Source organism: Nonomuraea sp. NPDC049637, assembly GCF_040675235.1.
In the GTDB taxonomy this organism is placed as follows: domain Bacteria; phylum Actinomycetota; class Actinomycetes; order Streptosporangiales; family Streptosporangiaceae; genus Nonomuraea.
In genome coordinates, this window is record NZ_JBFAOM010000040.1 from 1 (window position 1) to 57,671 (window position 57,671).

Genomic DNA, 57,671 nt, shown 5'->3' on the forward strand with positions numbered 1-57,671 from the left:
GGGCGTACATAAAGCATAAATCAGATTGACAATAAGGAGGTGACCGGTAGCTACTTGCGGCTTGTCAGCGGCGGTCGCCTGGGGTCTGTTGCGCCTGGACATGCAACGAGCCCTTCGATCCGCGTCCCCGCTGGTCAAGGGCTCATTGGGTGCGCTCGGACCTGGCGCCCCCGGCACGATTCGAGCCTGCGGCACCCGCTTCAGGCGGTGTTTTATGAGGCCTTGAGCCACTGGTCGATCGCGGCGATGGCGAGTGTGGCTTCGAAGTGGACGGCGAGCTTGTCGTGGCGGGTGGCCATGCCGCGGTTCTGCTTGAGCTGGTTGATGTCGCATTCCACCGCGTGACACCAGCGGTGAAGGCCAGGGTCGAAGGCCGGCGGCCGGCCGCCCCGGATCCTGCCCAGCACAGCGACGAACTGCGAGCTGTCTCCCCGATGGCAGGCCGTCACCAGCAGAGCCAAGGGCTTACGGCCCCTGCTCACAGACCAGATGCGTCTTGTTGGTCAGCCCGCCTCGCGGGCGGCCCAGCGCGCGATCGTCCGGTTCGCTCCCCGCCCCGCCGGGCGGTCCCTCTTTGCGGATGGCCGTCCCGGCGCGTCCCCACGGCGTGCTGCTGGGCACGGCCGATCGCGGGCCACGGCGCACCCGTCCGCACCCTCCACCGGATGGCGCCGACCAACTGGCGTCTGCTCCATTTCGGCGGACGACCACGTCCCGGAGCGGGGGGTGACACCGCGGCTCAGTGGATGGCAGTGAGGTCGACGACCACGAATTTGTCGCCGCGGGCGAAGAGAGCGATATTGCTACCGGCTCGGGCGCGGTAGCGGGTTCGGGGGTCAATGCCTCGGATTTCGGCGGACGCACCTGTCTGCACGTCATGCACCAGCGCGCGATCCGGTAGTTGGGCGGACAGGAATCTGTCCAGCTGGAGAGGCTGCGGAGCGACTCCCGTCACATCCATCTCGTACCGTGCTCGCCCGTCCCGGCCCTGCACCTGCGCCACCATGGATCGGTCGGGGTGCGTGACACAGAGCGTGATCCCGCACGCCACAGGGCTGCCCGACTGCAAGGCGGTCTGGGCGCGCTTCTCGCCGGTCTCGACGTTCATGACGGACTGGAAGGGGGCTTCGTTGCCGCCGACCGTTCCGGGTGATCCGACCCAGGGCCAGCTCAGGATGTGCTGTCCCTGCGTGCCTTCTACGCGCTGCGGTTGCCCGCCGTTGATGTCGACGGTGAAGACGCCTTCGTTGCCGGCCGACCAGGCAAGACGATCGGGGGTGATGGCGATACCGGTGACGAACCCGGCGGATGAGGCGGGCGGCAGGGGAGCAGAGGCGACGAGCTGCGGTCTGCCGCCGGTCGTCGGGACGGTCCAGATGTCGGCGGTTCGCTTGTCGTCCGTGCCGCGCGCGGTCCACCAGGCGACCCGGCCCTGGCCTGTGGTGAAGCCGTCAGGGAAGAGGATGGTGTCGGCAGGGAGGCTGATGTCGGCGAGCTTGGTCACCTCGCCGTTGTTCACGTCGTAGGTGTAGAGGCCGTTCGCCTTCTCGAAGCTGGCTTCGGCGGTCAGGAGCACCTTGGTGGTGTCCACCATCAGGCGCGGTCGGACCTGCCTGCCGTCGGGTAATTTGGCCGGCACTTCGTGCACTGCTGCGGGCCACAGCTTCTCGATGGGTTCAGGCGCCGAGGCACGCGCCGAGCTGACGGAAGCGGTTCCGCTGCCGGAAGACGAGGTTTCCGGCTTGGACAAAACGTTCGTGGTGACTGTGACGATTGCCGCGACGGCGACTCCGCTCGCGATTGCTGCGCTGAGCGCGACGCGGCGGGAACGCTTGGAACGACGGCTGGGCTGAACCTGTGCGTAGTCCGGTGTATCGGCCATTTTGCGTCCTTGAGGAGGAGCGGCTGGGTTACGAGGGTCGGCACAGAGGGGATCTCTGCATGATGATTCGTACAAGAATGCACGACCACTGGCGCGGAGGAGAGGTCGCCTGCTTCTTCCGGGGTCAAATACCGGTCGAGACCCAGCTGCTGCAGTTGAGCACTCTGATGGTGCCATTGGACAGCTTGTCGCGGTTGCACGCCTGAATTCTCTCGACGCTGGAGCTGCTCCAGTAGATGTCTTCCGAGCCGGCGCCGCTGACATTGTCGTGATAGTCGACGTAGGTGCCGTAATCTTGGCGCATGCGGACACCCTGGCCGTCTGCCCTGTCATCGTAGATGGAGATGTACCAGCCGGGGGAGCTTGAGTAGGGATAGGTGTCCCAGAAATACCCGGCGCCGGTGCTGGTGGTGGTCCATGCGTACGCGAGAACCTGGGCGGACGCCGGGGCTGAGAATGGCAGGACGATGAGACTGCTCGCGAGGATGGGAGCTAACCAGTGGCGCCTTCTCATTGCGATCCTTTCGCTGATCAGGAACGTGTCTGTGCGATGCCGGATATTCTTGACCTGCGAGAGCGCGCGGCAATAGCCAGTCGATGACTGGAAGTGCGCTGTCGTATTTGATGGCGGCCCGCGCTGGGGGACGCTACCAGCGCTTCCTATATTTTCGCTATTGAACTGAGTGGCGTGACGCGAATACGCAACGTCGCGACTGTACTCGTGGATCTTTCCCGTAGCGCGCGAGCCGGCCGATGAATTCTTGTACGTATCGCCGTGTGCGAGCCGACCTCAGGTCGGCCACAGTCGGCACGATCTCGCGCGCCACGGCGAGCCCATGGTCGAGGTCGCCGTCGGCCGCGTGGCTCGTCGCCAGGATGGTGCGCACGAAGAAAGGCTGCGGACGTAGAGGCTCTTGAACAGCTCCGCGCTCTCCAGCACCCGGTCGCGGGCTCGATGGTGCTGGCTCACTGATCAGGCAATCGGGCTCCCACGGATTTGCTCCCACGAACCGATGACCCAAGGTCCCAACTCAACAACTACCCGCACTGCCTGTGGCCGGGGCGGTGCCTCATCAGCGTCGCTCGGAAACAGTATCGATCGCGCCCTGAGCTCTCGGTTCGCCACATCCGGGGATCGGTAGTCTCATGAGTGCCTCACCCCGGTCCTTCGACGCCTCAGCCGTCGCCCGTTGGAGGGCGTCGCGATGACTGGACAGGCGACGCTGCCGCACGCGGTTGTCGCCATGGAAGCCGGCCATCGCGCAGAGGCGGCGCCGATCCTGCAGGTCGAATGGCGGCAGTGCCTGCACCGCCCCTACCCCCGGCTGAGCGGCCAGCGCCCGCAACCCCGCGGTCACGGCGTTGACGCAGACGGGATCCGCGGCCGCCAGGGTGGGCGACCGGAACGTCACGACGTACTGCCCCTCGCCCCACGACGGGAACCCGCACGTCATCGCCTCGGCCGCCCGCGCCGACGGGGACGGGCGGCATCCTGGCGAAATGGCCAGGCCGTCCCGTCGAGATCATCAAACCGGCAGCGGAGCGGCGTCGGCTGCCCCGCGATCAGTGACAGGTAATCAAAAGAGCGCACGGGCGTTCAGGGGATGGGGTGCGCGGCATTGAGCAGGCGATGCAGGCGCAGGGTGTCCGGGGCCAGGGCGGTGACCAGAATGGCGGGTCCGGCCAGCGGCGTCAGCACGGCTTGGCCGGCTTCGGCGTTGTCGCTGATCAGCCGAGCGTCAGGTGATTGCCGGTCCAGAGCCGGGTCCACGATGAGGATCTGGCCGATGGCGCGGTGGCCGGCGGCGATGGCTGGGCCGTCCCAGGCGGGCGCACCCGGGCCGTACGTCGTGTGCTGGTCCAGCAGGGGGCGCCCGTCGCGGTGGACGGTGAGGCGGGTGGCCAGCCGGCCCGGAGACTCGCCGGCGCGGCCGAGGACGATCTGTTCGCGCAGCACGAGCCGGGCGGTCGGTGCGAGGTCGATGGTGCAGCTCTGGCGCAGGTTGCTGCGGGCGGCGGAGATGAGCGGCTGGGGCAGCCAGTGCAGGCCGGCGTCGTCGGCGACGGTCAGGTGGACGTCGTAGGTGGCGTGGCTGGTGGTGGGACCGCGCAGGGCGATGGTGGCGGCGGCGGTGGTGAGGTGCAGGTGAGCGCCGCGTTCGACGGTGGCCTCGATGCGCAGCCGGTCGCCCCCGAGCGGGGCGCTCATGGCGCCGACGATGCACACTCGTGCCTGGTCGCCGTGCGGGCGGGCGCGGCGTAGGTCGAAGGGGCCGTCGCCGGTGAGTGTGGGCAGGGCCGTGGCGTCGCCGGCACGGATGGCACGGATACGGGCGGTGGCGTGCACACCGGGCGCGTGGCGGGTCAGGCGGAGCTGGGCGGGTTCGGGTGGGGACGGGGCAGGGATCACTGGCGGCCTGCGGTCCAGTCGGCGAGCCGGCCAGTGATCCACTCGGCGACGGGAGTGATGCCGCCTGCGCTCTTGACCGTGGTCAGGACGGTGGGCAGGTCGCCGCGCTGGGCCTTGGCGTCCCGGGCCATGGCCTCCAGGTCCACGCCGACGTGGGGGGCGAGGTCGGTCTTGTTGATGAGGAGCAGGTCGGAGGTGGTGATTCCGGGGCCGCCCTTGCGGGGGATGTCGTCGCCGCCTGCGACGTCGATGACGAAGATCTGGGCGTCGACGAGGCCCTTGGAGAAGGTGGCGGTGAGGTTGTCGCCACCTGATTCGACCAGGATCAGGTCGAGGGCGCCGAGGTGGCCCTCCAGGTCCTCGACGGCTTCGAGGTTGGCGGAGATGTCGTCGCGGATGGCGGTGTGAGGGCAGGCGCCCGTCTCGACGGCCGCGATGCGGCCGGCGGGCAGGACGGCTTCGCGCAGCAGGAACTCGGCGTCCTCACGGGTGTAGATGTCGTTGGTGACGACGGCGATGGACAGCTGTTCACGCAGCGCGCGGCACAGGGCGGCGACGGTGGCGGTCTTGCCGGAGCCGACCGGCCCGCCCAGGCCGATACGGAGGGCGCGACGGCCGCCGCCGGGACGCTCGGTGGAGGAGCCGCCGGAGCCGTGCGGGAAGGCATCGTCGTGGTGCAGGTGCAAGGTTGCTCCCGAAAGAAGTTGAGGAAGTGGTCAGGAGGCGAACAGACGGGCCGGGCGGCCGGCGTGCCGTTCGGCGATGATGTCGAGCAGCGGCGCGGAGGCGGCCGGCAGCGCGGCAGGGCCGTCAGTGTGGACGCGCTGCGCGGCCTCCGCTGCGGCGCCCGCGACATGGTCGATGTCGGCGCCCAGGCGGGCCAGGACCGCTGTGGCGTCGAAGGGGTCCAGCCGGAGCAGGCGGACGGTCGCGGTGGCCGGCCCGCTGACGCTCTCGTACGCGGCCACGTAGGCGGCGTCCAGCGGGGTCAGTCCGGCGCAGCGGGCGGCCAGGCCGAGCACGACGGGCTGGTGGGCACCGCGCGGCCGGGCCGCGGCCAGGGCGTCGAGCTCGGCATGGGGCCAGGCGGTCCGTACGGCCCGCAGCAGTTGCCGGCCGAGGCGGCGCGAGGTGCGCCGGAGGGTGGGGGCGGCGGTGCGGGCGTCGGCCGCCTCCTCCAGCAGGAGCGGGTCGTAACCGGTGGCGGCAGCGGCGGCCAGCCCGGCCGCGACCAGACCGCTGGTGTGCAGCCGGCCGCGGCAGAACTCCTCCAGGCTCGCCACGTCCCGCACGCCTCCGGCCTTGACGGCCTCCTCGGCCCCGCCGGAATGGGCATGCCCGCCGGCGGGGAATCGGCCGTCGGCCAGGATCAGCAGGGCGGCACGGTTCATGGAACGTGGCTCACCTTCCGCTCGAACGGTTCACGGTGGTCAGAACAGGAAGTAGCGCTGTGCCATGGGCAGTGTGTCGGCGAACTGCTGTCCGTCGACCACCTCGTCGTCGATCTCGGCCGTGACGTCCTTGGCCGTCGCGCCGCCGATCACCACCTCGAAGGTGTCGGGGTCGATCTCGATGTCGGGGCAGGCGTTGTTCTCCCGCATGTCGGCCTTGAACACCTTGCGGGTGTCACGGATGGCCCTGAACGGCTTGCGCGCATTGACCCTGCCGGCCAGTCCGGACCGGATGGCGTGGTCGGTGACGAAGTTGACCGCGTTGGCGGCCGGCGCCCGGCCCGTCGCGCCCCACATGGGCCGGGGCAGGATCGGCTGCGGGGTGGTGATGGAGGCGTTGGCGTCGCCCACTTGGGCGTAGGCGATCTGGCCGCCCTTGATGACCCGGTGTGGCTTGACGCCGAAGAACTTCGGCTCCCACAACACCAGGTCGGCCAGCTTGCCCACCTCGACCGAGCCGACCTCGTGATCGATGCCGTGCGCTATGGCCGGGTTGATGGTGTATTTGGCGACGTAGCGGCGGGCGCGGTGGTTGTCGGCGTCACCGTCGCCCTCCAGCGGGCCGCGTCGGCCCTTCATGACGTGCGCGGTCTGCCACGTCCGGATGATCATCTCGCCGATGCGGCCCATGGCCTGGGCGTCGGACGACATGATCGAGATGGCGCCGAGGTCGTGCAGGATGTCCTCGGCGGCCATCGTGGACGGCCGGATCCGCGATTCGGCGAAGGCCAGGTCCTCCGGCACCAGCGGATTGAGGTGATGGCAGACCATCACCATGTCGATGTGCTCCTTGACCGTGTTGACGGTGAAGGGCCGGGTGGGGTTGGTGGAGGCAGGCAGCACGTTGGGCAGGCCGGCCATGGTGATCATGTCGGGGGCATGGCCACCGCCGGCGCCCTCGACGTGGAAGATGTGGATCGGATGGTCGCCGATGGCCTCGATGGTGTCGGCGACGGCGCCGGCCTCGTTCAGCGAGTCGGCGTGCAGTGCCAGCTGGACGCCGGTGGCCCGGCACACCTCCAGGCAATGGCGCAGCACGGCAGGGGTGGCCCCCCAGTCCTCATGGATCTTGAACCCGAGCACGCCCGCCTCCACCTGGTTGTACAGGGATTCGGTGGACATGGTGCTGCCCTTGCCGAGCAGCCCGATATTGACCGGAAAGGCGTCTAGAGCCTCGAACAGCCGGGCGACGTGCCAGGCGCCGGGCGTGACGGTGGTGGCGGTGCTGCCCTCGGCGGGACCGGTGCCGCCGCCGATGAGCGTCGTGACGCCGGCGGCGAGCGCCTCGTGCACCTGCTCGGGACAGATGAAGTGCACGTGCGTGTCGATGCCGCCGGCAGTGAGGATCTTGCCGTTGCCGGAGATGATCTCGGTCTCGGCGCCGATCAGGAAGTCGGTCGCGAGGGGGTGCCTGTCGTGCAGGCGGCCCATGGTCTCGTCGTTGTACGCCTTGCCGAGCGCGACGATCCGGCCGTCGCGGATGCCCACGTCCGCCTTGACGACGCCCCAATGGTCGAGGATCACCACGCCGGTGATGACCGTGTCAGGTGGCTGCGGGGCGCCGAACCTCGTGCTGTCGCGTGGCGCACAGGACTGGCCCATCGATTCGCGGATCACCTTGCCGCCGCCGAAGATGACCTCGTTGCCGCTGCGCCCAGGGCCGCCGGCCCAGTCTTCGGTGATCTCGATCCGCAGGTTGGTGTCGGCCAGTCTGATGCGGTCGCCGAGCGTCGGGCCGTACCGGTCGGCGTACTGGACGCGGGTCAGCGGCTGGTCGACGGGCAGGATCTCCGGCCCTTGCGCGCAGGAGGTCGGCGACGATGTCTCTGCCACGGGCTTGACTTGAGCGTCCGCCGCCTGCTCAGCCGATGCTTCCGTCAGGGGGTCATCCATCGAGCTCTCCCCCGATCCGGCCGCGCAGGCCGGCGACGATGCGCTTGCCTTCGATGGGCACGAGCGCCACCGTCCGGGTGCATTGCGGCTCGAAGCGGATGGAACTGCCGGCAGGGATGTGCAGGCGCTTGCCGTAGGCGGCGGCGCGGTCGAAGTCGAGGCGGGGATTGGCCTCGTAGAAATGGTAATGAGAGCCCACCTGGATGGGACGGTCATCGGTGTTGGTGACCGTCACCATGCTGACCTCTCGGCCCTCGTTGAAGGGCACCTGGCCTGCGTCCTCGGGGTGATCGACCTTGCCTGGATGGACCAGCGTCGCCGCTGCGAGCTCCGGCTCGGTGGCCTGTCCCGCCTCGGGATCCGCTCCTGCGGCGGACTTCGGTTGAGCCTGCGGTTCTGCGAAGGGGTGGCGAATGGTGACCAGCTTGGTGCCGTCGGGGAAAGTGGCCTCGATCTGAAGGTCGGAGATCATCTCCGGGACGCCTTCCATGACGTCGTCCCTGGACAGGATCTTGGCTTCCGCTGACATGAGTTCGTGGACCGACTTGCCGTCCCGGGCTGCCTCCAGCACGTACGACGAGATCAGCGCGACCGCCTCCGGATAGTTGAGCAGGACCCCCCGCTCCTTGCGCTTGCGGGCCACGTCCGCGGCTACGTGGATCAAGAGACGTTCCTGTTCGTGCGGAGTCAGATGCATCCAACCACCTCGCCTTCGCTCTGCCCCGGAGGTGTCGTCCCTCAGGGGGGGCTTGGCAACGGCGCCGAACCTCCGGCGATCGCGCCGCCGGCGGCTGGTCACCCAGCAGGTGCTCACCGTTGCCGATGATTGCCCACACCAGGGCATCACGGGACTCTGATGCTCACCATTCCGTTGCATACTGAGAGTAACTATTCAGAGACGTTACGCAATATGGCTTCGCAGTGAATCCTGGGTCACTCCCGGCACATGAATCCCCTTACCATCACTGTCGCGCTGGAGAGCATCTGAATTGATCTACGTGCACGGTTGAATGGTTGCCGTGATGCGACGCGGCGAGTTGACCGACAGGTCGTGGCGCGGATCGAGCCGTTCCTGCCGGTGACCGGTGGGCGGGGACGCCCTTGGCGTGGTCATCGGCAGGTGATCGACGGGTTACGGACCGGGGCTCCGTGGCGGGACGTCCCTGAGCGGTACGGGCCCGGCAGACCTGTTACGAGCGGTTCACCCGCTGGCAGCAGGACGGTATGTGGCCGCGGCTGCTGGAGGAGACGCAGGTCAAGGACGACTCCCTCGGCCACGTCGAGTTCACCGTCAGCATCGACTCCACCATCGCCCGCGCCCACCAGCACGCCGCCGGCACCCGTAGAAAGGCATGACGGCGAGACGATCGACACCAGGCAATCCCCAATCCGGCAGGCGCTCGGACGGTCCCGCGGCGGCCTGACCACCAAGCTGCACCTACTCGTCAAGGCCCGTGGCCTGCCACTGGTCTTCCACCTGACCGGCGGCAATGTCGTCGACCGCACCGCCTTCCCCGACGTCATGGCCAGGCTTCGCATCCGCCGCTCCCGCGCAGGCCGCCCCCATACCCGCCCCGACATCCTGATCGGCGACAAGGGCTACTCCAGCCGCGCAATTCGCCTCGGCATGCGCCGGCGCGGCATCAAGACGGTCATTCCAGAGCGGCGTGACCAGATCGCCAACCGCAAGCGCAAGGGCAGCCGTGGAGCCCGCCCGCACGCCTTCGACGAGCTCGCCTACAAGCACCGCAATCTGGTCGAACACTGCATCGGCAAGCTCAGGCAATGGCGCGCCATCGCCACCCGCTTCGACAAGCCGGCCAGCAGCTACCTGGCTGGCGTCACCATCTCCTCGCTCATGCTCTGGCTCCGGCAAGCCGAATTGTCAGACACCCTCCAGTGCGGTAAGCGCACAGCTTCACCGGTTCAGTCGGTACCTGCTTCAGGACTTCGTTCGACAGTGAGCTCGCCCAGCGGGGGTAGCGGGCGACGCGGCTCCCGGTCTCCGACGTCGCCGCCGGGCAATTCCCTGCACTCGATCACCAGCGAGCCCTGACGGCGCATGCGAGAGCCGGGAGCAGGGTGCTGACCCGTGACGACCCAGACTCCTGGCCAGGTCAGCGCCCCGACCGGCGGACCGTCTGGATCGGAGGCGGCGATGACCAAGCCCGCCTGCCATGCGACCGCCCGTGCGTCTGCCACAAGCAGCCCGACCACGTCGGGAACCGTCACCTCATCCGCGCTGCTAGGACCTATCCACGCCATGTCACGCCTCCGGGATCGAGTATCTCGCCCGATCCCCGGCAGTACGACGCCTCGCCCGCTTCCTTCCTCGCGGGATCGGACTCCCGCGTGTTGCCTTTTATGTCGATCCTTTGCATGGCATGCCGACACCCTTCGGAGGCGAGACGATCACGCTGCTTCTTGGGAGGCGTTGGAAAGGATCAGCCGCAAACGATCGGCGACGGCCGTACGGCGCCGGACACATCAAGAAGCCCTTGACTAGGTTTGCTGCTGGTCAAGGGTATTTCCTGCTGACAGAGCCTGGCGTCCCCGGCAGGATTCGAACCTGCGGCACCCACCTTAGGAGGACTCCAGCAACTACGGGTTGGGTTTGTCTATGGATGTGGTGATATGTGGGTGCTGCTCGACACGTATTGAGCTCTTCGGCGTGGGCCTCCTGCGGCTTGCCGCACGACAGGTGTTCGAGATGGTCAGGGCTATATGTGTAGCTGGCAGACTGTAAGACGCTCCCGCTCTCCAGATGCGGGTCTTCTTGAGGGTGCGTATCCCCTGGCGCGCCACTGCTTCTCCAATTCATGGAAGGCTCCACGCTGTCTCGTTGGCGCTCAGATCGGTGAGCAGGATCGGCATGAGCGTCTCCTCGTGGATGGCGAGGTTTTGTCGGCGCATGGCTTCCGTGAGGTTCGGTTCCCATGGGGTCGGGACTGGAGTGCCAGTGAGGGTAAGAACCGAGTCCGGTGGCAGGGTCGCTACGGCCGCCAGGTAGTCACCGATTCGCATACGCCACGGCTCCGCGCCGACCGCGAACAGGCGTGTCGCGATTGCCACTCCCGGCCAGTCGAAATCGCCGTGATAAAGAACCCGGGCGCCGTCATCCACAAGCCGCCGCAAGGTCTGCCATCCCGCAAGGGACGGGTTGCCTGCGAGGCACAGCATGGGGACGGACACTCCCGCTCTCGCCGCCGCTTGCAGGACTTGCGGATTCTCGCAGGCGAACACCTGAGTTCCGGGTGTGGCCAGTCGTACGCCGGTCGCCGCTCCGCGCAGCTCGTGCAGAGTCAGGTGCGTCATCAGACCCATGTCGGTACGGGCGCGCATCATTTCCGGCCAAGGGCCGGGCCCGGGCGGACTGAGGTTGAGGACGAGGGCAGTTCCGGACACCAGATCCGGGGTCATTCCTAACCGGGTCCACAGGTTACGTCGCTCCTCGGCTGTCTCGGGTGTGGCGATGCCGAACGCCGCCGCGGCCGCACGGAGCAGAAGCGAAGCGGTGAGTTTGCCGTCGTCCAGGCCGTGCGCGTCACCAAGACACCGCCCGGCCAGTTCAGCGAGTTCCCAGCCAGCGTGGGGAACGACGGTGGCTTCGAAGGCGCCGGCCGCCGCGCATTCCCGAAGTACGGCCGCGAACTGAGGAACTACCGTGGTAGCGGCATCGACGCCGGCTCTGGTCAACAGTCCCGAGCGACGTACACCCTCGACGAAGACCGGGGTCCAGTTCGTGCCAGCAAGATCGGCCGCCGCGAGGGCCGCATCGAGTTGTTGCCAGATGCCGGCCCACGAGGCGCGGGTCTTCTCCCGGACTGCTGCGCGATCGACGAGTTCGCCGCCTGTGAGTTGCTCCACGACCGTGACCAGGCCAGCCGCTGCAGCCGATTTCCGCAGTGCCTGGTCGAGCGTGGTGAGGGAGACGCGTGCCCGGCCCGCGGTGACCGGCTTGCCGAGCAGGCCCGCGAGCTTGCCGGCGCCATCCTCGTCCAGCGTCACGGTGACCGTCCCGGTGACGGCCAGCCTGCCCCTTTCCAGCTTTGTACGTGCGGCCGCCCACAGGGGAGTCAAGCAGGGATCGGCGAGGTAGCGGCGAGTGCGCTCAGGAAGTGGGTGTGGGGTGGACGGGCTCATCGGGCCGCTCGCAGGTGCCGGTTGCGACCGTCCCAATGGATGTGGGTGGTGACCGCGGCCGTGCCTTCCCCGCGCCTGATCTCGTAGCAATCCAACGCTGGCACCTGGGCGAAGAAGCCCCAGAGAGCATGTCCTGTCATGACGAAGTCCAGGTCGAGCCGGACGAGCAGCCCCAGCAATTCGCCGATCGTGGGATCGTCGACCTTGGCGAAGGCGTCGTCGAGCAGGATGAGGCGCAGCGCCCTCGCCGTGTCCGGCAGACCGGACAGGTAAGCGTCGGCGGCAGCGAACAGCGTCACATACGACACGAAGCGCGTCTCTCCTTGGCTCAGCTTGGCCCGCCGGCTGATCTTCCGCTCGCGCCCTGGCTCGGGCCCGGTGATGATGACTTCCACCTCGTGCCACGCTCGGTAGTCCAGTGCGGACCTCAAATGCGTCGCGTACCCAGCAGTGGGGTCCGTCGCGAACTCCTCGTTGACCCGCGCGTTGAGCAGGTCGGTCAGCTCTCTGGTCTGCTCGGGGGAACGGACGTCGTCCGCGGTGGACACGAGCGTGCGGATCCTCGCGACGGCGGGTCCGACGTGGTCGGCGAGGTTCCAGCGCAGCCGCACCCCGATCCCGTGACTGGTGCTGATGCCGCTCAGGCTCGTGTTCATCGCCTTGATCAAGGCCCCGGCCTGCAAGAGCCGTTGCCGGAGCTCTTCGGCGACGCCCCCGAGAACGAACTCGGTGAAGACCCGCCTCTCGCGCTCGCTCAGCGCGTGGCGTCCCTCTTCGCACTGACGGCCCAGCTCGGCGGCCGCCTCCGGCAGCGAGCGCTGACCGGTGCCGTCGACGATCGCGATCAGCCGGACACCGCCGTCCACGGTCGGAATCACGTCGAAGCCTCCGGAGAGCTCACGCTCCACGGTTTGCTGCGCCCGGATCAGCGCGTTCTCGTCGACGGCCGCGCCGCGTCGGTCGAGTGCCGCCAGCAGACCTTGCAGGGCGGTCCTGACAGTGGCGGGGTCGGCGTCGGCCTGGGGCACCTGCGGTCCTGGCTGTCCGATCGCCGCTGCCGCCACGCCGGGCAGAGCCAGCCGGTGCGCGAGCCGGTCCACCGCGTCAGTGAGCGACCGTCGTTCGCGGGCGGCACGGTCACGTGCCGTACGCGCCTCGGCCTCGGCCGTGCCCTTCTCCTCCGCCAGCTTGGCGATGCGGCGACGAAGATCGGTCAACTGCCCACTGCACGCTTCGAGTGAGGACTCGGCGGCTTTCAGCTCCGCACGCACCCTGTCGGCCGCCGCCCCGACATTGGCCTTCAACGCGGCCAGTTCAGAGGCCTCCCCGTGCCAGGTGGCCCACTGCCGCTCGGCCGCGGCCTCGGCGTCGTGCCGTTGTTCGCACGCCGCATGAGCCTCCGCCACGGCTTTGTTGTGGAGGTCCACACGGTGTCGTAGCTCAGCGATGAACTGGCGTGTGCTCTCACATCGCCGTCCGGCCTTTCGAAGCCGGTCGCGTACGGTATCGAGTTCGTCGACGGTGGTGGGCAGGCCGAAGGCCGCGCACGCCTCACGGTGGGCAGTGAGCGCTGCCGTCCATTCGCGGCGCAGCTCGACGGCCTCTCCTCGGGCCTTGCGGAACTCTGCTTCGGCCTTCTCCACCCGCTTGACCGCGCCCGTCAGCACGACACGTGCAGTCTGCACCGGCTGGCTGCGCGGGGCTGACCGGACGTGCGTGTCAAGCGTTCGGCGCTCGTCGAGCAGAGCCTGCCGCCGGGCGGCACGAGTCGTGGCCGCCTCAGCCAGAACGGCGAGCGCCGCGTCGATCTCGGCGAGCCGCGCCGCTCGGGCGGCGGCTCGGGCGGCGGCACCGATGTGCCGAGCCGCCGTCGTGCGGTGATGGCCGGTCAACGGGCCATTTCCCCAGGCACCGTCGTGGTTCACCCAGGTTGGATGGCTCTGATCGCCCCACGAGATCCGCGCGAGCACATCCCGGACCACCTCCGCCGGCAGAGGCGAGCCGGCTTCGACGACGATTGCCTCGTTCAGCGAGTGTGCGGCCACCGGACCGATGGGGTGCACCAGCAGGTGGCCGTCCGGCGCGACGAGGCCGCCGGTCGCGTCGATCGTCGCGGTCAACAGGCCCGAGGCCAGCAGGGCTCCCTCCAAGCCGGCGCGTTGCCGCTCGTCGAGATCGGGGCGGAAGTCAATGACCCGCCACAAGGGCACCTCGTCGCCGGACGCGGGGCGCGTCCAGTGCCCCCGCGGGGGATCGGGATCGTGCGCGGCGAGAAGCTCATCCTGCTCCGTCGCCAGATGTCCGCGCTGTTCATCGTCCGACTCCTGTTGGCTCGTCAGGTCGGCGAGGGTGAGGGCCAGCCGGTCACGCACCTTTGTGGCGGCTTGCGAGGCGACATGGTCGAGCTCGGGGAGCAGCCCGGCGATGTCGTCGCCTGCCAGCGCGCCGGCGTCGTCGAGCACCGGCCCCAGGGCGGTGGAGCGCCAGTCGACCTCCCCCAGCAACCTCTGCGTCGTCTCGTGGGCGATCCAGGCCGACCAGTCGTGGGCCAGGACGAGGGCAGCCTCGTCAAGAGCCTTCTCTTCCTCCTCGGCCTCCCGTGTCGCATCCGCCAGCCGTTGCTCCTCCCGCGATGCTCGTTTGTCGGCTGCCTCCACCTCGCGCGCCTGCCGGTCGAGCCGAAGCGCCTGGTCGCGGCGGGTGATCGCGTGCACATCGCGCTGCTTCGCGGCGTGCTCGGCGCGGACCACCCGGTCGATCGCATCAGACAGGTCCGGGGGCATCACGTCGAGGCGGGCCGGCGCCGGGCGGATGAGCGGTTCGGGCTCGGCGTGCAACGACCGCCGGACCACCTCCGCGCCGCCCACATCACCGTCCTCACGTACGCAGCCGACCTGCGGCAGGGTCGCATGCACGCCAGCCTGTGCCAGCAGGTCATGAGCCTCCGTCACGGCGGAGGTAACCTCCCGGATGGTGTCCGTCACCTCTTCGGCGCGCTCGTCGGCTGCACGCACTCTGCCGGTTTCGCCGTCCCTGGCGGCGTTCGCCGTGTCAAGTGCGGAGAGCGCCGCATTCTCCAGGGCGCGGACCGTGACCTCGCGGTCGTGCAACTCTCGCACGGCGCTGTATGCCTTGGAGCCGCGAATGCCGTCAACCGACCTGCGCAGCTCCTGTTCGCTGATCGCCAGTTCCGCCACCTGGGCGTCGGTCCTGGCGTGCTCGTCGGCCAGCCGCAGGTGCCTCTCGCCCAGCTCACCGGCCTCTCGTATGGTGTCTTCAGCTGTGACGGCGGCGACTCGGGCGGCCTCGGCCGTCTCGGCCAGCACGCCCACGGCGTAGCGCCTGTAGGTGCCGAGGAATCCGGAGACCACCTTGTGCGCCGTCTCCAGCCGCTGTTGCGCGGTGCGTGTCTCCAACAGGCCATCGAGCTGCTCGCCTGCCTGTGAGAGGGAGGCTTCGCTCGGTGGCGGCAGTGCGTCGGAGAGGATCTGCGGGAGCCTGCCCTCCTCGATCCTGTTGCCGACGTCGGGGGACCTGAGCGTGCGCAGCAGTTGGAGGAGGCCGGCGAACCGTTCCTTGCCCGAGTCGCCCGTCAGTCCGAAGACCGCAGCGCGTACGCGTTCACGGTGGGTTTCGGGTGAGTCGGTGATGCGGTCCGAACCGATCACTTCGGCCAGCCCTTCGCGTGACAAGGGTGTTCGATCCTCCCCGAGCAGGACGAGGTCCTGGCCTACACGCTGTGGAGTGGTGAAGTACCAAGCCTTCGCCTCGCCAGTGGATTTGGCGAAACGCACCATCGCGCCCAGGGTCAGGAACTTGGGCCGGACGGCGTTGTCCGGGCTTTTCACGCCGTCCCCGTGCTGGATGAGCTCCAGCCAGAGGTAGCCCAGCCTGTTTGGCTGCTCTTCACCTCCGGCTCGCATGAGGTCTTCCAGACGGACCCGGCCCGACCCTGTTGCGTCCATTTTGCGGCGGTCGGCGTCGAGGAGAAAGGGCAGCAGCATTTCCAGCGCCCGGGACTTCCCCGAGCCGTTGGTGCCGCGCAGCACCAACCGTCCGCCGGAGAAGACGAACTCGGCGTCGTAGTAGTACCAGACGTTGACCATGCCCGCGCGGTGCAGTCGCCACCGGAGCGGATGGTGTTGGGGCGTTTGCGCTACGGCGGTGAGCCCTTCCTGAGCACTGGATGGCAGGGTCATGTGGGTTCTCCGCCTTCATCGGTGCCGTCCGTGAACAAGGGGGTCTGGAACTGCTGGGCGTCGTCGTCGAGCCGCCGATTGGCGCGGGTGGCCGGGGGCGCGAGGCGGACCGCCGGCCGGTAGCGGGCGGCGGCGGGATGCACCACCAGGCCCTCTCCCGTGACCGTGCAGAGGCCTACGGCTTTCAGCAGGTCGGCCGCCTCGTCCCGGAGCTGGAGCGGATGGTCGAGGACGTCCGTTCGCCAGACGCCGGCGTGGACTTGCGCGAGCTTGGCGAGCTCGTCGTCCACGACGTGCCAGGGAGCGAGCACGCCAGGCAGGGTCCGGCCGTCGAGCGTCACCTCTGTGCCGGGGCTCGGTTGCAGGGCCTCGATCAGGGCGTCGATGAGGAGCAGCGCGGCTTGGCGTACGGTACCGGTGCCGGGAAAGACGACATCGGTGAGCTGCGCGTCGTCGTCGTAGGCGAGCGCTCCCTCCGCGCGTACTTCGAGGGTCAGGCCGAAGCTCTCATCGAGGACACGGGTGAGCTCGGTGCGCTCCCGGCGCAGCACGTCGCGCTCGGCGTCGCTGAGGTCGCCGCGATGTACCAGGGGGTTTTCCACGAGTTTGCGGCGCAGCGTGCGGCGCGGTTGTTCGGGCTCGTCCGGATCCGCTACCCACAGCAAATCGGGGCGGTCCAGCGGATGCAGGGGGCGGAAGACAAGATGGGGCAGCAGCCCGCGGGTGACGGTCAGCAGTGCCTCCTCGCGACGTTCACCCCATGCCGTCACAGTTCCGTCCGTCTCGGTCAGGACGCCCCAGGCCAGCAGGAGATCGATGGCGGCGACGAGGTCGCGCCGTTCGGCGAGCGTGTCGTCGATCGTGATTCTCGCGGTGGCCGCGTCCGCCCGGATCTGTTCGACGAGCCGTGACAGCAGAACCTGCTCACCCACATCGCGCGCCAGAAGCCCGGCGCAGACCAGCGCCAGATAGGTGTAGGTACGCGGTGTGAACTCGCTGCCGGAAGAGCGGCGAGCGGGACGGACCGGGGCCTGCGCCGGCAGAGGAGCCTTGATTAGCCGGGCGAAACCGGACTCGACGACCAGCGCGTAGCCGAGCAACCGCCCGAAGGCCGGCTTGAGCGCGGAGGCGTGCCTGCGCACGAGCGCGAACTCCTCAGCATGGCGGTACGCGGTGAGCACCGGGTTGGCGAGGAGCGCGCGGGCGGCCATGCGGCGTTCGTCGGCGTCGTGAGCTGCGGTGGTCATCCGTCGGTTCCTGTCTGCGTGACGTCGGCGGGGTCACCGGATCTGGAAAGAGGCAGGATGCTCAGCGCCAGGTTGTGAACGGTGAGCCGGCCGTCGTCGGAATGGACCCTGGTCTCGGCTCCCGGTAGCGGCGTGGCGACCAGCATCAGGCCCAGGTCGGTGTCCCGGGAGGCGACCGGCGTGGTCAGCTCCTGCGCCAGAGCGAGCAGGACTGAGAGCCGTTCCAGCAGCAGATCGCGGGCCGCGCGGGAGATGACGGCGTCGCTGAGATCGCCCACGGCGAGCAACTCGGCCGCCGCTCCAGCCTTACGCTCGGCCTCCTCACGCGCTTCGGTCAGCAGCCGCTCCCGGTCGAGCCCCGGATCCGGAACGCGTGCCGTACGACCCCGCGCGGCCCTGTCCCCACGCATGCGCAGCGAGATCGGAACCTCCACCGGATCGGCCTCCCACCACGAGGTGCCGGGCGTGGCCCGTGCTCCGGTCTCGTCGGGTCCCATCAGAAGGTGCCGTGAGGGGTAGGCGCCGAGTGCGGCTGCGAAAATGAGATGCGCCTCCTCGGTGTCGGCCTCGGCGAACCACGCCGCGAGCCGGAGGAAGTCGGCGCGGCGGGACACTCCGGTGCCCGAGGCGGCAAGCATTCGCTTGGCGTTCGCCAACAGCTGGCCGAGCGCCTGCTCGGCCGCCGCACGTAGCTGAGCGGGGCCTGATCGCCCGTCTCCGCCGCCGTACCACATGACCAGCTCGTTCCATTCAGCCGCCGTTCGCCCCGGCGACCGCTCCGCGAGGCTGCCGTCAGGGCCGGTGAGTCGGGGGAGGGTGGCGAGCGCCATGAGCAACCGATCGAGGTCGGCGACGACCTTCTCCAGCCGGACGGCTGCCGCGGGCGCGTGCCGGGCGACGTCGGCCGAGATGAGGTCGACGTATTCGAGGAGAAGGGTTTTGAACGCTGCGTACTCGGTGCCCGCCAGGTCATATCGGGACAGGACCTGGTGCAGGTAGGCGTAGAAATCTCGCACGCTCTCCGTGAACAGTCTCTGGTTGTTGAAGACAGTGGTCACGTCGGTGGCCAACGCCTCTGCGTCCGGGTGCCGGTCCCGGGAGAGCCGCAGCAGGATGCGGTCGAGGATTTCGACGGTACCGCCGAGCAGTTCCCGGGCCACTTCCCTCGCGCCGTCAGTGGCGGACAGCACGTCTTCGATCTGGCGGTGCACACGACCGCCGAGTTTCGATACCTGATAGCGAGAACGGGAGCGCAGCCATTCGGCGACCGTCGCCACGCGGGCGTCGCGGGTGGACGGAACCAGGTTTCCCCAATGCTTCAGCTGACGGCAGCGCGCCTCTACGTCGTCCACCGAGAGCGCGATTCCGGCTTCCGCCAGAAGCATGGCTGCTTCCGCTGCCGACAGGTCCGTTAGGAGGGTGTCGGTGAAGAGCCGCATCAGTGCGATGTACTCGTGGGCGTGCTTGTCAGCGGTGGCGTAGCTGTACAGCTCTAGCCGCGCCTGCGCATCGGACGGGGAGTCGACTGCCTCATCCTGTTCCATGCTTCGTCCGCCTAGGTTCTTGACGGTTGGCCACCGACTCAGAGCCGTTGGCCGAGGAAAAAGTACTTCCACTTCAAGGTAAACGTGGCCACTGACCGTTTCCGGTCAACGTCTCGAATCGAAAATCCATTCGAATCCCGGTCGGGATGATATGTGAGGAAAGGTGAGGAGGGTGTCGAGCGAGCGCCAGTCCGCTGAAGTCGGGTAAAAAATGATATGGCGGTACTCGCATGTTACGTTTCTGCTACCATCGCATGGGTCACGGATTAAAGGGCTCGGCGTTGGTCGATGTTCGCTGGTGTGACAGATCTGGGAATCATCCGGTGCCGTTGGTTGAGGCCCTATTTCTCGGTCGTTGCGCTTCGATGCGTTCGGCATGACCCCGAGCATGCGACACAAGCACTGCTTGATGTGCTCAAGAGATCGCTAGCTGATCAGGCGGAAAGCGCAACCGCTGTACTGGCTGATGGTATTGAGAAATCGGCTGGTGTGGCTGGGCTGCTCGTCAACGGGTTTATCTATCGCAGGGAGTCCAGTCCTTCGTGGGCCACCACTGCGGCTCCATCACTAGTGGACTTGGAGCACGGGCTGGTCCTGACCTTGAGATATAAAGATCTCTTGGTGGTCCATTGTGACGACACGCAGAAGCGGTACATCAGGCGCTGGCTTCGAAAGAATGGTGCGTCACCTTTCAATATCGTCGCGTCTGAAGTGCTACAACGCGCCTTCTGCGAAGGGGAGACGCGTGCTCTGTGGTTGCGCGGCACACATGCCCGCCGCACCACCCGACCGGACGCCAAGGCGCTCAATGGTCAACGCCTGCAGGATGCGCTGAGTCCTTTGGAGGACAGCTCGTTCGTATACTCCTCGGCCCGTACGGCTCCTTCGTGGGGAGCACCCGGCGGTCCGCGAACGGGAAATATCGGAGTCACGCCGAAGGACGGGCTTATCTGGTCCAGGGCCTCCCGCGACTTCGAGGACTTCATCGCTATGGCGGGGGACGTACTACGGCGACTGGATGAGGTCTCGAGGGCGAGCGCGACCGAGCGAGCCCCCTTCCCGATACTGGCTACGGAGGTACATAGTCTTTCTGGTGTCCGGGGCGCCTATGACCTCTCCACCATCACGCCAGGCGAGCTTGTTGAGGGGCAGCGTGATGAGGTAACGGTCGAAGCGGCGGCACTCCTGGAAAGAGCAACATTTCAAGTCCATGGCCGACCGGATTCGGCTGGCTTCTTCATGGACGTCGGCCTCGACGGCGTGTTGTGCGGAAGTATACAAGCTGCAGTAGGCCAAGCTAGGAATGGAGGCGTTTCAATAAAATTCGGCTTCGACCCATCGCGAACCCCGACCAGTCTGCCTGAGACGCGTCGCATTCTTGACGCCTTGCACGATTCGCAAGGACTGATACGGATCTACTTCGATTCTGGCCACGTCATCGATGGCCATGGTGTGTATAGGCGTGAGACGCGAAATGCGCCTTTTCGTGGGTGGCAATTCGATGACTTCACCGGCTACGACATCACGCGGGAGAAGCCGGCGACCTCGCCCGTTCGTATCCATGCCTTGACCGGTGAGCCGGGTGACGATTCGCTGTTCGGCTGGGTCGCTCGACAATATTCATCCGGATGGCTCACCTGCGACGACGGGCCGGGTGAAATCGCAGACTTTGTGCACGTCGATGAAGACGGGACTCTCAGTCTCATCCACGTGAAATCCGCCAAAAGCACTGCCAAGAGACGAGAGATAGCGGTCGCAGCCTACGAAGTCGTCGCGGGTCAGGCGGCGAAGAACCTCGCCTACCTAGACGGAGATCGGCTTCTTCGTCGACTTGAATCACCCCCCATCGAGAAACCTGCTACGTGGGAGTACGGCACACGTGTCGCCGACCGCCGCGAGATGCTTATAGCGCTCGCCAGCAGACATCAGCGTGATCGATACCGCGTCGTCATCGTGCAACCGCACGTCACCCGGACAGCCATCCAGAAGCAGAGCCATCGGCTGGCGCTCCTCGAAACCTTGCTCAACACAATTGGAGGAGGAATCACAGCACTGGGTGCAGAATTCACCGTCACGGTGAGTGACGAATAGCGTATCGGGCCTCATTAGTAAGCCCTTTTCGTGCGTACGTGCTCATGCGGCCGTGGTCCTGCTAATCGGACAGACCCGCGCTCTGTCTGGCGTCCGGCTGCGGAAGGCAGTGGTCACACGGTCCGCACGATGCCGGTCGCTGTCTTCCCCGTGTGCCGGGTGTCGGGCCGGCGCACTTCGTGCGTTTGATGAGGGCGGTGGTCAAACTGAGACGCCTCCTTGACTCGCCGCAGTGTCAAGGTCGAGCTGGATGTAGGGCTATGTAGCCGGTGCCCGACGCGTATTGACCCTTCGGTATGGGCGCCCTGTAACTCGCCGCACGATGAGTTTTCAGGCTGGTCCAGGGCCATGTACGCAGAGGATGGTCCGCAAAGTGTTCCCCACTCTCCAGATGCGGGTGCTCACCCTCGAAACGCTCCATCATACAGGTTTACGGCAGAGTCGATGGGCTTGCCTTTCTCCCAAGCCGTGAATCCCTTTCAACTCGACAGCCGCATAGGCTACGCCCATAAGGTGGCTGTCCGGCTTCACCGAGGCCCCTCGGTCGTATTCGCCACTGCCTCTGCCTCTGCCGCTGGCGCACCTACCGGGCGGGCGCGGTGCGCGAGACGGTCGCGGGGGCATTTCATCTCGCGTGACGGCACACCTGTGAGCAAGACCGGCACACCTTGAGAGCGGGGTTGGTCGGGAAGGCCCGCATCACGCCGGCGAGGCCAACTCGCTGTTTTCGACCAGGTACATGAACGCTCCGTCGGAGCCCTCGGCACCGAACATGGCGATCACGACGGGCTTCGCCTTCTTCGGAAGGTCGAACACCAGCACCCTGGTGACCTTTTGGCCGGGGTTGATCTCGTCGTACAAGCCCTGGCCCGTCTCCAGATTCTGACTGATCGTCGCGCCCGAGTCCACGTTGTACTGCTTGCTGTCGCTGTCCAGGAGGCCTGAGTTGGTGCCGTCGAACGAGGCGGGGCTGTTGCTGGTGTTCTTCACCAGGACCCGTACGACGACGTAGAAGCCCTGGGCTTTGTGGCTGTCGATGGAACTGCTCACGGTCTGCTCACGGCTGACGGACACGACCTTCAACGAGAACGGAGGCTCCTTTGCGACAGCACCCAGCGGGATCGGTTTGCGTGCCTGGCTCTTCGTCGGGCTGGGATCGGCCCCTTCAGGGGATGCGGTGGCGAGCGCCTTGTCGAGCTGCGTTGCCGCGTCGCCCACGGCGCTCACTGTGACAACCAGTCCCCATGTTGCGAGTCCCATGGAAATGAGGCCGAGGATGGCTCCCGACAACGCCAAGCCGCCGTTGGAGGCCGTGCCGCGGCTTGCCCGGGCGCGACCGACGAAACCAAAGATCACCGCTAAAAGGCCGAGGGTGCCGGAGGCGAAGAACAGAATCGGAATCACCCCGGTCAGCACTCCAATGATACCCATGACCAGCGCGGCGATGCCTAATCCGTTGCGCATCTGCTGATGGTGATAAGGAGACATCGTTCCGTAGCCGGGAAGCGGTGCACCATGCGCAGAGGGATGCGGTCTGTTCGGCTCGTACTGCTGCCCGTAGGGATTTGACATGGCGAATCCTTACCGCTGAGTGAGACGTGACCGTGCATCGCAGAGTGATTCCATTCCGTACAGACCTTTTGCGATGCGCTTAGCCGATCGTAATGGTACGGTCCAACGACTAACAGGTTCGTGCAACATGTGCCCAAATCGTTGCTGCGCTCAGCCACGACCAGGCGCCACGTGCAAAAGGCCACCAGATGATTGATGTCAAGGCGTAGCTGCGGAGATAGGGCGGGGGTGCCCAAGCTCTATGTGTGACGAAAGAGTTAGACGCCCTCGCAACCGCACTGTACGTGCGTATCGATGATGTGTTGAAGGCCCAGCCGCAGTCGGCTCCGTGGCGGCCGAAGGTCGACATCCGCCGACGCTCAGCGACGCCGAGCTGGTGACCTTGGCGGTGCTGTCGGCGCTGCTGGGCTTCACCTCCGAGCGCCGCTGGCCGCGGCACGCTCGCACCGAGTTGAGCGCGATGTTCTCGCATCTGCCTGGCCAGCCGGGCTACAACCGGCGGCTGCGCAACGCCTGCGGCCTGGTTAGGCACGTGATCCGGATACTGGCCGCCGACACCTCGCTGTGGAGTGACGACGTCTGGGTAGCCGACTCCACGCCGATCAAATGCGGCCGCTCACGGGGGACGACGGCCCGGCGCTCAGCGCTGGCCGGGTGGGCGGAATACGACTACTGCGCCTCCCACTCCCGCTACTTCTGGGGGCTTCGGCTGCATCTGCTGTGCACGCTGGGCGGACTGCCGGTGCTGCACGCCCTCAGCGGCGCCGAGGCCGATGAACGCGAGGTACTGCTCGGCATGCGGCAGGCCGCACCCGACGTCCTGACCGCTCACCCGAGACAGACGATCATCGCCGATCGGCATCACTACGGCCGCGTCTTCGAAGCCGAGCTCACCGAGCGTGAGCTGCACCTGCTGTGCCCGGCCCGTCAGAGCGAACCCGAGCGGCCCGGCGCTGCACTGTTCAAGCCACTGCGCCAGACCATCGAGTCGATCAAGCAGACCCGCAAGAGCCAGCTGGACCTGGAACGTCACGGCGGCCGCATCCACGCCGGCGTCATCATCCGCGTACTGACCCGCATCCTCGCACTCACCAGTGTGGTCCGGCACAACGACAAGACCGGCCAGCCGCTCAAGCGGTCTCTAGCCCTCGACACATAACTAACTGTCGCTTCTGACCAAGCCGTCGCCTCCAACCTGGATCGCCTGGAACTCATCCGCGCCGGCCAGACCCGCGCTTATGACCCGCCGTCCCGATGAGGCGGGTCGTAGTAGCCCGGACCTGCGATCAGAACACTGTCAAAACCTGCCTGGTCAAGGTCTGCCGGGTAGGACATCCCGACCGAAAGCTCCGGCACGACCAGGCCGCCCGCGTCATCCTCCACGTCGTAGCGGGCTGCCAGTTCCGCGATCACCTGCTCGGCAGGCGCCGAGAAGAGGTCCATTCCCATCAGAAGCACCCGCGCCGGCGATTCATCATCGAACGGGGAGATTTCGATCGTCTGCACCACGCCCGCGGATCCGCAGAACACATGGGCAATCACCCCCGAGTCCATCAGCCGCCAATCCAGCGGTTCAGCCCCCGGATATGGTGCAAACGGCTGCGGCGTTCCCCACGCCGCCAGCGCCCGCCCCGCCTCCTCGAACGACGCCCCCAGCAACACCGGGCCGGCAGCCCGCAGCGGATCCAACTCGATGACCAACGGCGACAAACCTGCCTCCAAACCCCAAAGCCCCAGGAACCACTCCAGGCGCACTGAACATCATCACCACATCAGATGAAAGCCACCACCTCCCCCCGCCAGGTCGGCTGAGAACCCGTCAGGTTCGCTGAGAACCCACACCAAGCCCGGCCCCGGATCTGCCGGGGCCATTCCGCTTCCATGCTTGCTCGCCATGCCGCGTCGTTCCCGCTGAAATCCGTCACGCTGCGCCAGCCTGCCATGCACGCGCAGCGAGAGGAGGACCATGCACACCGATCCCGACCAGCCCGCCCTGCTCCTCGGAGAGCGGCATCCGCTGCGGCGACAGCCGTCCGGCCTGCCGCTTCAGGATCGACCGGGCCCCTCAACGCGTCCGACTCCCTTGACTGGCGAACATATTCGACCCCAGCTCCACCCGGGCGATTCCCTCTGCGATGCCCGGATCGCTTGCCCCGGTTGATGCTCATCGCCGGCCTCCTGGCCTGTGTCAGTTTCAGCATCTGGTCGAGTGCATGGGGCACTGACAACCCGTCGCCTCGGACGACGGCAACCCCGATGCCGACGCCCCGCCTGAGCTCTGCTGAACGCCCAGCCGCGCTCACCCCGCCAGCGACGCACACACCCACTCCCGATACGCCGCCGCCCTCGACGGTGCTGCGGACAGATCGTAAGCAGCTGAAGAACAAGACGAGACGGCCGCGGGAGCACCACCAATCACGGGGCTGGGCTGTGCCACGTCAGCGGTATGGAGACGTCCCCCGGACGCCGCACACGACTGCTACGCCCCTTCGTCGTCCAAGAAGGTCCAGGCCCGTAGTTCCTGAGGTCCGCGACAGGAGGAGCTCGGGTTCCTGGATCGCCGCGAAATGTGACGAGCTCTTTCCGCCATCCCGATCAGAGTTCCTCATCCGCAATCGGGCATGTCACCTTCTCTACGGATAGCGCTGTCATCCCTGAGTGGAGCTGACGAGGAGAGGCCGGAGTTCCCGGACGAACTCGATGGCGTCGGCGCGTGCCGCGGTGCACCCGTGCTCTCGGGGCGTCCGAGCGCTGGTTCGGGAGGCGCAGTCCCAAGGATGATCCGGTCAGGTTGAAGTACTTCGACGAGGCCGAGTTGGCGGCCGAGTTCGCCCACTGCTTCCTTGATCCCGGCCACCACCACCGCGCGACCGGGTGTTAGAAAATGTGGCCCTACCGAAGTCCCTGTACGTATGCGGCCTGTCCTTCGTCCGAACCATCCTCGCCACAAGCCACGTCGCCGGCGGCGACGCGGAGCAAGGCATCGCCATTCCGTGGGAGGTCGTCGCCACAGCGGCCGACCTACGATCAGCACGCACCCGCCGCCGCTACGTCCGAGAGTTCGTCAACCAACTCGCCCACTACGGCAACGACCCGCTCATACGCGACTTCCAGACCTTGGCCAAGACCAGCCTCGCCCAAGCCCACTCGAAAGCTGGCTCGGCGCCGTAATCACCGTTCGAAAGGAGATCGAGATTTGCAGAAGTGGTGGCCGCTGCGCCGAGCGCAGGTCAGGATAAAAGCACGGTCTGGCCGCGCCAACGGAGGTACGGCATGCGTGCAGTATGTTGTCTCTTAGCGATCTTCATTCTGGCTTTGGTCTCATGCTCTTCAGGGCCATCTCTTGGCGAGGCGGCGGCTGAGCTGCAGAAAGACACTCATACGCTGGAGACAGATGACGTCTTCAAGAACCCACTCAAGAAGCTGCGCATTGTCGAACGGCCGGACACCGATATTCCTTGCGGTGACGAGCGGTTCAAAAGAGTCCTCGTGGCCACGGCGGAGAACACGCGAGGCAACGAGCCGGTTGACGATTTCCTTGATCGAGCCGAGCGCCTGATGGCTGACACTCTCAGGCTGCCTCGCTTTGGCTATGACGTGACGTTCGATCCCCAGCAGGTGGACCAAACGACAGGCCGGGTCATCCACGGGTCGAAAGTAGCGCTTGGCATCACAGTAACGGTGGAGGTCCATGAACAGCCGCCGACCTGGCATTTGCGGGCGGAATCCCGCTGCCTCGCGCGATGAGTCGCAGGGGTCAGCTCCATTTATCGATCAGCTCTTTGGTCAGGGTGCTGGTTGTGGATCTTGCGGCGTCCTCCATCTTCTCGTCGAGCCTCTGATTGCCGTCCGACCAGCGTTCATAGAGCGTGAGTTTCTCTCTCAGGACCTTCTTCTCGTCGCCCCCTGCCGCTTCCCGCTTGACCTCCTTGAGAATCTCGTCGTACGTCTTGAGCTGGCCGGTCTCCTTGCTGATCAGCTCGTCAGGGGGACGGGTGGCGGGGAATCCGCCTTCGCGCAGGAGGCGCGCCATTTCGTACCTCTGCCGTTCGACGTAGTCGACATGTTTGGCGTCGAGCTTCTCCACGCGGGTCTCGAAACTCTCCGCCCATCCGTCGAGCAGTCGGCTGACGGCGTAGGTCTTGGCCACGGTCCATGTGAGGTCGATCGCCGCGCCGGCTACCGGAACGCTGTCGATCCCCAGAGCAAGGGTGTTCTTGCCCATGTCAATGACGAGTTCGTCGATGGCATCGGCCTGACCTCGCACATCGGACGCCGCCTTGAATTCGATCCCGGCGAAGTCACCGAACATCGTGGCGGCATGGTCGAAATGCTGGGTCGCCTGTTTGCCGTCGAGACCCGCTGTGGTGACCATCGTGTCGTGGTAGAACTGGGCCACGGCTGAGTCGAACTTGTCGGTGGCGCGCTCGTTGCCCATGAAGGTGCGCAGGAAGTGGAAGGTGTCGCCCGGGCTCAGGTAGAAGGCAGGGGTTACACCGGGGATGTCGGTCCACCCGGGCGGGCGGCCCATCCCCGATGATCTGTCGATGGCTTTGTCAAAACGTCCGCCTGTGATCAGTTCGTGGACGTAGGACTGTGCTATCAGCCCCATGGAGTTCTGGGCGGTGACGGGTAGTTTTTCGCCGAATGATCCCGTCATCCTGATGGCGTCGAAAGCGAAGGTGGCGGCTTCCGGGGAGTGCTTTCCCGGTGTACCGGCAGTGGCCTCGGATCCGGAGACCAGGGCGCGGCCCAAGGCGTCGGCAACTTTCTCTCCGCCGCCGAATCGTTTGGCGTAGTCGACGAAAAGCTTCATTTTCTCGGTGCGGGTGAGCTTGACCTGCGGTCCGCCCATGGCAGTGAAAGCGTCGCGTACGGCGGCGCCATCATCGGCGATGACCTCCAGCGCCATACCGACCGTGTCCGAAGGGTAGCCGTAAGCTTCGGCTTCGGAGGGCCCTGTGGGACGAAAGGTCCGCTGCGAGTTGGTCGCGAAATCATCCAGCGCCAGTGCGCGGACGGCGGCGATTCGATAGGAAGTCGGGGCGCCGGCGCCTTTCAACAGGGCTAATCGGTTCCACGCAGCGTCCTGGGTGGAAGCGTTGAGGAAGTCGTTCTTGAACCGTTCGAACGCGGGCACGCTCGCCGGTGCGCGTAACGCTGCGCCGAGAGCTTTGCTGAACGCGGCGAGGTCCTGTTTGGCGGTCTTGCTGCCAGTGGCGACCAGCAGGCTGGGCAGAGCGTTGCGTACGGTCGGCGAAAGCATGGCGAAGAAGGCCGCCGCAGCCTGCGGGTTGTCCGCCAGCTCGGCGATCTCGTCGGCGTGTTCATGGACAAGGCGTGCCTGCAGGTCGCCAGGGCCGTGCACCATGATGTCCTGGCTGTACATGGTGGCTAGCCCGCGAGCGTCGTCGAAGGCGGTAAGTTGGTCGGGGAGCATGAGGAAGGCCGCGCCGGCTCCCTTGCCCAGCTCGCGGATCGTCTGGCTGCGGTAGGCGAGCATGGAGATCTGGCTCCCACTCCACTCCGAGACGGCGAGAATCTCTTGCAGCGGTCCGGCGTTGATGCCGTTTGCGCGGAAGAGGCGATCGAATTGCTGATAGAAGTCGCTTAGGCGGTTTGTCGCTTCCTGTAAAGAGCGCGGCATGCCATCCATTGCGTCTGGATCGATACCGCAAAAATTCGTTGTCCGACGCCATTACGTGCGCCCTGCCATCTCGTGGCGGATCGAGTTCGCCATCGTCTCGGTGACCATGGGCTGGTGCCGGCGCAACTCCTCTTCGACGGCGCTGATCATCCGCTGGGCTATGGCGAGCAGCTGACGTTGACGTTCCTGCAAGTCGGCGAACCACTTGCGGGCAGTGGGGCCAGTCCAGACCGTTCCGGAGGTCATGGAATGGATGGCCGGAAGATACGCCTGCCGCAGCTCGCGAGCCTCATCCTCGGTCTGGTCAAGCAACTGCTTCAGCCGTACGTGGCGCGGATTGGGAACCATGGGCTCAGCCACGACGCCCTCCGATGTTGAGGCCAATCCGGTTTGCGGGCGGACTCATAAGCCGACCTCCCTAGCAGATACAGTGGCGGCCTCCCCAGCCCTAATAAGGGATCTGTCGGCTTGGCAGGATCGGGATGCGCGGACTCGACCAGTGCCAAGGCCCGGTTGAAGATGTCTCGATAGGCTGCCTCCCATGCCTGGCAGTCGTTGAGCAGTTTTTCGGCCGCCTTGCCCTTCAACGCGCGGTCTTCGAGCAGGTTGATGAGCTTGCGCACATCGTTGGCGCGCTGTTCGCGTGACTGCTCGATCGTCCGCCACGGCGGCGATCTGTTCCTGGGACGCCATCACCCTGGATCCTTTGGACCTTGAGGACGACTATCTATGGGATCAATGTGACGATAAAGGGCGGTCGTCGCGCCGTCGAGCTGAACTGCTCATATGGCATCAGCTCAACATTTATCCCGGCTGGTGCGTATCACGCATGAGGGCAATCGCCTCGACTACACCCGCCACCACGTGATCGGCCCGATGCCCGTGCCCCGGCGAAATACCTCGATCGACCTAGATGCCGCGCAGACCCGCAGCATGAGCACCTGCGATGTCCGCGACGAGGTTGTCACCCACCATCCAACTGCCCTCGACGAGGCTGGCTCCGCATCGCTGGGCGGCGATGTGGAAGAGGCGAGCATCCGGCTTCCGGACACCCTCAACCCCGACACCGCGTAGCCGTCAACCACGTCAGCCAGGCCGGTTCGCCGGAGCTTGCCGAGTTGGTTGTCCGCCATGCCGTTGGTGACGATCCCCACGCGCGCCACCCGGCGGCGCGCAGATCAGCCAACTCGGACAGGACGCCGGGGTAACACTGCACGAGCTGCGGCATCCGCTGGCGGTAGCCGGCCCATGGCTCCTCGACCGATGCCGCCAGTGCGAAGTGCTCCCGCACCTCGTTGAAGAACACCTCTCGATGGGGGTGGAGGCCTTGATCCAGGGAGACGAGCCAGGCGACGTCTTCAGGCTTCAAGTGATGTTGCTCAGCGAACTCCTCGGCCCACCGCGTGATCGCGTCATCGAGATCAATGAGTGTCCTACCGAGGTCGAAGAGGGCAAGGCGCTGCACGATGCCGATCGTAGATACGAGGAGTTCGGCCTCGACAGGCTGGCCAGCGAATCCGTAGCTGACCTCGGGAAACGCCTTCGAGATCGTCTCCCGTATGCCTCCCGATCAAAGTCCTACGGCTGCATACGGGTACCTTCGGTGACCTATCAAGGGTCTGGAAAGCAAAAGACCTGCGGCCAAGAAACCGTAGGTCAGAAGATGAAACGCCTGGTGGAGATGAGTGCCCCCGGCAGGATTCGAACCTGCGGCACCCGCTTTAGGAGAGGGGGACCTACTCCGTCTCTTTGGATGGCTTGAGCTGGGCATATAGCAGCCGGGGCACCTAGCCCGCGCAAGATCATCCCGCACATATCCCCCATCCCGCCATAGCGAGAGAGCGGCTGATGCGGCTTGGGCATGCGGATGCTGTCCTCGGGCGGTGCACTCTTCCTTGCATGGCCGAGCCGGGGGAAGACGATCGAACGAATGTGTTCCACCCGGCCCCTCGAACAGCTATCGTCTCAACATCAGTTACGGCACGCCGGGCTTCCGCCGCGACGCGGTTTAGGAAAGCCCCCAATCCGTAGGAGTAGCTCATGCTGCCCAAGCGCATGGCCGCGTCAGCGTGGCCTTGTTCGCACATCGCCCCGCTCAGGGCCCTTTAATGATCAACGACGGCAGCATCGTGCTGCGTGTAGGTGATCTTCCAACCGCTCGTATCGCCAAGCTTGTAAGCCTTTCACCGGCCGATACGCTGGCTCGAGCTGAGACCCTCCTGACGCTCCACAAGTTCGATCGGCTTCCTGTCCTCGTAGACGCCTCGACCCTGATGGGCGTCGCAACGCTCCGGTCGATCTCCATCGTTCGTATGAGCGCCCGGTCGGCAGATCTCCTCGCTGCGGTGCAACAGGCCCACGTGGTGAGTATCGAGGCCGAGTTGGAGAACGTCATGCCGATCTTGACTTATCACGGCTTCGCCTATGTTCAGGACGAGCAGTCACACGTATCCGGGATCGTTACCCTGAAGGGTGCCTTGTCACTGCTGGAGCGGTTCAGCGGTACCCACCTGCCCCTGGGGGAAATCGAACGTCGTCTGCGCGGGATCGTGAACCAGGCGTTCCCTACCATCGCTGAGTTGCGGGACGTGACTGGCCGATCTCGTATTCACTCGGTGGAGGACCTGGACCTGGGCGGCATCGAGCATGTTCTGCGACGTGCCGACTGCTGGCACCGCCTAGGGTGGCAGGTAGACCAGGATGCGTTCATCGAAGAGGTCTCGGCCGTCCGTCAGATCCGAAACGGGTTCGCGCATCATCGAGGTGCGGTGCTCTCACCCCCAAATGATGGCGAAGTCGACCGCTTGGTCACGTTCCTGAGCTGGCTCCGCGCGTTGACAGCTCAGTAATTCCCTGACTGGGAACAGAGCTCTGCAGAGGTATAAGTGATGTCCCAGATGACGTCCTTCGAGGGGAGGTTGCAATGATGGTCCGTAGGTCTGTCGAGGCGAAGAAAACGGTTTCGGGGGGTAGCCCTTCGGCTAAAAATCTCAGTGAGTCCATGGGGGGACCGGCCAGCCTGCCGTCTGGACCCCTTCAGCATTCGGCGGAGAGTCTGGTTCGGCTGACGTCGGAGTTGGCATCCGAACGTACTCTGGGTCAAGAGATCGCCGAGCACCTACGGGCCAGCGCTGGGATCACTGCCAGTCAGGCTGAGCAGCGTCTCTGGGCCCAGAGCCTGCCACTTCTTGCGCGGGATTTGGTCGATGCAGGGCTTGGCGGGGTCGAGATGTTGGTCGAATATCAGATGCCGCTGACGAGCAGGCGGGCTGATGTGGTCCTGGCCGGGATTAATCCCAATACCGGCCGTGACCAGCTCGTCGTAGTCGAGTTGAAGCAATGGACACAAGCCACGGTGTGTGGAGAGGACCAGAGTGTGGTCCAGGTAGCCGGCACGGGCAATCGCCCCAAGCTTCACCCAGTGATTCAAGCTCGTGGATATTGCGAATATCTGGCCGACTTTCTGAGCGCTGTTAACGGCCAATCTGGCGCTGTTCATGGCGTGGTCTACCTGTACAACGCCACTGATTCGGAAATTCTAGATCTTTATGCCATCGAGGATGATCGCGTACAGCTATTCAGCAAGAGTCGGCGCCTGCAGTTCCTCGACTATCTTCGGACTCAGTTTGCCTCTGTGCCAGGGAAACCGGCAGCCGAGCGCCTGTTGAGGAGCCCGGTGCGGGCGTCAAAGTCGCTGCTCAAGGTGGCCAGAGCGGAGATTAGGAATCGCGGTCAGTTCGTCCTCATTGATCGGCAGCGGCTGGCCTATGAGTTGGTCCTACAGGCCGTTCGCGAGGCGATGAACAGCGACCGCAAGAAGGTCGTTGTGATATCTGGTGGGCCAGGATCTGGCAAGAGCGTGATTGCTCTCTCTCTTCTTGCCGAGTTGTCTAGCCAAGGTTATCGAACCTTGCACGCGACGGGCTCTAAGGCATTCACGGAGGTCATGCGTCGGGTAGTGGCAAAGGGCTCAGCTCAGACTAAGTCAATGTTCACATACTTCAACAACTTCATGACCGCCAAGCCAAATGAAATTGACGTATTGCTCTGTGACGAGGCGCATCGAATTCGAGAGACGTCGGCTAACCGCTTCAGCAGGTCGGCAGAACGGACTGGCCGTCTCCAGCTCGATGAGCTAATCGCCGCAGCTCGTGTGCCGGTGTTCCTGCTCGACGAGCACCAGGCGGTACGGCCAGGCGAGACGGGAACTGTGCATCGGATTCGGGAGCGCGCTTCCGCACTCGGCCTAGCTGTACAGCAGGTCGACCTAGACGCACAGTTCCGTTTTGGCGGGAGTGATGCTTATACGGAGTGGGTCCTGAGGCTGCTTGGTCTCGACAAGGAGGAGTTGGCGCCCCGACTGTGGTCGGGCGGCGACAGCTTCACTGTTACTGCCGCCCAGTCTCCGTATGAACTGGAGTCGCTGCTTCGGGCGAAGTTGGCTGAGGGTTTCTCGGCGCGGATGACAGCAGGGTTCTGCTGGGAGTGGAGCGCTCCAGTTGGGGACACGCTTGTAGCTGATGTTCGTATCGGAGATTGGGCCCGACCTTGGACTGTCAAGGGTGACCGTCCGATTGGCGACGCTCCAGCAAGCGCTCTTTGGGCAGCTCTGCCAGGTGGGTTCGATCAAGTCGGTACCGTCTATACGGCGCAGGGGTTCGAGTACGACTGGAATGGCGTAATCTTCGGCCCCGACCTAGTCTATAGGGAAGGGCGATTGGTTACAGTGCCGGCGGCGAGCAGGGATCCCGCGATTAGGAGTATTGGGGGAGCCCATGCCGATAGGTTGATTCGCAACACGTATAGGGTTCTACTGACGCGCGCAATGGTGGGCACCGTCATTTACTCGACGGACCCGGAGACGCAGGCGTATTTCACGTCATTGATTGCCGCGTCTAGGTAGTCTGGGCTTGCCATGGTTCGGCCAAAACTAGCGCCTGATCCAGCCCGAGGCTGGATCTTTTTTGGGGCCGAAGGGTCAAACCTGTGGCACCCATTATAGGAGAGCGCGGGCTGTACCATTCAGTTACGCAACCTGACTTGGCAAGCGCCCTAGACCGATGTCCGCTCTTTCCTGGTTATCCCGTTTATGTCCCGCAATCGATTGTCCTCGCGGGATCCGTTAGAGCGCGCGACCTTGGTGGCGGGCCGGCCAGGCGCGGATGACATCTCGACCACGCTCTGGCCTGCCAGATCGTCCATGGGTCAGGTCGCCTTGTGATCAACCTGCGTAACGTCATGCAGGATTCCTGAGGATGTATAGAAGACTTCAGGTGGAAGGGACTCATGGTGGATTGGGAACAGGGCGTGATCGTGTGTCGCGCGGCACGCCAGGTAGTCGAAGCTGGTGTTCTGACCGGGGAGTCGTCGTTTGTTCCTGGCCGGCGCACCTGGACAGTGGATGCCGCGGACGAGCTGTTCCGTCGGTTCGTGGAGAACTTCGACGAGTCGTCTGACGAGTTCCTGGTCAAGCTTAAACGGCAGATCGCCGAGGGGAGCGACGAGGCGATCGTGCTTGCCGCAGAACTGCTCTACCTCAACGTCATGCCGCTCAGCCCTGCCACCATTGGCGTCAATCGCAAATTCGAGATCCTGGGCAGCGTGCTGTCGTGGGCCTCCTTCGAGGCGAAGGTGCCCGACGATTTGGCCGTGGCAGCCTCACCGGGCTACATGAAGGGTGGCCAAGCGTTCCTCAACTACCGCTGGGCCCAGTTCGCGTTCCTCATCCGCCTCACGCAGCTGCTGGTGAAGCTACCGCTCCACGAACGGGAATCGGCTCTGCGGGATCCGTGGCGCTTCCGGGACCTGGCCGAATCGGTGCTCACGGACTACGACGGCAAGTCGCGGGCCCGCGCCCAGTTCCACGTGCTGCTGTTCTTACTGTTCCCCGACGTGTTCGCCCCGGTCTCGGTCGAACGCAACAAGCAGCTCATCCGGGATGCCTTTGCAGACCGGCTGGCCGAGCCGACCGGGGATCTCGATCGAGACATACACGCCATCCGCCAGCAGATCGAGGCAGAACACGGCGGGCGGTTCAGCTTCTATGACGAGCCCTGGCGGTCTCGCTGGGAGCCGCCTCCGCCACCGCGGTCGCAGAAGGGCTGGCTGGTACGCGGAGCCAACGTTGACGGCGTCAACGCGATCCCGCAGTGGCTGGCCGACGGCTTCTGCTCGGTCAGCTTCTCTGAAATCGAACAACTACCCGCGGGCGCGTCCCGGCAGCAGGTCAAGGACGCTGTTGCCGCAGCGCTTCCCGACGCCAAACAAGGCAAAAGGGACGTCACGGCCGGGCAGCTGTGGCGTTTCCTCAGCGGCTTCCAACCTGGTGATCTCATCGCGACCGTCGACGGCGATGCCGTCTATGTCGGCACCATCACCAGCGACGCGTATTTCGACGATTCAGCCGGCCGTGGCCTGGCTCGCCGTCGCTCGGTCGAGTGGCAGCCCACCGCCATGAGCCGCCAGACCCTCCCCGAGGAAGCCCAGGCCAAGCTTAAGACCGCGATGACGATCGGTGAGCTGACCAGTGTGATCGCGGCGCTGGCCACCAGCGCAGGGCTGGAGGAGAAACTCACCGACGAGGTGTTGGCCCAGGACGAGACCCGCGGCCTGATTGTGCCCGCACTCACCCAGGCGTTCGCCGACGACCTGCTCATGCCGCTCAGCTGGCTGCAGGAGACCGCCGACCTGCTGACCGCCAAGCGGCAGATGATCCTCTACGGCCCACCCGGGACCGGCAAGACCTACCTGGCCACCAAGCTCGGTGAAGCGCTGGCCGGCCCCGATCGCACCAAGCTGGTGCAGTTCCACCCTTCTTACGGGTACGAGGATTTCATCGAAGGCTTCCGCCCTCGGCTCGGCGAGAACGGCACGGTCGGCTTCGACCTGGTGCCCGGCCCATTCAAGAACGCGGTGGAGGCGGCCGAGAAGGAGCCGGACCGGCCATATGTCCTGGTTATCGATGAGATCAACCGCGCTAATCTGGCCAAGGTGTTCGGCGAGTTGTACTTCTTGCTGGAGTACCGCAACCACGAGATCACTCTTCAGTACTCGCCGGATGAGCCGTTCAAGCTCCCCAAGAACGTTTTCGTCATCGGCACCATGAACACCATCGACCGCTCGGTGGCGTTGATTGACGCGGCCATGCGCCGCCGGTTCGTCTTCCGCGCCCTGGTCCCGCACCGGCTCCCGGTAGACGGACTGCTACGACGCTGGCTGGAGCGCGAGGGACTCTCCGTTCTGCCCGCGCTCCTGCTGGAGGAGGTCAACCACCGCCTGAATGACCCGGACCGCGCCGTCGGCCCCTCGTACCTGATGACGCCCAACGCGGCCACCCGCCGCGGACTGGAACTCATCTGGGCGGCGGAGATCCTGCCCCTGCTGGAAGATCAGCTCTACGGCAAAGTCGACGACATCGAGGCCGAGTACGGCCTGCCGGCCCTGCTCGCCGCGCTCGGTCACACCCTGCCGTGACCCTGCATCTCCACCTCGCCGAGGCCACCGCCAGCCTGCCTCAGCCCCTGACTCCGGCGCAGGTCGCTACGCTGGCCACCGTCCCAGAGCTGGTCACCATTACCCCGACTGCAGGTGGACGGTGGCGGCTCGCGGGACGCCAGCGCGTCGGGACCGTACGGCTTGGTCACAAGGACGGCGCCATCGAGCTACGCATCCAGCCGAAATTGCCCGTCCGGCGGCTCTTTGGCCTGCTAGGTGACTACGACGACATCTGGCAACACCGCCAGATCACCGCATCGACCGACGATCTGCTCGTGCCCGCACTGGCCACTGTGTTCGCCCGCGCGGCAGAGCGTGCGCTCCGCGGCGGGGTTCTACACGGCTATGTCTACCGCGAGGACGCTCTCGCCGTCATCCGGGGCCGCATCCGGACCAGCGCTCAGCTGAGCCGCCGGATGGGGCTGCCCACTGTGATCGAGGTCGCCTACGACGACTACCTGGCCGACATTCCCGAGAACCAGATACTGCTCGGCGCGATCGAGCTCGCCCAGACCCTGCCGGGCGTCGCGGACACCACGATTGCGCTGCTGCGGCACCTGGCCGGGCGGCTCGTCGGCGTTGTCTCCGCCCGACCAGGGCAGCTGCCGACGTGGCGGCCGACCCGGCTCAACGAACGCTATGTCCCCGCGCTCCGACTAGCGGAATTGATCCTTTCTGGGGCCTCACTGCTACAGGAGGGTGCGCAGGCGATACAGATCGACGGCTTCATCCTGAACATGGCCCAGATCTTCGAACGCTTCCTCACCCGGCAGTTGACCACTGGGCTTTTGCCGTACGGCTTGCGCTGCGTCGCCCAGCAGGGGCACCGGCTGGATCAGCAGAGGCGGGTGCTGATCCAGCCCGACATCCTCCTCTACCGCGACGGGCGACCCACCGCGGTCGTGGACGCGAAGTACCGGACTCTGGACGGGGCTCCGCCAACGGGGCATCTGTTCCAGCTGATCTCCTACTGCACCGCTCTCGGCCTCGCCGAGGGGCACCTCGTCTATGCCTCCGGAACGCCGTCAGCAGAGCCGTACCGGATCAAGAAGTCGGATATCAGGGTGTACGTGCATGGTCTGGATCTCAGCCAAGGGTCCACCGACCTGGCAATCGCGGTAGCCGCGTTGGTCGACCGCCTCGCAGCAGGCCCCGAAGGGCCACGCCAAGGGGTAGATCCAATCCCACTGTAGGAGGAAGCGGTTAATCCGTCCCGTGGGGTGGCTTGAGCAGGGCCAACAGCCCAAGCGTGGAAGTCAGCCGGGATCATCCCGCATGTGTCCCAGCACATACAGGCGGCCCACGGCAGTCAGTAGAGGAGTTCAGTGTGCCCCGTGTGCGTTGGTGACGAGTCAGGTGTTCGCGCAGATGTGCTCCGACTTGATGGTCACGGTGGATCTCGCCAAGCAGCGGTCTTTGGTTGCCGTCTACCGGTTGGCAGGGGCCACGGGGACACCTGCTGCCACGTTCAGCGTGTTGTGACGGAGCTTGCGGTCAAGAGTGCACGGCGCTCGGATCCGTTGGCATCAAAGAGGCAGCCTCATCGTGGTCCGTGGCCGGGACAACGTCCAGTGCGTTACTAGTGGTGCTCCCTGTAGCTGAGGCCCTTCTAGATCGATCTTCCTATCATGCTCGTGTCCGAGGAAGATTGACGGTGGGGATGGCTGGCGAGGAAGGGGTGCGAGAGGTGCCCGTTTTTCGTGTATTTGGATGCTCATGTGAGGTGGGTGCCGGTAGCATCCCGGATGTAGATTCGTCGTGGATTGGTGGAGGTTGTGGTGGATGAAACAGTTAACCTTCGGATGAGCGGAGATTTTGCCGAGCAGGAGCTCCGCTCGCTCTACGATTGGTTGTTGAGGGACCTCGATGCCCTTGACTATATGGATGTGCGCCTGCAGTCTAAGGACCCGGAGCCCGGTGAGATGGGCGACACTCTCGATCTCATCGCTCTGGCCGTGACGAGCGCATTGCAATGGCCCGCTTTCATCGAGACAGTGGCGCAGTGGCGTAGAACGCGGCGGCATCGCCCACAGGTAACCATCGAACGTGGAGGGACCACTGTCGTGGTATCTGAGGCGGAGTCGGAACTCGTGGTTCAGATTCTCAAGGCGTTGGAGGGGAACGATTGAGTCTCCCTGATCCCTTAACCTCGCGTGCCGTGCTGATTGGCACGAGCAAGTACACCTATCTAGCGTCTCTCCCTGCCGTTGAAAACAACCTGACGACCTTGGGTGGTCTCCTTCAAAGATCTGACCTGTGGGGACTGCCGGCAGAACACTGCACGATTGTCCATAATCCCACCACGGTAGATGCGATGATGGATCCACTGTGGCAGGCTAGAGAAGAGGCAAAAGACACTCTTATCGTGTACTTCGCTGGCCATGGATTGATGCATTCCGTGGAGAGCGATCTGTATCTCACTCTAGTAGACTCGCATAAGGACCGCATGTACAGTGCGGTGGCCTATGACACGGTACGAAACGAGCTTCGAGCGAGTCGCGCGCAGCGAAAAATCGTAATCCTAGACTGTTGCTACAGTGGACTTGCGCTAGGGCTGATGGGCGCTGAAGACGGTACAGAACGTGTCGCTAACAATGCCCGTGTCACCGGCACATACTTGATGACAGCGACGGCCGAGAATAAGACAGCGCTCGGCGGCCTCGACACCTATACTGCCTTCACTGGCGAGCTCATACATCTCATTAGTACGGGAATCCCGGAACAGCCTGAGTTTCTCGAGCTGGATACAATTTTCCAACATGCGCGCGAGTCGTTGCGGGATAAGGGCCTTCCTATCCCACAGAAGCGCGAGTCGCACTTTGCCGCGCGCCTCACCTTGGTGCGTAACCGCGCACATAAAAGCCAGCAACGTATTACGACAAAAGAGTTTTATGGTGTCATCGAGGGGATTCGGCCAGGGACCATTTTCGAGAGCCGGAGAGCTCTGCATGACGCAGGTGTTCATCGGCCGTTGCAGGCAGGCATCTGCGGCACTGCTGAGCGGGGCGGCGCCGAGTCTATCGTCGTTTCGGGCGGTTACAAGGACGATGAGGATTACGGGGATGTGATTATCTACACCGGACATGGTGGGCGTGATCCTAATACTGGCGTGCAGGTCAAAGACCAGTCGGCAGACGACTCGGGCAATGCTGCTCTCATCAAGAGCATTATGACTGGACTACCAGTCCGGGTCGTCCGTGGCGCTGGGGGTGACAAGGAATTTTCGCCGCCAGCTGGCTATAGCTATGACGGGATATTCACGGTAGCTGATTACTGGACCAAGCGCAGCGTCGATGGACCCATAGTCCTCCAGTTTCGACTTGAGCAGATCGATGACGGGACGCCTAAGAAGGCTGGGGCGCTCCATCTGAGTCGCAAGCTTTCCCCTGGACGTAGGGAAGAGGTCGCTCCAGGAGTTTATGCGGACAGGCTGCTCGCAGCGGAACTAAAGCAAGTGTACGACCATGCATGTCAGGTATGTGGCACTGTGCTAGAGGTGCCAGGTGGCCTACGAATTGCCGCTACCGTGCATATCCGTGGGCGAGAACAGCCTCACTTGGGCCCTGACAGCAAAGACAACATGCTTTGCCTGTGCCCTAACCATCGGGACCTTTTTAGATACGGTGCGATCACCATTGAGGATGATTACAGCATAATTGATCGTACGGATGGCGAGACAATCGGCAAACTTGTGCTGAAGCATGATGTCGATCGTGACTATCTCCGCTACCATCGCGAGCATCACGCTCTCGGGCCCAGCGGATCGGCGGAGGGGCAAATGCAGCTCTAAATAGACGGAGCTTCTACCTTCAGGGTCGCGCCAATGTGTGCGCAAATTTGCGCGTGTGAATTGAAGCAGGCAATGAAAGAGGGCATAACAAGATTGCGGGCGCGCGAACTAGATTGGTCATGGAGGGTTAGGCTGAGACCTGCGTTTGTGCCCGAGGGCATGCCTGGGATGGCGCGCCCGGATCATACGACTTCCGTGGCGCTGCGATCGGCCGCTCCTGACGGATCCTTATGCTCCCATAGACGAGCCTCACGAGATGCGGGAAGATCGGAAACATGCCAATATCCATGCCATCCGTCGACCGATGTCCCTTCTGCGATTATCTCGCCGGGTTCCACCCTTCCACCATCCTGGAACGAGGGGAGCAGGTCGCGATCCTTGTCACGCGTTGGCAACGTGGGCAGGGACACGTGTTGGTGATCCCGGTGGCTCACCGTCCTACCGTTATGGACGTGGCCCCGGCAGAGGAGCAGCAATTGATGAGTGCCGTGCGGCGGGCGGCCCGTGCCATCACAGCGGCCTACGACCCTGGGGGCATCGCTGTCTGGCAGAACAACGGGGTATCTGCGCGCCAAGCCGTCCCCCATGTTCACTTCCATGTAGCCGGTACTCTCCCCGAGGGGGGCACGCAGTCGGGCGAGGTCCCTTGTCTCGACCTCAATGAGACCGAAGGGATCGCCAAGCGCCTCAGTCCATATCTCTGAGGGGCACGCTGGTGATGACGTCCCTTGGACTCCTAACCAGCTCGGATTGCCGGAGCATATGCACTAGTTAGGCGCCCAGACTGGTCTGAGGCAGCGCGGTCAGTCTTTCGGATCGTCAAGTCTGGGGACCTTCGTTGGCGGTCGAGCTCTTTAACTGCCTGACACCGCCGTCCCGCCCTCCCATCTGCGATCAGTGGCGGCCCGCTGGCATGAGGCGAACACGCGGGCATTGATGTGGTAGAGCCCGTTTGGCCATGGTCGGCAGTCGGTCGTGTATGTCCTTATCCGGTTCGTCGTGTGGCTCATCTGCCCCCTGAACAGGCTTCCGGGCGGCCGTCTCCCCTCACCTTCGCTTCCAGCATCGCAGAGGGAAGCCCGTTGACTGCGCATGGGTTCCCTACCGCAGCCATCCTCCGGCTGGAAACGGGAAACATGGCGACTGGCCTTGCCCGCGCCGCACCGGTGGCGCACTCTTACAGACAGTAACTCTCGGTGCCGCGGACATGCTGGAGGTCCATGGTGGTCCAGGGGCAGGTCTGCTTCGGTCGAGAATTGCGCAGGCGCCGCCTCGCCGCCGGCCTCACTCTCACCAGCCTGTCCAAGCTCGTCCACTACAGCAAGGCTCAGTTGAGCAAGGTCGAGAGGGGCTTGAAAGCGCCCAGCCAGGAGCTGGCCCGTTTGTGTGACACCGCGCTCGGCGGTGGGGGCAGTCTCGCTGCCCTCATCCCCATGCGGCCCGCTGGAACGCGAGTTTCCGAGGCGACAAGCGATGAGTTGGAGGAGGTGTGGCTGATGCAGTTGTCTGGCGACGGGCAGAGCTGGTTTCAGCCGTTGAGTCGGCGACAGGCGATGACGATGGGCGTAGCGACGGTTGCTGGCATGAGCATTGGCCGCCAAGACACGGCCTTTCCTGTTGAGAACGGCACTCTGCTGGGGATGTCCCGCGCATTATTCGAGCACTACCGGCAGCTTGGGCAGGTGGCCGGCCCGGAGCTGGTGCTACCCGCGCTCATCGCCCAGGTTCACTCGCTTCAGGAGCTTTCCTCCCGTATGGGGTCAACCACTAGAAACGCACTTTTGCGGCTCGCCTCGCGGTACGCCGAATACGCCGGATGGATGATGCAGGAGTTCGGCAACGATGAGGCTGCCTTGTGGTGGACTCGGCGGGCAATCGATCTCGCGGCCGCAGGCGGAGATCGCGACTTGGCGGCGTACGGGCACGTTCGCCACGCGCTGGTCACGCTGTACCGCGGCGATCCATCACAGACAATTGAGCTGGCGAAGCGCGCGCAGGGCGCCGGATTGCCGCCCCGCATCCGCGGCCTGGCCGCACAGCGCGAGGCCCAGGGGCACGCCCTCGCGGGCGACTATGACTCCTGCATGCGCAGCCTTGACCAAGCTCGCGCGCTGCTGGATCAGCACGTGCCCAACTCGAAGTCGCCCGTCATCGGCACGACGAATCTGTCCGACCCCGTCGGCATGATCACCGGCTGGTGCCTGCTTGATCTGGGGCGACCGCAGGAGGCGGCTCAAGTCATCGGTACGCACTTGGCGCTTGTACCGCCGCAAGCGCTGCGCACCCGCGCTCGCTTCGGTATTCGTCATGCACTCGCCTACGCCGTGGCGGGCGAGATCGAACACGCCTGCCGCCTGTCCGCCGAACTGCTGGCCGGCGCTGTCACCGTGAGCTCCGCCACCATCGCCCAGGACATACGCGCTCTTGCGCGGACGCTCGCTCGACACCCTAGAAATCCGGCAGCACGCGAACTGGCGCAGGAAATGGCCGCAGCCGCGCAAGCGGTCAACCTGCAGACCTAGAGAAGGGGCAGCCAGTAATGCACGAGGTGTTCATCAACTATCGCACAGGAGATGGCGAGAAGGTCGCCGCACTGCTTGAGCGGGATCTCTCGCACCGTTTCGGAGACGAGCACGTCTTCCGCGCCTCTAAGTCCATTCCGCCCGGGTCTGCGTACCCTCGCGAGCTGATCAGCGCGGTACGTCGCAGCTACGTCGTGCTCGTCGTGGTGGGAGAGAACTGGTCGAGGCGTCCAGAACTGCACGATGAGGACGACTGGGTGCGCAGGGAAATACTGGAGGCGTTCACCTGCGGCATTGAGGTGATCCCCGTCCTGGACGGTAGGAAGACCGAGCGCCTGAACCCGGCCGATCTGCCCGAAGCGCTGAAGCGCCTCGCGGACGTGCAGTCGGAACGACTCGACTTCCAGGATCTGCAGTCAGGTCTCATCCGCATAGGCAACATGCTGGCCGGGAAGCTGCCCCAGCTGAAGGCCGTGGATCGGTCCGTCCAGCAAGAGCGAAGGGGCGGCAGCGTGAGCAACTCGGTCGACGAAGTCCAGGGAACCGCCATCCAGAGCCGTGACATCACCGGCGACGTCGGCACAGTCATCAAAGGCAATCAAGGACCGGTCCACACCGGCAAAGGCGACCTCTACCATCATTCCCCCCACGTTTCCGGGACCGGCGGAACGTACATCGCCGGCGACAACAAGGGCGGCGTGCGGCACGATTTCGGTGGAGCCCGCCGGCATGAGGGGGACGACAGTTGACCGAGGTCTCAGACGTTCGCGGGCCTGTGCATACAGGGACCGGAGATCTCTACTTCATGGAGGCGGCGCGGGGCCGAGGCCCCCGACCGACCTTCATCGAGGAACTGGACTGGCTGTGGCGACATTACGTCCACCCGCCCGGCCATGGGCAGGCGAGCGACATCCTCAAAGCTTGCCGAACGTTGCTCCTGGATGGCGCACCAGGGAATGGTCGGATAGCCACTGCAAAGGTCCTGTTGCGCGAGCTGTCCTCTGGAGCCGAACGGTTCCACGAGTTGACATGGGAGGAGAAGAACGGGCGATACCAACTGGAACCTGCCTCGATCGGTGATGACGACCGCGTGTGGCTGGACCTGTCGCGAACCGACGAGCGGGCCTGGCGCTGCTTCCAAGACGAGTTGTCCTCACTACGCAAGATGGTGGTCGAGCACGCCGCGTTCCTGGTGATCGTCCTGCCCAGTAAAGGACGCGAGGGGCTCTCACCCGAGTTCGGGCAGTTCCACTGGACGATCGGCCATCCTCCAGCTCAAGAGGTCCTTCGCCGTTACCTGCGGCTGGCGGGCGTACCAGGCGCTGTGACCATTCCTCCGCCCGAGTTCCTGAAGACCGAGCGGCCCGTCAGGGAGATCGCCAAGTTCGCCGATCTCGTTGTCTCGGCGTACAAGAACGCACCCGAAGCCCCGCACCATGCTTGGTACAAATCCGCAGAAAGCGCGTACAGCGGCTTTGGAACAGGGGTCGCCGAGGCTGTCAAAGAGCTGCGTCACGGCCCCCAGCGGGCCTTGCTCCTGGCCACGGCGATGCTGCACAACGCGCATGTCGACCATGTTCATGATGCCGCCGTGGCGCTGCTTGACATCGTCGGCTACGCGGACGAAAGGCACTCTCTGGAACGTTCCGATCTCCTCACCAGCCTCGGCGAAATCGGGGCCGTTGCCGACACCAACGGCCACGTACGGTTCAAGGAGCTCGGATACGACGCTGCCGTCCGCGCGCTCTTCTGGCATCACATGCCGGGCTTACGCGACGGCATCCAGAGATGGGTCGGAAGGATGATCGACGACCCGTGCCTGCCTGATGACGATCGCTACCAGCTGGCGAAGCGCTTCGCAGAGCAGTGCCTGAACCTGAGACACAGACAGGTCCTGGTCGAGTCGGTGGCGGAGTGGACCAAGGGACCGAAGACCTACCGCAGGCAGATGGCTGCTGACCAAGCGTTGCGCCGCGCGCTCACAGCCGAGGAACACGGCATGTTCTTTCGCAAACAGATCTACAACTGGGCGCGCGACGATCACCTGTCCGAATCGCTGGCGCAGGTGATCATCAGGATGTGTACCGAGGTCATCGCTGTCACCCATCCTGATCAGGCTGTGGTGCGCCTCCACCACCGGGCCCGGCGCGAGAGCCGCAGCACGAATGCCCGTACAGCACTGCTAGAAATGGTCGCCGCGGACCCGTGGCTCCGCCGACTGCTGCTCGTCCGGCTCACCCGGCTCGCCATGAATGGCAGGGAGTGGCGAAGAGACGTCGAGCTCTTCCTCGACGTCGCCGAACCCGCCGCCTTCACCGCTCCCGGCGATCGAGATCGGCCGCTTGTCGCGGAAGCAGAGATACGAGCCTTGTTGACCGAGGGGTGGAAGCACGCCTTCCGCAAGACTGCCGCGCTGGCCTGGCACGACAGGGCGCGGGAGTGGCTCATCACGGCTCTTCATGACGATCGCCATCGTGACCTGCTCGTTGACATCCTCATCGAGGGAAGTGAGCGCCGTGGCGACGTCCTGGGCGGCCTCTACACCGCGGCCCGTAGCCTATCGCGATTCACGCCGGATGACCGGGCGCGCAGCGCCACCCTTCTCAACGTGGTCCTGTGGAAAATCTGCACCGCCCAAGGCATTCAGGTCAGCTGATCAACCTTCGTGGAGGGCACCATGAGTTCGGGCCGCAACACGGTCATGATCTACCTTTACGCCGTCGGCGTCCTCCTGCTGGCGGGCCTCATCGCCTTTGCTCCACGCCAGATATGGCTGCCGGCCCTCGTGATGGCACTGGCCGCGGGCGCGGCTCCGCCCATCAGGGCTGTGATTCGACGCCGGTCACGTACGCAAAGAGAACCGACGACCCTGTACATGCCCCCGCCCCCGCCACCAGTAGAGCCTCGTGAACACCGGGTGGAGAGGGTCCCGCTGCCGAGCCGGGAGGATGACTACGACTTCCTGCTGTCCGCCACCATCCTTTGGGCACCGCTGAAGCGGCCAGGGGACGACCGGCGCATCAATCCCGAGGCGCTGGCCGTGAACGCGATCCTCAAGCGCGCACGAAAGATCACTGAACAATGGGAACCGGGTCGCGCTTCCCTCGTCATGCACGAACTGGGCGAAGTCCTGGGCTCGATGGAGCCGGACAACACCGGCTGTGTCCAGGCGATGGCCCAGGCCATCCAGCTCACCCTCTCCACGGAGGACCAGGAACGCCTTAACAAGCTGGCTGCTGTGCGGAAGGACAAGGTGGTCTGGGAACACGACCGCAAGTATGAGCAAAGCAAGCGGGAGTACCTCGGCGAGGACGTGCTCAAGGACACCGGCAGCGCCGTGGTGTGGTGGCTTGCAAAGAACGACGACCACATTGAGAGAACGGTGAACGACCTCGGCCTGCTGGCCAGACTCACCTCGGCTGCCAACAACAGAGAGCTGCTCGAGTCGAATGGCCACGGGAGCACGCCCTTCGAGCCGTTCGCAGAGACACCGTCGCCGAATGGCAGCTCGCCGGTGGACCACCTGGCCGCCTTCTTGCAGATCACGGATCTACGGGAGAAGGACCTGTTCACTCATCAGGTAGCTCTGCTGGTCGGCACGTACGGCCGGCCAGACGTGGCCGATGAGATCCTCAGCAAGTTCGGGCTGTCCGATCCAGAGCCTCCTGACAGCGCGAAGGCTCCGCAGGATGAAGGTCCGGACGACCCAGACGGTTTCCATCAAAACGGGTGGGACGAGGGGATCTGAGGACATGGAAGCAGAGCTCGTGGCGCTGGCAACCTCCGGCGCGACCACACTGATCACACTGATGATCTCCGACGTATGGGCGCAGACGAAGGAGAAACTCGCAGGCATACTTGCCAGACCTGGAAATGAGGATGACGTGCTGGGGGAACTGGAAGCCTCCCGCGCCGACTTGGTGGACGCTCTTACGCGAGGTGACGGAGGGAGAACGGCTGCGATCGAGGCCGAGTGGCGCGCCCGCCTGCTGAGGTTGCTCCTGGAGGTCCCAGGCTCGGCCGATGCCCTGCAGAGCCTTCCGGCTCCGGCGACGGGCACGGTCTACAACCACATCAGCGGGCCGGTACGGTCTGCTGTGGTCGTCCAAGCCGGGCGGATAGATGGGTCTACGTTCAATGCTCCTTCGGATACGACCTAGAGCGATCTTGCTAGGTGGAAGCAGGCAGTATGAAGAGCCTGAGGGCTGTGTCGCGTGGCTCTGTCTGTACGAATTCCCTAGTTTTTTGTCGTCTAACGGTTCGGGGATAGTCTCATATGAAACGTATTGTTTATGTGTGACTTTGCAGATATTAGTGCCTCTGTGAGGTAATCACCCGAACCCGCCGCTGACGGGTGCCATCGAAGCCCCGCGCCCTGATCTTGAGGGCGCAGGCGCGTCGCGGATAAGCCCTTGGCAGGAGAATTGTCGACCAAGATCGGCCAGGGTTCTGTAGGTGATGTAGCGCGATAGTCCACGGATCTGGGCTGCTGACGTTTGGAAACGCCCCGTGGCGGCTGTGCAGGACGACGCCTATCTAGAGGTTGGTGTTCGTGCTGGTCAGCGTCCTTCCAAGCCGATCGGCTGTCCCGGAGCCGCTGACGGGAGGTACTACAGGATCGTGAAACGCTGTGGCTCGGTAAGCACGGTTGACGCCCCATCGAGGTCGGCGAGACGAGCAGATAGGGCAGCGACGGCGAGTCGCCGGGGAAGTGCAGCGCTGAACTTGAGCCCGTCCACGGCCTTGTCGTCGACCTCCGGAAGACAGAGCTGCTTTCGTAGCTCAGGGGCTGCAGAGCGCCATTCCTTAGCGGTCAGATCGCCTCGAAGCCGCAGGTATAGATCGTCGACTGGCTGGGATTCGTCGGCCAGTGACCCCAGCGTCGCCTTCAGGGTCGCGTTGCCGCGATACCCGGCCCATGTCCACCACCGCAGGTCACCGGAGGTCGTGCGGAGGATGACCGTGCCGCCGGGGTGAACGGTTTTGAGGTTGTCCTCGCGAACCGACGCTAGCCCGCTGGCCGCCCGTCGGCTCAGTGACACCGGAGGGTCCTCGCCGAGGAGAACGTCCCGCATCGCCCTGGCCACCGCGAACGAGGCACCGCCGAGCCCGGATGAAACCCACCGAGCCCGGCCGCCTCCGCTTTCGTGTGGCTCGACGAAACAGCGCCGCCGCTTCCAATCGACCCAGGTGACCCGCCAGGTGTGCCCGCCCAGCAGGATCAACCGTGGCCCGTCCACAGAAGCAGTCAGAAGAGAGGGATCGGTCTTCCCGATTTCCAGGCGACCGTGCAGGACGGTGAACTCGGGCGCGGCGGTGAAGACAGCGGTGAGGCCCATGAAGTGCCGGCGGCCGAAGCGCTTCTCCGCCTCGGGTCCGATGAACCACAGGGGGCCGTCAGCCTCCAGAAAACCCTCGGTGACCAGATGCCTGGCCACCGGCAACGCTGGTGGGCCGAACAGGGCGAGCCCGTTCCACCATTCCTGCCAGAGCTGCGAGCCGATCTGGTGTTCCTGCAGCGCGAGGGCCAGGATCTGCTGGGCGACAATGTGCTGTGGCAACGGTGGCGCCACGATCGGCTCCACGTAGCCGCGGCTCCACAGGAGCAGCAGTCCGGCACATGTGAGCAGGTCGTCGAGGGTCAGCGCCAGGAACAGGCAGTTGCGCGGCGTGCCGGCTCTCCGTCCGGTACGGCCCAGCCGTTGGAGAAATGACGCCACCGAGGAGGGTGCGTTGACCTGGATGACTCGGTCGAGGTCGCCGACATCGATGCCCAATTCCAGTGTGGAGGTGGACACGATCACGCAGTCCCGCGCCTCCGCGAACGCCTGCTCCGCCCGCCGCCGCTCGTCCATCGACAGGGAGGCGTGCGAAAGGAACACGGTCACGCCCAGCTCTCGGAGCGAAGCGCCGAGCTGTTCGACCAGCCTTCTGGAATCGCAGAAGACCAGCCGCTTCTCACCGCGATGCAACGCCGCGATCACCCGTGAGGCGTTCGGTACCGACCCCACGTAGTCGAGCTCGACGTCTGGAGGCGAAGCGGAACCGACCTCGGGAGCGATGACCTGCGCGGGCCGTTTCGACGACCCCTGCAGCCAGGCGAGCAGCTCCGTCGTGTTGCCGACGGTCGCAGACAGCCCGAGTCGCTGGATCGGCCGCCCGCACAGGTGAGTGAGCCGTTCCAGCACGCACAGCAGATGCCAGCCACGATCGTCCCCGGCGAAGGCGTGCACCTCGTCCACGACGATCGCACGGAGGTTGCTGAACCATGCGCGGTGGTCCACTTTGGTGCTCACCAGCATAGACTCCAGCGACTCCGGCGTGGTGAGTAGGATGTCCGGCGGGTTCCGCAGGATCGCCTGCCGCTGTGCGGTGGTCACGTCGCCGTGCCACAGCGCCACCCGGCGGCCCAACCAGCCTCCGTAGGTCTCCAGCCGGGGGAGCAGGTTGTTGAGCAGGGCCTTCAACGGGCAGACGTAGATCACCGATAGCCCGGTCCATCCGTCTGCCTCCATCAGCGAGAGCAGCGGGAAAACGGCCGCCTCGGTCTTGCCGCCGGCGGTGGGGGCGAGGAGCAGCGCGTCGCACCCGTCGAGCACTGGTGCCACGGCGGCGGCCTGCAACGGGCGGAGGTCCGGCCATCCCAGGGTGTTGACGATGTGGTGTTGCAGCGTTGGGTGGAGCCTCACGGCAGGTCGAGATCCACATCGTCCACGCTCGCCGCGCGCAACCCGGGTGCCGCGGCCTCCCGCTCCACGACGGTCAGCTCGGCCGAGGCCACGGTCAGCGTGTAGTCGCGGCGCGGATCGAAGTCGTCGAACTCCTCCACCCTGTCCAGCACGCCGTCGACCAGCTTCCGCAGGAAGATCCGTGGTGCCACCCCGACCTGCCCACCCAGATTCCCGGTGACGGCGGAGGCCAGCGTCTCCACGTAGGAGTCGTCGACGCGGGCCATCACCCGCGACGGGTCCGCCGAGCCTGCCGCATACAGGTCCCGTACGGCACAGCCGAGCTGGATGAGCTTGGGGAGATCGAATCCGGCGAGCCTGATCTGCACGGAACGCGGCGAATCGAACCGGGAATCGGCGGTGAAGTTGGTCGCCAGCCGCTCAGCCAAGGGTGTTAGCCGCTGCACACCCTGCCGCCCGTCGTAGAACGCTGGGGTGCCGGTGATCAGCAGATAAAGGCCGGGGAAGCGGCCCGCGTCGATCTCGTCGATGAGCTGCCGTAGCGCGTTGAGCGCTTTCTCCCGCACATCCGACCGGACCCGCTGCAACGTCTCGATCTCGTCCAGGACGACCAGTAGCCCCGGATGGCCGCAGTCGCGGAGCACGGTCAGCAGACCCTGGAGGAAGCCCAGCGCGCCGAAATGATCCAGATTTCCCCGGATCCCCACGGCCCGGCGGGCGGAGGCGGTCACGTTGGGCTGGCCGCCGAGCCAGGCCAGCAGCGCCTCCGCGGTGGCGTTGTCCTCGGCAAGCCTGGCCCCCCGGTACCCGCGCAGCGCCGCCGCGAAGGCTGGGGTGGTCCTCGCTACGGCAGCCAGCCGCTGCTCCATCAGCTCCGCGACCCCGGCTTCGAGGTTCCCGGCTCCGGAGGCCAGGACGTCCTCCTCCAGCGTGAAGAACCACGCGTCGATCACATCGCGCAGCGCCGACGGCTGGTGCGACGCTGTGGTCAGCCGCTCGGTCAGCCGGCGGTAGACCGTCTCCAGCCGGTGGAGCGGCGTCTCGGTCTCGGAGATCTGGATCTCACTGACCGCCATGCCGCGCCGCTTGGCCCGCTCGGCGAGCCAGCGGGCGAAGAACGTCTTGCCCGAGCCGTACTCGCCGCGGACGGCCTTGAACACCGCTCCGCCCGTGGTGACGGCGGACAGCTCTTCGTCGAGCGCGTTCTCGAAGCGCTCCAGCCCTACGGCGAACAGGTCCAGCCCCGCGGAGGGCACCGTCCCCCGCCGCAAGGCAGAGATCACTTCACGGCGCCGGGCGGCGCTCACCGCGGGAATCGTCACTATCAGGCCTCTCCCAGGAACTGCAGCTTGAGCAGGCCGATGTCCAGCACGACAGTGCGGTCACCGTCGGCCAGCGTCAGCACGCCATAGCCCTCAAGGTTAAGCAATCGGGAGACCTGGCTGACATAACCCCGCATGCGTGCCGGAGGCTGGCCGACGAGCGCGGAGGCCACGTTCACCGGAAGCTTTCCACCAGCCGCCGCGAGGCCATCGATCAGCGTGGCGATCTCGCCTGCAGCCGGGGCATTGCGGACGAAGGTCTGCTGAGCCTCGAACGTCTCCGACAAGGTCACCCGGGCACCGAGGGAGTCGCCCTCCGCCTCGGCGACGGAGAACAGTGCGTCGTCCTGCTTCGGCTTGGCCCCCCTCCTGCTCGTGGACGGGGCGGGCGTCTCCGCGACCGCCGAGTTCCACCAGGCGGGGGCGTGCTGGCCAGGGTCGAACACCTGCCAGCCCGACGGGCGATGCCGCTCGGAGGGCGCGAAGACCAGGATCGGTATCACCATCTCGGCCAGCGAGGCCCCGCCGTGGTACCCCGCGTGCTTGGCGGTGTACCGGATCGACTCGTCCCACGGGACCACCACCTCGCTGTCCACGGTGAGCACGCGTGGGCCGCGCAGCATTACCTCACCGGCCTCCGGCGTTCCGGTCCGGTAGCGAGCGGAGGACGACCGCTCCGCCGCCACCGGGGCGTCACGGTGCAGGACATGCCCATGATCCGAGGTCAGCACAACGGTCCGTCCGGCAGACCACGCCGCCGCGAGCACCTCGCGCAGGTAGGCGACACCGTCCAGGGCCCAGGAATCCCGCCCGTCGGTCGGGCCCTTGTCGAGGGAGTCGTCGACGGCATTGAGCACGATCCCCACCACGGTGGTGGGATCGGCGATCGACGCCAAGACCTCGTCGTCCAGCTTGGCACCCGCGTCACCGCCCAGATTGCCCTTATGGAAAAGCACGCTCTTGCGGCCCGGCCACATGGCGCGAAAGCCCGGCACCTCGTCGTTCTGCGTGCCTTCGCGGAGCTGTCCGCAAAGCAGGCTCGTGCGGGAGAAGCGGGTCATCGACGGCACCACCGCCAGCGCGGGTTCGCGGCCATCAGCCCGGCGGCCGATCTCGGTCCAGCCCCACTCGGCGAGGATGTCGCCGCCCAGCTCGCAGGCGACCGCCGCGCTCATCCCGTCCAGCACGATCACGACGGGCGTGCTCAGCGGCCGGGTCACCCGCTCCAGCAAGTTTTCGGCGAGCACCAGCTCCGTGGTGTCGGAGCCGTGCTCGGTCCAAGCGGCCAGACGGCGCCCGAACATCTCATCCAGTGCCGTACGGCGTGCCCGCGCGGCCTGGTAGAGCGCCCCGTAGGCGGCCTTGACCCTGGGCACCCTGGCCGTGTCGGCCTGCCAGACCGCGGCGATGGCCCGGTCCGCCCAACCCCATTCCCGCAGGTGCCGCACAGCGAGCGCGTCAACGGTCTGGGGCGTCTCCGCAGAAGAGCAGAGCCAGCGCGCTAGCCGTACTGCCATCTGCGCGGCCCGTGACTCCTCTCGGTAACGCCCGGACAGGCGGTGCTCAAGGACGCGTTCCAGCGCCACCTCTACCCCGTCGAGGTCGCCGGACGTAGCCACCCGAGTGAGGTGCTCAGCAAGTGAGCTGAGCCGAGCGTCGAAGCCGAGCGTGAGCGCGTCGCTGAAGTCGGCCAGTGAGTCTGCCTGCAGCTCGACGAGGATCCGCTCGGCGCGCACGACGGCGGCCTCCGCTTGCCGCACCGTGCCGGGGTCGGACAGCCACCGCGTCCAGAGTGACTCTGCGGTTTCGGAGAACCGCCGTACGGCCTGAGAGGACAAACGGGAGCCACCAAAGAACCGCTCTTCGACACGAACCCTGGCCAGCACGGCGGCCTGCTTGCGAGCTGCGGCGTCACCGAAGACAACCGAGGTCACCAGGCCGAGCGGCACCGAATCCGCACCGTGGCCATTCGCCACGAGCCGGAACACGACCGACGCCACTGGGCCGATCTCGCCCTCCAGCCATTCCTGCAGGCCGGTCCGCTCCGCATCGGCCAACGTGCGGAAGCGGGCCACGGCGGTGGCGTTGCCGCTCCATGAGAGCAGCGTCGTCGCGTCAATCTCACCCTCGAAGCGAGCAGAGGCGAGTGTTCCAAGCGCGGTCTCTAGAGTGAGCACCCCGCCGCCCAGTTTGGGCCACCCTGCTGGAGGCTGGGCGTCGATCAGAGCTTCTGCCAGCCAGACCCGATCGCGCGAGGACAGGCGAGGGTCGACGAGGCGTGCCCCGAATGCCTCCCTGACCAGGTCGAACCTGTTGACTGGACGCAGCTCGTGTTCGGCGACGAGGGCGAGCAGGCTGTCGCCAAGCTCCTCGCACGGTGTCAGAAGCACCAGATAGCCGTCGTTGTGGGAGCTGATCGCATCCAGTACGGCAAGCACGGTCTCGCAGGCGCGCACCTCGACGTGGTGCCCGTCGACCGGCAGTGAAGGAGCGCCACGCCATTCGGGGGCAGCCCGGAGCGCGATGATGCGCTCCGGATCCTGCCGAGTGACGGCCCGGCGCACCGCTGCCTCAATCACGGCCCTGCTGGCCTGAGGCGGTTGCCCGGTAAGAATCGGTGAGCCCATCGATTACTCCACCACTCGCCAGGTGATCTCGATCCGTGCGTCCGGATGCTTTTTGGCGAGGCCGCGCAGCTCGCCGACGACGTTCTCCAGTTCGTTGGCGAGGACCATCCGACTCGTGGCGCTCGTGGCGGGGACGGTCACCGTCACGCCGTCGGATCCCGTGCTGGGAGAGGGAGAGACGGGCCCTGGCACCAGGGAGACCGGGGAAACCGCAGGAGGGGCGACGGGCGGCGGAGTGACGGGAGGCTGGGTGGCCACCACCAGATCGACCGCGGCCTTATTCGCGATCTCGAGCGCGGGGACCAGCGAGACCGTGTGCTGGTCTCGGACGGCGACTCCTCGCAACCGTTCCAGCACAACCTTGGACCGTTCGTCGTCGCGAGCCGCCAGTGACGTCATGATCGGCCAGGTCACCTTGCCGAACGCGGCGTTCACCGCCTTGGCCTGCTCCAGACTCGCGCGATACACCTCCAACGGCTGACTCAGGGAGAAGGCGGCCAAGCTCCGCAGGAGCGCGGTGCCGTCCCCGATCCCGGCAAGTGTCTCGACCAGGGCGGCAGCGGTACGTGCTGTGCCGAGTCTCTCGGAATCGGTCAGCCCCAGCAGGATTTCGTGCCGCTCCAGCTCTTTGAGCAGGGTCTCAGCGTCTGGCAAGAGCTCGCTGGCGCGCCGCCGCACGGCGGCGGCCAGCATGTGTACGGCGCGTGCGCTGAGAACCGGCTGCTTGTCCAGACGGAAGAGTACGTGGGCCCGGTCGGAAGCGGTCCTGAACTCGTCCGCGTTCGGCAGCTCCTGCGCGCGGAGTGCCATGTCGCCGGGCACGTTCTTCAGATCCGGAGCTCCGACGATCTGACCGGCACGGATCCAGGCCCGATCCCGCTGTACCGCATAAGAGAACACGATCAGGTTCACGACGTCGCTGGGCAGCCCGGGCTGTTCGTCGAGAATCCACTTCTTGATGTCGGACACGGCGAGGTCGCCGGTCCTGTCGTGCCTGCTCGCAGCCCGTTCGATCCGCAGCGGCCACTCCTCCCGGAGCACGAAGTGCGACTCGTGCATGGTGCCCAGCTCCAGCGGGTGACCGATCCGCCGCAGCACCGGAATGTCGGACTTGGCCACCTCGGCACGTCTGGCCTCGCTCTGTGTCGCCTGTTCGATCGTACGGAGAACGATCTCCAGGTCCCTGGCCCGGTACGCGGAGTGCTTGCCGTCCGGGTCGAGGTTGGGGTGGCTGGCGTAGCGGTGGTCGAGTAGCTTGCCGCAGATCCAGTCGAGGGCGCCAGACAGCCCCATAGCGGCCGGCAGTCTGATGTCCAGCCCGTCGATCAGGGGCAGCACGTGCTGTTCGGACTCCCGGCCGAGATTGGCAGGGTCAGGGTCTGCCACGCCGTACACCTGCTTGAGCACTCCGCTCAGCTTGGTGAGAAGCGCGTGGCGTCGGCTCTCCAGCTGGGTGCGGGCATGATAGCGGTCGTCCTCGGTGAGACCACTCGCGTATTCCTTGAGGTTGTCGCCATCCAGCACGTGGTTGATGACGACCAGGTCGCCCAGGTCGCTAAGCCGCTCCGTGGAGAAGAAGTGCGGCAGCCAGCCTGCGGTGTCCGGGCTGGGACGCTCGGCGCGGATCCGCAGCAGCCGGTTGCGGTCGTCGGCCGGGCCGAAGTTCCCCTCGTCGAATGGATAGTCGACGAGGATTCGCAACGCGCCCGGCTCGCTCGCCTCGAACTGGCGAGTGTCGAGCCGCTCGGGGTCGCGGACGTTAGCGAAAACGACCTCGACCATACGGCGAGTGCCCCGCCAGACAATCTCCTTACGTGACTCGAACTGGCCGCTGCCGCTGACCTCCATCTCTGACCAGAGCATGTCCTGGAGGAGTCGCCGCTTGCTCGCTGGATCATCCGCGGCCCGCGCTTTGCCCATGATTCCCTGAGTGTCGACGCCGATCAACGCCATCTCCACAGCGGGGTCATCGGCCCCGGAGACGCGGATCTCGCCGAAAACCGAGGCCAGCTCGCGCAGAGTCTTGGCGACCAGGGTGCGTTCCCCGCCGGGAATCATGGAGACGACGGAGCCGTGGTTCAGGGCCGCCAGGCGGCTGGCATTGAGGTTGCGCAGCGCGGGCACGTGCGGCACCAGCGCGGCGAGCAGCAGCGTCTTGACCACCAGGTCGTCGGCGCGGAAGGCTCGTGTTGGCTCGGCGTCCTCGGCCAGGTTGTGCTTGTGCAGCAGGTGCGGCCGCAGTCGCTCGGTGTAGAACCGCTTTGCCTGGTCGAACTCCTCGCGGAGCTTGTCGCTGAACGGTTTGTCACCACCGGAGGCCAGCACGTCGTAGATCGCGCCGAGCGGCATGAGCTGACCGACCGGCAGCGAGTCCCGGTGGTCGACGAGGAGCTGCTGGGTGAGCTTGAGCGCGCTGCGCTCCCGCTGGAGCGCCCCCGAGATATCGATCATCGCGGCGAGGAATGCCGGGCTGAACGGGTAGGTGACGCGGAAGTCCTCTCTGGTCGCGCCGCCGCCCTGGGCATCCAGCAGCACGTCCCACACCTGCGCGTTGGTCCGGGTGGTGCGCTCGAAGGCGGCGTCCAGCTCGGCCGTGGCCTCGGGGCTCCTCGCCTTGAGCAGCCGCCGCCGGATGATCTCCCGGAGGTTGCGGTCGGCCAGCTTCAGGTGGTCGAAGCGGCCGTCCCAGTATTTGAGCGTGTCGAACAGGCTGGCCGTCTGCGCGCCCGCGACGTCCCGGCCGACCAGTTCACGCAGGTCGCGCTGACGCGGTACGAAACTGACGATGGGCGCGGGACGGTCGTTCTCTGCGGACTCGACCAGCTTGGAGACGTTCTGCGCCTCCTTGCGGACGAACGCGTCGTCACCCAGCCGCCCGGCCAGCCAGAGCACCAGCTCGTCCAGGAGCAGCACGACCGCGTCGTAGCCGAGTACTTCCTTGGCGTGTGTGGAGATCACCGACAGGCCTTCGTCCAAGCCGATGTAGGACTCGGCGTTGCCGTGCACCGCGCTGGCGTACCGCTTGAACGGGCCGGCGAGCAGGTCGCTGACCAGCCTCCGCCGCTCCTTGTCGCTCGCCGGGGCGTCGAAGGCATGATCGAGGAGATCGGTGTTCCAGCTCCCGCGGCGGAACTTGCCCTGGCTGACCGGCAGTGCGGCGATGAAATGCTCGTCACCCTGCTCGGCCCGTAGCTCTCGGGCGTCGGCGAGCAGCGCGTCATCCCGGTAGACCGCAGCCGGAGGCTTGTCCGGGTGCAGCTTGGCGACATGGCTGACGTAGCCGCCGAGGATGGCGGCCTCCAGCGTGGTCGAGCCGATCAGGTGGTACGGCACGAGCAGGAAAGTGCGGCCGTTGAGCCACGAGTCGTGCTTGGCGATGACCCGGACCAGCTCGTCCTTGCCGCGGGCGTCGGGGTTGCCCTGTAGCAGGGCGTGCAGCACGGCCATGAAGTGGCTCTTACCGGAGCCGAACGAGCCGTCGAGATAAGTCCCATGGGAGCTGTTGGTCTCGACCGCGGTCTTGATGATGCCCAGCGCGTCGTCGAAGACCTGCGCGAGCTGCGGCGTGACCACGTATTCCTGGACCGTGCGGTCCGCGTGGCTGATCCCGTCGGTCAGCTTGAGGACGAAGTCCCCGGCGAGCACCCGTTCTGGGATGTCGATCAGGTCGCGCAGCAGTTTCGTCATCGCGTCATGCCTTCTTCCGCCCGCGGCCGGTCGCCGCCGGACGCCACGCCTTCAGGTTGTCGTCGGTCAGGGCGTACCTGAGCTGCTGGCCCTCCAGGTAGCCGCTGAGGGCATTGGCCCAGGAGTCGCCATGGTCCGGGTCGATGTCGGCGTGCCACTGCTTCACCCAGGGCAGCACCTCGTGCAGTCCCGCGATCAGCGGGGTGAACTTGTCGGCCTCCCACAGGTCGTGGGTGGCGCGCTCCTCGATCAGCATCATCAGCGCGTAGCCCTGGTCGCGGTGGTCCCATCCCGCCCAGCCGAGCAGCAGGCTCTTGTCGGACTCGGAGCCGGCGTTCTCGTAGGAGATGAACCGTTCCTTGGGCACGTCGAGCTTGCCGCGGTTACGCCAGTAGGCGGTCTTGCGGAAGTCGGCACTGGTGTACTTGGGGGGAACCGGGATGTTCAGGCGCTCGCCGGTGGCGTCCTCTTCGCGCTGCAGGTCCCAGGTGCGTTCCCACTGGGCACGCTTGCGCAGGCCGGTGTCCTTGTAACGGAGCGCAGCGAGGTATGGCACGTGCTCGTCAGCGATGATCTCGGCGAGCACGTCGGCCAGGTCGGCGTCCGGGCCCTTGAGAAGGCGGGCCACGTTCACCACGTCGGCGTCGGAACGCAGCTTGTCGGCCAGCCGGTTCACGGTCATCGGCCTGGGCTGTGGTTTGCTGTACTCATCCGGTGCGAACCACAGCTCTCTGTCCTCGCAGCGGTCCAACAGCCAGGTCGTCAGGGCCTCGCGTGCCTTCTTCTCCCAGGGTTCGGAAGCCCAGCGGCGCTTGCACTCGGCGCGTTCAATCAGCGCGATGTCGCGGCGCTTCTCGATGACTGCGATCCGCTTCTCGACGACCCGCTTGTAGTCCTCAGGCCAATGCTCAGGGATCTCGGTGATCGGCGTAGACCCGTGCCGGGCGAACCACTGCGTCTCGACCTCCCCGGCGGCCATCTTCCGCGCGAGCACGATCTCGAAGGCCCGCTCGCCGAGGTTCAGCCCCGGTACGGCTTTCGCATCCAAGCGAAGCTCAGCGGCCTCGTGCTCATCGATGAGGCTGTAGAGCTGGTAGACCTCCCAGTCGAGCTCCTCCTGGAGCGCTACCATCCGGCCTCGGAGTCGGGCGTGCTCGCTCTGCGCTGCGTCCAGTCGGCCACGGGTCGGTACGGCTTGCGAACAGACAGCCGACGGCTCAGCCTGACTCAATCCTTGGGCGAGCCGGTCTAGCTCCCGCCCGAGTTCCAACGGCAGTACGGCAGGCAGCGGGAACTCCTGCAACTTGGTCCCGGTGAACTCGTATCGATCCGACCAGGACTCGGCGCTAACGCGAGCCCCTTCGTCCCCCATAGGGTCGCCCCCCTTGGGATAGCTCACCTGCTTGAGCCAGAAGCACGCGGTCGAGCTGTTTAGCACCCCCAGCAACTCCAGGTGCTCAT

40 protein-coding genes and 1 pseudogene (1 of these 41 running past the window's edge) are annotated in these 57,671 nt (G+C 65.5%); 15 read left to right on the forward strand and 26 right to left on the reverse strand.

Features of this window, described 5'->3' with window-relative positions; genetic code table 11:
- Positions 1-212: 212 nt before the first annotated feature.
- From AB0J71_RS37970 to AB0J71_RS38005, 8 genes are all read right to left on the reverse strand, one after another.
- A complete protein-coding gene (locus AB0J71_RS37970) occupies positions 213-461 on the reverse strand; it encodes a hypothetical protein (protein ID WP_352320164.1) in 249 nt (82 codons plus the stop codon).
- Positions 462-739: 278 nt separating this feature from the next.
- Entirely contained in the window at positions 740-1,882 is a 1,143-nt protein-coding gene (locus AB0J71_RS37975; RefSeq protein ID WP_364418853.1) for a hypothetical protein, read from the reverse strand.
- A 124-nt stretch (positions 1,883-2,006) separates the two neighbouring features.
- Positions 2,007-2,396, reverse strand: a complete 390-nt coding sequence (locus tag AB0J71_RS37980; protein WP_364418855.1) for a hypothetical protein — start codon at positions 2,394-2,396, stop codon at positions 2,007-2,009.
- A 1,083-nt stretch (positions 2,397-3,479) separates the two neighbouring features.
- A complete protein-coding gene (locus tag AB0J71_RS37985; protein WP_364418858.1) occupies positions 3,480-4,292 on the reverse strand; it encodes an urease accessory protein UreD in 813 nt (270 codons plus the stop codon).
- The gene (gene ureG / locus AB0J71_RS37990; RefSeq protein ID WP_352320220.1) at positions 4,289-4,891 is read right to left on the reverse strand and encodes an urease accessory protein UreG; all 603 of its coding nucleotides are present in this window, start codon (positions 4,889-4,891) and stop codon (positions 4,289-4,291) included. Before ureG ends, AB0J71_RS37985 begins: the two co-directional genes overlap by 4 nt.
- Before the next feature lie 117 nt (positions 4,892-5,008).
- Positions 5,009-5,683 (reverse strand): urease accessory UreF family protein, encoded by a 675-nt coding sequence (locus AB0J71_RS37995; protein ID WP_352320172.1) that lies wholly within the window; start codon positions 5,681-5,683, stop codon positions 5,009-5,011.
- Positions 5,684-5,722: 39 nt separating this feature from the next.
- Entirely contained in the window at positions 5,723-7,510 is a 1,788-nt protein-coding gene (locus AB0J71_RS38000) for an urease subunit alpha (RefSeq protein WP_364418946.1), read from the reverse strand.
- Between the two features lie 118 nt (positions 7,511-7,628).
- Complete coding sequence (locus AB0J71_RS38005) at positions 7,629-8,513, reverse strand: urease subunit gamma (protein ID WP_364418860.1); 885 nt, start codon at positions 8,511-8,513, stop codon at positions 7,629-7,631.
- Between the two features lie 201 nt (positions 8,514-8,714).
- Here AB0J71_RS38005 and AB0J71_RS38010 point away from each other — a divergent pair, with 201 nt between their 5' ends.
- Complete coding sequence (locus AB0J71_RS38010) at positions 8,715-9,692, forward strand: IS5 family transposase (RefSeq protein WP_364418948.1); 978 nt, start codon at positions 8,715-8,717, stop codon at positions 9,690-9,692.
- Between the two features lie 50 nt (positions 9,693-9,742).
- Here the strand turns inward: AB0J71_RS38010 and AB0J71_RS38015 are convergent.
- The 5 genes and pseudogenes from AB0J71_RS38015 to AB0J71_RS38035 form a co-directional block, all read right to left on the reverse strand.
- Positions 9,743-9,901, reverse strand: a pseudogene (locus AB0J71_RS38015) (hypothetical protein); the annotation flags it as partial.
- A gap of 552 nt (positions 9,902-10,453) precedes the next feature.
- Positions 10,454-11,779 (reverse strand): TIGR02679 family protein, encoded by a 1,326-nt coding sequence (locus AB0J71_RS38020; protein ID WP_364418862.1) that lies wholly within the window; start codon positions 11,777-11,779, stop codon positions 10,454-10,456.
- Positions 11,776-15,978, reverse strand: coding sequence for a TIGR02680 family protein (locus AB0J71_RS38025; protein ID WP_364418864.1), 4,203 nt, complete (start codon positions 15,976-15,978; stop codon positions 11,776-11,778). Before AB0J71_RS38025 ends, AB0J71_RS38020 begins: the two co-directional genes overlap by 4 nt.
- The gene (locus AB0J71_RS38030) at positions 15,975-17,225 is read right to left on the reverse strand and encodes a TIGR02678 family protein (RefSeq protein ID WP_364418867.1); all 1,251 of its coding nucleotides are present in this window, start codon (positions 17,223-17,225) and stop codon (positions 15,975-15,977) included. The genes AB0J71_RS38025 and AB0J71_RS38030 overlap by 4 nt, the downstream gene beginning before the upstream one ends.
- The gene (locus tag AB0J71_RS38035; RefSeq protein ID WP_364418869.1) at positions 17,222-18,769 is read right to left on the reverse strand and encodes a DUF2397 domain-containing protein; all 1,548 of its coding nucleotides are present in this window, start codon (positions 18,767-18,769) and stop codon (positions 17,222-17,224) included. The genes AB0J71_RS38030 and AB0J71_RS38035 overlap by 4 nt, the downstream gene beginning before the upstream one ends.
- Positions 18,770-19,069: 300 nt before the next feature.
- Between AB0J71_RS38035 and AB0J71_RS38040 the strand changes: the two genes are divergently transcribed.
- A complete protein-coding gene (locus AB0J71_RS38040; RefSeq protein WP_364418871.1) occupies positions 19,070-20,860 on the forward strand; it encodes a hypothetical protein in 1,791 nt (596 codons plus the stop codon).
- Positions 20,861-21,559: 699 nt separating this feature from the next.
- Here the strand turns inward: AB0J71_RS38040 and AB0J71_RS38045 are convergent.
- Complete coding sequence (locus AB0J71_RS38045; protein WP_364418873.1) at positions 21,560-22,432, reverse strand: DUF4190 domain-containing protein; 873 nt, start codon at positions 22,430-22,432, stop codon at positions 21,560-21,562.
- A 328-nt stretch (positions 22,433-22,760) separates the two neighbouring features.
- Between AB0J71_RS38045 and AB0J71_RS38050 the strand changes: the two genes are divergently transcribed.
- Positions 22,761-23,591, forward strand: a complete 831-nt coding sequence (locus tag AB0J71_RS38050; RefSeq protein WP_364418875.1) for an IS982 family transposase — start codon at positions 22,761-22,763, stop codon at positions 23,589-23,591.
- 77 nt (positions 23,592-23,668) lie between these two features.
- Here the strand turns inward: AB0J71_RS38050 and AB0J71_RS38055 are convergent, their stop codons facing one another.
- The 7 genes from AB0J71_RS38055 to AB0J71_RS38085 form a co-directional block, all read right to left on the reverse strand.
- Positions 23,669-24,187: a hypothetical protein gene (locus AB0J71_RS38055; RefSeq protein WP_352320180.1), complete on the reverse strand. Its 519-nt coding sequence runs from the start codon at positions 24,185-24,187 to the stop codon at positions 23,669-23,671.
- A 1,575-nt stretch (positions 24,188-25,762) separates the two neighbouring features.
- Positions 25,763-26,080, reverse strand: coding sequence for a hypothetical protein (locus AB0J71_RS38060; RefSeq protein WP_352320182.1), 318 nt, complete (start codon positions 26,078-26,080; stop codon positions 25,763-25,765).
- Between the two features lie 109 nt (positions 26,081-26,189).
- Entirely contained in the window at positions 26,190-28,088 is a 1,899-nt protein-coding gene (locus AB0J71_RS38065; RefSeq protein WP_364418877.1) for a hypothetical protein, read from the reverse strand.
- Positions 28,089-28,130: 42 nt separating this feature from the next.
- Positions 28,131-28,439 (reverse strand): hypothetical protein, encoded by a 309-nt coding sequence (locus AB0J71_RS38070; RefSeq protein ID WP_364418879.1) that lies wholly within the window; start codon positions 28,437-28,439, stop codon positions 28,131-28,133.
- The gene (locus AB0J71_RS38075) at positions 28,397-28,702 is read right to left on the reverse strand and encodes a hypothetical protein (protein WP_364418881.1); all 306 of its coding nucleotides are present in this window, start codon (positions 28,700-28,702) and stop codon (positions 28,397-28,399) included. The genes AB0J71_RS38070 and AB0J71_RS38075 overlap by 43 nt, the downstream gene beginning before the upstream one ends.
- A 286-nt stretch (positions 28,703-28,988) precedes the next feature.
- Positions 28,989-29,099, reverse strand: a complete 111-nt coding sequence (locus AB0J71_RS38080; RefSeq protein WP_352320226.1) for an HAD hydrolase-like protein — start codon at positions 29,097-29,099, stop codon at positions 28,989-28,991.
- Positions 29,100-29,133: 34 nt separating this feature from the next.
- Positions 29,134-29,544, reverse strand: a complete 411-nt coding sequence (locus AB0J71_RS38085; protein WP_364418883.1) for a hypothetical protein — start codon at positions 29,542-29,544, stop codon at positions 29,134-29,136.
- 643 nt (positions 29,545-30,187) lie between these two features.
- Here AB0J71_RS38085 and AB0J71_RS38090 point away from each other — a divergent pair.
- From AB0J71_RS38090 to AB0J71_RS38145, 12 genes are all read left to right on the forward strand, one after another.
- Positions 30,188-30,928, forward strand: coding sequence for a CBS domain-containing protein (locus AB0J71_RS38090; protein ID WP_364418885.1), 741 nt, complete (start codon positions 30,188-30,190; stop codon positions 30,926-30,928).
- Positions 30,929-31,308: 380 nt separating this feature from the next.
- Positions 31,309-32,982, forward strand: a complete 1,674-nt coding sequence (locus AB0J71_RS38095; protein WP_364418887.1) for a DNA/RNA helicase domain-containing protein — start codon at positions 31,309-31,311, stop codon at positions 32,980-32,982.
- A 383-nt stretch (positions 32,983-33,365) separates the two neighbouring features.
- Entirely contained in the window at positions 33,366-35,552 is a 2,187-nt protein-coding gene (locus AB0J71_RS38100) for an AAA family ATPase (protein WP_364418889.1), read from the forward strand.
- On the forward strand, positions 35,549-36,766 hold the full coding sequence (locus tag AB0J71_RS38105; RefSeq protein WP_364418891.1) for a hypothetical protein: 1,218 nt from the start codon (positions 35,549-35,551) through the stop codon (positions 36,764-36,766). Before AB0J71_RS38100 ends, AB0J71_RS38105 begins: the two co-directional genes overlap by 4 nt.
- A gap of 573 nt (positions 36,767-37,339) precedes the next feature.
- On the forward strand, positions 37,340-37,702 hold the full coding sequence (locus tag AB0J71_RS38110) for a hypothetical protein (protein WP_364418893.1): 363 nt from the start codon (positions 37,340-37,342) through the stop codon (positions 37,700-37,702).
- A gap of 29 nt (positions 37,703-37,731) precedes the next feature.
- Positions 37,732-39,363 carry a YDG/SRA domain-containing protein gene (locus AB0J71_RS38115; RefSeq protein ID WP_364418895.1) on the forward strand — a complete coding sequence of 544 codons (1,632 nt, stop codon included), beginning with the start codon at positions 37,732-37,734 and terminating at the stop codon, positions 39,361-39,363.
- 287 nt (positions 39,364-39,650) lie between these two features.
- On the forward strand, positions 39,651-40,067 hold the full coding sequence (locus AB0J71_RS38120) for an HIT family protein (protein ID WP_364418897.1): 417 nt from the start codon (positions 39,651-39,653) through the stop codon (positions 40,065-40,067).
- A 516-nt stretch (positions 40,068-40,583) separates the two neighbouring features.
- Positions 40,584-41,885 carry a helix-turn-helix transcriptional regulator gene (locus AB0J71_RS38125; protein WP_364418899.1) on the forward strand — a complete coding sequence of 434 codons (1,302 nt, stop codon included), beginning with the start codon at positions 40,584-40,586 and terminating at the stop codon, positions 41,883-41,885.
- Between the two features lie 17 nt (positions 41,886-41,902).
- Positions 41,903-42,634 (forward strand): toll/interleukin-1 receptor domain-containing protein, encoded by a 732-nt coding sequence (locus tag AB0J71_RS38130; RefSeq protein ID WP_364418901.1) that lies wholly within the window; start codon positions 41,903-41,905, stop codon positions 42,632-42,634.
- A gap of 56 nt (positions 42,635-42,690) precedes the next feature.
- Positions 42,691-44,541 (forward strand): hypothetical protein, encoded by a 1,851-nt coding sequence (locus AB0J71_RS38135; RefSeq protein ID WP_364418904.1) that lies wholly within the window; start codon positions 42,691-42,693, stop codon positions 44,539-44,541.
- Positions 44,542-44,562: 21 nt separating this feature from the next.
- Positions 44,563-45,633, forward strand: a complete 1,071-nt coding sequence (locus AB0J71_RS38140; RefSeq protein WP_364418906.1) for a hypothetical protein — start codon at positions 44,563-44,565, stop codon at positions 45,631-45,633.
- Positions 45,634-45,637: 4 nt separating this feature from the next.
- Positions 45,638-46,045, forward strand: a complete 408-nt coding sequence (locus tag AB0J71_RS38145; protein ID WP_364418908.1) for a hypothetical protein — start codon at positions 45,638-45,640, stop codon at positions 46,043-46,045.
- A gap of 450 nt (positions 46,046-46,495) precedes the next feature.
- On the opposite strand, the gene AB0J71_RS38150 is transcribed toward AB0J71_RS38145, so the two are convergent.
- The 5 genes in view from AB0J71_RS38150 to pglX are tightly spaced (at most 51 nt apart) and all read right to left on the reverse strand, a layout consistent with a single transcriptional unit that may run on beyond the window.
- Positions 46,496-48,574, reverse strand: coding sequence for a DEAD/DEAH box helicase (locus AB0J71_RS38150; protein ID WP_364418910.1), 2,079 nt, complete (start codon positions 48,572-48,574; stop codon positions 46,496-46,498).
- On the reverse strand, positions 48,571-49,881 hold the full coding sequence (gene brxD / locus AB0J71_RS38155) for a BREX system ATP-binding protein BrxD (protein WP_364418912.1): 1,311 nt from the start codon (positions 49,879-49,881) through the stop codon (positions 48,571-48,573). The genes AB0J71_RS38150 and brxD overlap by 4 nt, the downstream gene beginning before the upstream one ends.
- Positions 49,882-49,898: 17 nt before the next feature.
- Complete coding sequence (pglZ, locus tag AB0J71_RS38160) at positions 49,899-52,475, reverse strand: BREX-2 system phosphatase PglZ (RefSeq protein ID WP_364418914.1); 2,577 nt, start codon at positions 52,473-52,475, stop codon at positions 49,899-49,901.
- Positions 52,476-52,526: 51 nt separating this feature from the next.
- Positions 52,527-56,210, reverse strand: a complete 3,684-nt coding sequence (locus AB0J71_RS38165) for a phage resistance protein (protein ID WP_364418916.1) — start codon at positions 56,208-56,210, stop codon at positions 52,527-52,529.
- A gap of 4 nt (positions 56,211-56,214) precedes the next feature.
- Positions 56,215-57,671, reverse strand: the 3' end of a protein-coding gene (gene pglX, locus AB0J71_RS38170; protein ID WP_364418918.1) for a BREX-2 system adenine-specific DNA-methyltransferase PglX. Its footprint extends 2,197 nt past the window's final position; only the last 1,457 of its 3,654 coding nucleotides appear in the window; its start codon lies off the right edge, out of view; its stop codon occupies positions 56,215-56,217.

What these genes read in the sequence shown, in the direction of transcription:
- AB0J71_RS37975 (WP_364418853.1), bottom strand. Translation starts at nt 1,882, where the DNA reads ATGGCCGATACACCGGACTACGCACAGGTTCAGCCCAGCCGTCGTTCC.
- AB0J71_RS37980 (WP_364418855.1), bottom strand. Translation starts at nt 2,396, where the DNA reads ATGAGAAGGCGCCACTGGTTAGCTCCCATCCTCGCGAGCAGTCTCATC.
- AB0J71_RS37995 (WP_352320172.1), bottom strand. Translation starts at nt 5,683, where the DNA reads ATGAACCGTGCCGCCCTGCTGATCCTGGCCGACGGCCGATTCCCCGCC.
- AB0J71_RS38005 (WP_364418860.1), bottom strand. Translation starts at nt 8,513, where the DNA reads ATGCAACGGAATGGTGAGCATCAGAGTCCCGTGATGCCCTGGTGTGGG.
- AB0J71_RS38020 (WP_364418862.1), bottom strand. Translation starts at nt 11,779, where the DNA reads ATGAGCCCGTCCACCCCACACCCACTTCCTGAGCGCACTCGCCGCTAC.
- AB0J71_RS38025 (WP_364418864.1), bottom strand. Translation starts at nt 15,978, where the DNA reads ATGACCCTGCCATCCAGTGCTCAGGAAGGGCTCACCGCCGTAGCGCAA.
- AB0J71_RS38030 (WP_364418867.1), bottom strand. Translation starts at nt 17,225, where the DNA reads ATGACCACCGCAGCTCACGACGCCGACGAACGCCGCATGGCCGCCCGC.
- AB0J71_RS38035 (WP_364418869.1), bottom strand. Translation starts at nt 18,769, where the DNA reads ATGGAACAGGATGAGGCAGTCGACTCCCCGTCCGATGCGCAGGCGCGG.
- AB0J71_RS38045 (WP_364418873.1), bottom strand. Translation starts at nt 22,432, where the DNA reads ATGTCAAATCCCTACGGGCAGCAGTACGAGCCGAACAGACCGCATCCC.
- AB0J71_RS38065 (WP_364418877.1), bottom strand. Translation starts at nt 28,088, where the DNA reads ATGGATGGCATGCCGCGCTCTTTACAGGAAGCGACAAACCGCCTAAGC.
- AB0J71_RS38090 (WP_364418885.1), top strand. Translation starts at nt 30,188, where the DNA reads ATGATCAACGACGGCAGCATCGTGCTGCGTGTAGGTGATCTTCCAACC.
- AB0J71_RS38095 (WP_364418887.1), top strand. Translation starts at nt 31,309, where the DNA reads ATGTTGGTCGAATATCAGATGCCGCTGACGAGCAGGCGGGCTGATGTG.
- AB0J71_RS38100 (WP_364418889.1), top strand. Translation starts at nt 33,366, where the DNA reads ATGGTGGATTGGGAACAGGGCGTGATCGTGTGTCGCGCGGCACGCCAG.
- AB0J71_RS38120 (WP_364418897.1), top strand. Translation starts at nt 39,651, where the DNA reads ATGCCATCCGTCGACCGATGTCCCTTCTGCGATTATCTCGCCGGGTTC.
- AB0J71_RS38125 (WP_364418899.1), top strand. Translation starts at nt 40,584, where the DNA reads ATGGTGGTCCAGGGGCAGGTCTGCTTCGGTCGAGAATTGCGCAGGCGC.
- AB0J71_RS38130 (WP_364418901.1), top strand. Translation starts at nt 41,903, where the DNA reads ATGCACGAGGTGTTCATCAACTATCGCACAGGAGATGGCGAGAAGGTC.
- AB0J71_RS38135 (WP_364418904.1), top strand. Translation starts at nt 42,691, where the DNA reads ATGGAGGCGGCGCGGGGCCGAGGCCCCCGACCGACCTTCATCGAGGAA.
- AB0J71_RS38140 (WP_364418906.1), top strand. Translation starts at nt 44,563, where the DNA reads ATGAGTTCGGGCCGCAACACGGTCATGATCTACCTTTACGCCGTCGGC.
- AB0J71_RS38145 (WP_364418908.1), top strand. Translation starts at nt 45,638, where the DNA reads ATGGAAGCAGAGCTCGTGGCGCTGGCAACCTCCGGCGCGACCACACTG.
- AB0J71_RS38165 (WP_364418916.1), bottom strand. Translation starts at nt 56,210, where the DNA reads ATGACGAAACTGCTGCGCGACCTGATCGACATCCCAGAACGGGTGCTC.